Consider the following 57,671-nt stretch of genomic DNA (forward strand, 5'->3'; position numbering starts at 1 on the left):
CATCGAAGAATTCCTTTTAATAATGGACTCTTCTCTATTAGATCAAAGAACTCGCCAAAAAGCGAGTTCTTTGTCATCAATCTGAGACGCTATTAAGCGCCTTTTTATTATCAATGATATTATGATTTATTTTTTAGCTTGTTCTGCTGCTTTAACAATCGCTACAAAAGCATCCGCTTTCAATGAAGCTCCACCTACTAATGCACCATCAATATCAGGTTGAGTAAAGAGCTCCGCTGCATTTTTGTCATTAACAGAACCACCATATTGGATGATCACTTGTTGTGCTACTTTTGCATCTTGCTTAGCAATATGATCACGAATAAATTTATGAACAGCTTGTGCTTGTGCAGGTGTTGCTGATTTGCCAGTACCTATTGCCCAAACTGGTTCATAAGCAATTACTGCACCATTAAATGCTTGAACACCAAGTGCTTTAATTACTGCATCGATTTGACGAGCACAAATAGCTTGTGTTTGGCCAGCTTCGTTTTCAGCTTCGGTTTCACCAATACATAATACAGGCACTAATCCTGCTTCTTTAATGACACCAAACTTTTTAGCAATAAATTCGTCTGATTCTTTGTGATAAGTACGACGTTCAGAATGTCCAATAATAACGTGGGTTACGCCAATATCTTTTAACATTTCAACGGATACTTCTCCAGTATAAGCACCGGAAAGATTTACGCCAACATCTTGTGCACCCAAAATGATATTAGATCCATCTAATTGATGTTTGACAAAATCAAGATAAACAACTGGTGGTGCAATTGCTACATTACATGCAACGCTATTTGATAGCTCGTCTCGTAGCCCTGCGACTAGGCTTTTAGCCATCTCTTTACTACCATTGAGCTTCCAGTTTCCCATAACAAGTGGTTTACGCATAATTTTCTCCAACTTAAAGTTTAAAATAGTGTTGATTTTAGAATGAATTCGGTATAATAGTTAATATTATACACCAAATAAATAGAGCTTGAGGAAAAATATGTCATTAGAAATATTGAATCAATTGGAAAATAAAATCCAACATACCGTTAATACTATCGCCACATTACAACAAGAGATTGCTACTTTAAAACAAGGTAATCAAGAGTTGGAGCAACTGATTAATGATAGTTCTGATGAAATGAAAGCATTACGTGATGAAAACGAAAAACTAAAACAAGATCAACAAATATGGCAACAACGAATTCAAACATTATTAAGTAAAATTAGTGAAATTACACAATAATTGATTCGACTTTTTGACGCGACTTTTGTCGCGTTTGTTTTATAGTTTATTGGTTATAATGGTGAAGATTAAGTCTAATGCGACAAAAGCTAAAATCCCTCTGGTTGACTCAAACAATCCATTTAATTGAAACCGAATCTGGACGGTTTGCTGACCAAGACATCAACCGACAAGTAAGAGCGGAACAGATATCGATCACTGATCGAATTGTGATGCGAGCAACTATATTGTCAAAACAAAACGGGCTATATTTTTCACAAAAAATACTAATACAGTCTGTAAAGTTGTCTTTTGTATTATTGCTATTGTTATCTGTATTTTTAGGTAGTTCTTTAGCATTGGGGGCTTTAAGCCAAAACCCTATCAATTTGTATTGGGCGCTTTTTAGTTTATTAGGAGTCCATTTAATTACACTAATTATTTGGCTTGGTTCGTTTTTTTTCTTTACCAATTTTGGTGGTAGTTTATTGATTCATTGCTGGCTGTGGTTAGCTAAAAAACTTTCTCAAAAAAAAACGGTGCAACAATTGATTCCTGCATTTGTTGAACTATTTGGTTCCCGCATACGTTGGCTTATTGGATTTGTGCTTAACCTATTTTGGACTGTGATTTTAAGTTGTGCATTATTAGTTTTAGTTGTGTTATTTTCAACCAAGCACTATAGTTTTGAGTGGCAAACTACATTACTTAGTTCTGATACCATTGTTCGTTTAACGCACTATCTAGGCTATTTACCATCATTATTTGGTTTTGACATTCCTAAAGACGAAATAATAAAATTAAGTGAAAATGCTTTAAACACTGGTGAAATTCGTTCGTCGTGGGCTGTTTGGTTATTGGGTGTATTTATTGTTTATGGATTGATGCTACGATTTTTATGTATGGTATTTTGTGGCGTTAATTGGTTGATTAGTTGCCGTCAGATTCAGCTAAATATTTCTCACTCCGATTATCAAGCCTTAGCCAACCAACTACAACCATTATTAATTGTTAACATTGAAGATGCTGATAAGCTAGGCAACAGTAATTATCAATGGAATTTTTCTATGAATTCCATTGAAGATGGTAAGGGTGCTTTTTTGGTTGCCGTAGATGTACAAGAAAGTTGGCATTATCCTAAATCTGTTTCATTTTTAGGTTTTTTAAATACCCGTGAACAGCGAAGCAAAATTCTAGATTATCTTCAATTGAGGCCAGCTAAAAAACTGTTAATTGCGATTGATACCGATAGAACGCCAGATAGAGGGGTATTGAATTTTATTAATCAACTGATTAATAAATCTCAGCAGACGCGTATTTGGTTTATTAATCAAGGTAAACAGTATCATAATTGGCAATTGCACTCTTTACCGCTGGCTCAATCAGATTGGCTAAGCGAGGACATTTAGTATGCTATCAACATTAAAATTAGCCGTAGTTGGTCATGCCAATGTTGGTAAAACATCATTATTACGCACTTTAATTCGTAATAGTCGTTTTGGACATGTGTCTGATAGCCCCGGTACTACAAGACATGTTGAATCAATAACTTTACCACTTGAGCATAATAAATCGATTGTTTTTTATGATACGCCAGGATTAGAAGACAGTTTAGCACTTTATGATTATATTAACCAATTACTACCTACTGATGCAAAACTTGATGGTGTCGACAAATTAACTCTTTTTTTACAAAGCCCAGAGGCTGAAAGTACCTTTAATCAAGAAGCAAAAGTTATCAAACAACTACTAAATAGTGATGTTGCTATCTATGTGATAGATGTTCGTGAACCTGTATTGCCTAAATATCATGATGAATTAGCTATTTTAGCCAATAGCGATAAACCGATATTAGCCGTTTTAAATTTCATTGCTGATAATAATCAAAATGAAAATGAATGGAAAAGATTGCTGTCACGTATTGGGATTCATGCTACCATGCGCTTTGACGCAATTTTCCCTCCATTAGATGGTGAAGAGCGTTTATACCATAGTCTTTCTTTACTGCTTGAACCAGCTAAAGAGATATTAGATAATTGGCTAGATAAAATCGCACAAATTCGTAAATCTCGTAATCAAATGGCTAATCAGATTATTGCTGAAACGCTCGTTGATGTTACTGCCTTTTATGAGATGGCTAAACTAAACGATAATCAAGCTATTGCTGATATGCAAAATAAAGTTAGAAAACGAGAACAAATTGCGATTAACGAATTATTGAAATTGTATCAATTTGATTCAACCCAAGAGAGTGAAGAAAGCTTGCCTTTAATCAAAGGCCGTTATAATGCTGACCTTTTTAATATTGATGCATTAAAAACAATGGGCATGCATTTGACTAAAGGCTTTGTATCGGGCGCAACAATTGGTGCAAGTATTGATTTAGCAACAGGTGGTATTTCACTTGGTTCAGCTGCATTGGTTGGCGCTGTAGTTGGTAGTTTAATGCAAACTGCCAAACATTATGGTTCTAGAATGCGCTATCAGCTTTCTGGTTATAATAAATTAAGTGTTGATGATGTTATTATCTGTTTTCTTTCTTTACGATTAATTCGCCTTAAAGAAAGCTTAAATCATCGCAGCCATGCGGATACGAGCCCAGTCAGGTTGTCTAAATTAGATAAAACTGAATGGGAAAAAGGTGTGTTACCTAAAAGCTTAAAAGTAGCAAGACGTTATTCGCATTGGTCGACGTTAAATAAAGGAATAAAAAGAAATGACAAAAAAAGACAATCGACTATTAGGAATGTTGCTCAGCAATTGCATTAATATAAAAAGACATTTTTTAATAATTACATTGATTTTTTCTACTTTTATGTTATTTGGCTGTAGTACTACCCAAAGTCAAGTTTCTGTTAAAAATACTAAATCTAACCGAGCTATGTTAACTAAAATAGAATCTCACTATAAAAAATGGCAAAACACACCATATCGTTATGGTGGAACAACTTTAGCCGGTAGTGATTGTTCAGCGTTGGTAATGAACTTTTTCAAAAATAAACTTTCAAAAACATTACCAAGAAGTGCTGCTGAACAAGCTAAATTAGGTGTTAAGGTGAACACACCTAAAGCTGGTGATTTAGTATTTTTTAAAACAGGTCGCGGAGCAAGCGGTTTACACGTTGGCATTTATTATGCAGATGGTAAATTTTTACATGCTTCAACATCAAAAGGTGTAACTTATTCAAATTTAAATGAAAGTTATTGGAAGAAGCATTATTGGATGACGCGTCGCGTTATGGGTAGTTAAATTTCCTTTTTTAAAGAATAATATAATAATAAAAAGCTCTTTAAATTAATCAATATTAAAGAGCTTATTTTTTCTCTGTAATAAAATAGCTATTGTTAAATCTTGCCTTTATTTTTTAATTCGTTCATTGTATTTGCTACATAGAGCATTTCGCTTGGTGAACCAAGTGATATTCGACACCAATTTGTTGCAGGATTGAAGTCTCTACCAATCAATATGAAATTATTTTTCATTAATTCACGATAATCTTTTAAATTAATCGGACTTTGATGAAACATAAAATTAGTTTGTGATTTTAAATAGTGTAAACCTAAATTTGATAACGCTTTTTCCATGATTTGACGCGATACATCGATCGCTTTTTTAGAGTATGTTAAAAATGGTTGATCATCCATTGAAGCAAGTGCAGCGCAAACACCACAGTAATTCAGTTTTTCACCAGCAACATATTGAGCCATATTTTGAATATTTGCAACCGAGCTGACTGCATAACCGACTCGTAATCCAGCCATTGCATGGATTTTTGAAAATGTTTTAAGTAATATAATATTGTCACAACCTTTTGCAATTAATTCATCAACTGACTTAAATACAGGATCATTAACAAATTCAGCATAGGCTTCGTCAACAATAAAAATAGTATTTTTAGGCTTACTTTTTATCCAAGATTCAATTTCACTTGTTGCAAAAACTGTCGAAGTTGGATTGTTTGGATTAACTAAATAGACAATTGAAAATCCATTATAATCTTCAGCAGCTTTTTGTATGCCTTTTATATCGATCTGCCAATCTGGCAAACTTGGTACTTTAGTAATTTTTAAATTAAAGATCTGTGCAAAATGTTCTCCATCACCATAAGTAAGCTCTGGAATGACTAATTGAGTATTTGGCTTAACAAAGGCAGCAATAGCACTTCGAATACCTTCAGATGAGCCTGCAGTTAATAAAATTTGAGAATCATCAACTTTATGATGTTTAGCTAATCGTTTATTAAGCAATGGCATTTCGGCTTTGGCATAACGATTAGCTTTTGGTACTGCATCGATTGCAGCTTGTTTTGCTCGTGGTGACATACCAAGCGCATTTTCATTGAAGTTGAGTCTTATTGGATTGCTAATATCAGGTGTTGCCACATTTTCAAGCATAGGTAGAGAGAATGAAACCGAGTTTTGCGCTTCTATTGCATGAGCTTTAGATAATAATTGATTAATAGATAGCCCTGCAATTGCCGCACTGGAAAATGTGATTAATTTTCTTCTACTGACATTTAAATTGGATATCATGATTCACCTCTCGCTTAATTAATATTTATGTGGTCAATTATTAATTAAGCAAAAATAATACCAAGTTTTAAAAAATCACTAAAATTACTGATTTGTACAGTATTAGATAACAAAAAGTTAACGATAAGATACTTATTATTGAGGACAGATTAAGCTAAATACGCACCTATTTGGTGCTTTATTGCTCAAAAAAAGTACATGAAAAGGACTGTATTAATAACAGTCCTTTATAATGATTTGTAAATTACCGTGGGTAACTATTTTACCGTTGGTGATCATTGTTAGCTATCTGCTGGTGTTTCAATATCCGAATAGGTTGCTAGCATCTGCAAGAATTTATATTTAGAATCAGCCATTTTAGTTGAACGTTCATGCAAGGTATTTGCAATCACAGGTTCAAGTGTTTCTAAACGGCGAAAACGCTGTTCTTTTAGTAAGATACCGGTTAATGACTCACTATTTGGTGCTTTAGAATCTAGCACTAATCCTGGTTTGCCTTCTGCCATACGGCGTGGATCGTAACGATATAAAGGCCAGAATCCTGATTTAACTAAATCTTTCATTTGTTCATGCGATTTAGCCAGATCATAGCCATGTTCCTCACAAGGACTATAAGCAATAACTAAAGATGGTCCATCATATGCTTCGGCTTCTTGTAATGCTTTAAGTGTTTGATTTAATTGCGAACCTAATGCAACTTGTGCAACATAGACATGGCCATACATCATTACACTAACACCAAGATCTTTACGTGCTTTATGCTTACCTAAATCGGCAAATTTTGATACAGCACCCATCGGCGTAGCTTTTGATTGTTGACCTCCAGTATTGGAATAACACTGAGTGTCTAATACCAATATATTTACGTTATCGGTTAAGCTCATCACATGATCAAGCCCACCAAATCCAATATCATAAGCCCAACCATCGCCACCAATAGCCCAAACTGACTTATCTACTAAATAATTTGCATCTAGCATCAATTCTTGTGCTTGCGAAGAATCTAAGTGTGCAAGCTGTTCACGTAATAACTCGACTTGCTGACGTTTTTCAGCTATAGAGGTTTCTGGTGATTTTAAGGCAATGACTATTTCGGGCGAAATGTCACCAGTAACATAATCAAGCAAACGTAACGCCCGTTTTTTATGTTGGTCATAAGTAATGCGATAGCCTAATGCAAACTCAGCATTATCTTCAAATAATGAATTTGCCCAAGCAGGCCCACGACCATCGCGATCGGTCGTATAAGGCGATGATGGGAGGTTGCCACCATAAATTGAGGAACAGCCAGTGGCATTGGCAATGGCTAAATGGTCTCCATAAAGTTGGGTTAACAATTTGATGTATGGTGTTTCGCCACAACCTGCGCAAGCACCCGAATATTCAAATAGCGGTGTAAGTAATTGCGATGTACGCACATCAATGCGTTCAAGCGTGCTGATATCACGATCTGGCAATGCAGTAAAGTAATCAAAGTTAGTGCGTTGAGTCTCAAGATTATCGATGCGTGATTGCATGTTAATGGCTTTAATTTCAAAATTATTACGATCACGAGCTGGGCACACTTCGACACATAAATTACAGCCAGTACAATCTTCTGGCGCTACTTGTAGGACGTAGCGTTGACCTTTCATATCACGAGCTTTAACTTCAAGCGAGCTTAATGAATCAGGCGCATTGATCATTTCATCAGGATCAACAACCTTAGCTCGAATAGCTGCATGAGGACAAGCAACCGCACAATGATTACATTGGGTACAGAGTTCGGGTTGCCAAATAGGGATCTCTTCAGCAATGTTACGTTTTTCCCACTTAGTTGTACCTATAGGCCAAGTTCCATCGGGTGGAAATGCTGATACAGGCAAGTTATCACCTAAACCAGCTAACATTGCCGCAGTGACTGTTTTAACAAAATCAGGCGCATTAGCAGGTACAATAGATGGCATTGTTGAACTGCTTTGGTCAACACAGCTAAGTGGTATTTGTTCAAGCGAAGCTATAGCTAAGTCGAGCGCTTTCCAGTTATTTTCAACTAAATCTTGTCCTTTACTGCTGTAACTTTTGGCAATGACTTCTTTTAATTGGGCGATATTAAAATCGTTTTTAAAAATTCCGGCTAGATGAAAAAATGCCGCCTGCATAACGGTATTAATTCTTGCCCCTAAATTACATTCACGAGCTATTTTTGCCGCATTAATAATGTAAAAGTGTGCGCGTTTTTGTATTAATTGCACTTGTACTTCTTTTGGAAGTCTATGCCAAACTTCATCTTTGCTATACGGCGTGTTAAGCAAAAAGATGCCATCGTCTTTTAACTTATTAACAATTTGATATTTATCGATAAACTGATCTTGGTGGCAGCCAATAAAGTGTGCACTGGTAATTAAATAGGGTGAATCAATTGGATCTAAGCTGACTCGTAAGTGAGAAGTGGTTAAACCACCAGCTTTTTTAGAGTCATAGACAAAATAGCCTTGTACATAAAAAGGAGAATTATCACCAATAATTTTAATATTATTTTTGGTTGCAGATACCGTGCCATCACTGCCAAGCCCATAAAATAGCGCTTCGAGTGAAGATTTTTGAGGAATAGATTGATCAGGCAATGGTAAAGATAGTCCTGTAATATCATCATAAATACCAACGGTAAAACGTGGTTTGGGTTTTTCTAAGTTAAGCTCAGTAAAAATGGCAAGCACACACTTAGGATCAAACTCTTTAGATGATAACCCATAACGTCCACCAATAATAAGTGGCATAGTTGCGCGTTCTTTGCGCGACAGGCTTTCAGCAAATGCGGTCATAATATCTAAATAAAGCGGTTCGGCTTGGGCTCCCGGCTCTTTAGTTCTATCAAGCACAGCAATTTTATTAACAGTACTTGGAATAACTTCCAGCAGATGATTGGCTGAAAATGGGCGGAATAGCCTAACGATCACAACCCCGACTTTTTCGTTTTGTTTAAGTAAAACATCCACTACTTCTTTGGCGGTGCTAGCACCCGATCCCATAATGACAATAATATGCTCAGCATCACTAGCACCATAATATTCAAAAGGTTGATACTTTCGGCCTGTTTCTGCTGCAAAAGCGTCCATAGCATCAACAACATGCTGATAGGCATTATCATAATAAGTATTTATCGCTTCTCGGCACTGGAAGTATGTATCAGGATTCGCTGATGTACCTCGAGTTACTGGTTTATCAGGCGTTAATGCTCGTGAGCGATAGGCTTTAATAGCTTCGTGTGGCAATAAATTACGGATTTGGTCATCACTTATTGGATAGATTTTATTAACTTCATGTGAGGTTCTAAATCCATCAAAAAAATGAACAAAAGGAACGCGGCTGTTTAAGGTTGCCATTTGTGAAATTAAGGCAAAATCCTGCGCTTCTTGCACTGAACTTGAACAAAGCATTGCAAAACCTGTTTGTCTAATTGCCATTACATCAGAATGATCACCAAAAATAGAAAGTGCATGAGTTGCAACAGTACGTGCTGCAACATGCAAAACGAAAGGAGTCAGTTCACCCGCTATTTTGTACAGCGATGGGATCATTAAAAGCAAACCTTGCGACGAAGTGAACGAAGTTGCTAACGCTCCAGTCATTAATGAACCATGAACGGTTGCAATTGCCCCAGCTTCGGACTGCATTTCAATCACTCTAGGTGTGTCACCAAAGACATTTGGCTTATTAAACTCAGCCCAAGTGCTAGCTTGCTCGGCCATGGTTGAGCTTGGTGTGATTGGATAAATAGCAATGACTTCGTTTGCCCGATAAGCGACGGATGACACCGCACTATTAGCGTCTGATATGATCATTAAAAAACCTTTTATTTTATAGTGTTATGACATTACTAACTTATTATAAATTTGTATTATTGTATCAGAAACTAACCTAGCTTTTCGTTATTTTTATGTTAAATTTTTTATTATTACCACTTTAGACAAAAGTATTGATAAAAAATAAAAATCAATTAATTTAAAAGATTAAGCATATTTTGGGTTAAATAATAGATAAATGTAATCGCTATTGGGTATTTACTCGACTGTTTTTTAGGTTAAATTTTTGTAAAAAATATTCAGAATTTTATACCGTCTTGAGATAAAAAATGAAAAGAGTGATACGAGCTTTAAATTGAAATGTGGCATAATCAACAAATATTAGTGATATAAAAAAAGACAACAAAACTTAACTGTTTTATTGATTTTTATAATACCATTAAACCGCATAAAGCAATTTCAGAAAAAACGCCTTATGCGTTTTTAGCGGATTATTTTAATCATGCGTGTAAATAGTGCGATATTTTCCTACATGTATCGGAATTAATTGCATTGCTCAGTAATGAATTTGTTATCATTACCCTGTATTTTTGCTATATGCTTATTACGCTCACATTCCCATTTTTCAGGTGGGAACATTTTATCCCAAGCAGCCATTAATTTTTTTTCCTGATCAGATAAATTAATTTTATATTTGTCAGACATATAAAGATATGTACGTGCTATCTTTCCACGAATTTTTTCTCTTGGTTGAAATTTACGCGTTTTAAAATCAACGGCTGTTTTACAACTTCCATATTGATTAAATTCTTTAGTGAATTGCGAGTAGTGATAATTAGAGCGATCGCCATTTACTTCGCCGATTGATGGTTGCAGATTATGCATATCTCCTTCCATTTTGTTGAATGTTATATCTTTCTTGCAATTTTTACGTCCCCCATCTTGCCAACATTGTAGATGTCGCCCAAAATTTTCAGCAGGCATTACATGTTCCCATTCAATGCGTTCAGCTCTAGCTTGGTTTTTACGTGGTTTATAACCGCATTTAGTAAAATTAATGGTACCTTTTTTATTGTTAAAACTAAATTCGCATCCACAATAAAATTCGGTTTGTTCAGGGTTTGATTTGTATAGCTTAGTTAGATGTGTTTTAGCTGAATTAAAATTCTGTGCTGAGTAAGTAAAGAACGGAGTAAGACAAAGCAAGATAGCAATATTTTTCAAAAAATCCATTTAAAATAAATTCCAAAATTATAAAAAACTAATATTTTCAGATAAATGTATTGATTTTTAAGTAGGTATTGTTACAGCAATCATCATCTGAAGAACTTGATAAGGTAACTCCAATCTAAAACGAGGACTCAAGGAAAAGAAAAGCAAATTTTAATTATATTTCTTTTACTACTTTTAAGTTTCCGACTTTTTAGTTGTATTCAAAATAGAGAAAGACCTCTACAGATAAGTCTAAATATATCAACTTAATATTTAAAAATCAAGGTAACTATATGGCAATTATATGGTATTAACACGATCGGAAATCCAGTAATGGCTGATAATCAAGGCAATTTTAAATCAAAATATTACAAACGACTTATTGAAGCCGAAAATTTAATTATAGAATCTAATTTGAAACGGTATAGAGTCCTGAATATTTTTTACAAAGTTTTGACTTAACAAGTGCCAGTTATTTAACACGTTATAGTAATATTTCTGCAAGAAAGAAGAAAAAGCTTGCCGAATTGCAACAAAAAGGTAGATAGGTATATAATTGCGCTTTGCTTATAATTAGATAAAAACATCATGATAAATAATCAAATTAGCCATATTATCGCTGGTGAACTTACTGTAAAACCAGAACAAGTGTTAGCTGCAATTCAGTTATTAGATGAAGGCAGCACAGTTCCTTTTATTGCTCGTTATCGAAAAGAGGTGACAGGGGGGCTTGATGATACCCAATTACGTACTCTTGATAGTCGATTGAGTTATTTAAGGGAACTTGAAGATCGCCGGCAAACCATTTTAAAATCAATCGAAGAACAAGGTAAATTAACACCTGAATTAAGTAAAAGTATTAACTCTACACTTAGCAAAACAGAACTTGAAGATCTCTATTTACCATATAAACCCAAACGCCGTACTCGAGGTCAAATTGCAATTGAAGCAGGTCTTGAACCACTTGCTGATGATTTATGGCAAAATCCTTCATTAAATCCTGAAAATGAAGCAGAAAAATATTTCAATACAGATAAAGGTATTACTGATACTAAATTTGCATTGGATGGTGCTCGTTATATTTTAATGGAACGATTTGCTGAGGACGCAACATTATTGGCAAAGGTACGTCATTATCTTTGGAATAATGCTCATTTAGTTTCACAAGTAGTGAGTGGTAAGGAAGAAGAGGGCGCAAAATTCCGAGATTATTTTTCACAAAGCGAACTTATTTCCAAAGTACCTTCACACCGCGCTTTAGCTATGTTTCGTGGGCGAAACGAGGGCTTTTTACAACTTTCCTTAAATGCCGATCCGCATTTAGAGCAAGCGCCAAAAGAGAGTTATTGTGAACAAATTATTACTGAATATTTAGGTGTCCATTTTAACGATGAACCAGCAGATAAATGGCGAAAAGCAGTGATTAATTGGACATGGCGCATAAAAATTTTAATGCACATGGAAACCGAGCTGATGACTACACTTCGAGAACAAGCCGAAGAAGAAGCAATTAATGTATTTGCTGCCAACTTGCATGATATGTTAATGGCTGCACCTGCTGGTATGAAAGTCACCATGGGTATGGATCCTGGGTTAAGAACAGGCGTAAAAATAGCGGTTGTTGATGCAACAGGTAAATTAGTTGCGACTGAAACCATTTATCCTCACACAGGTCAAGCTGATAAAGCAGCAATGGTTATTGCTGCGCTTTGTATTAAATATCAAGTTGAATTAGTGGCAATTGGTAATGGTACAGCTTCGCGCGAGACAGAGCGTTTTTATTTAGATGTTCAGAAAAAATATCCAGAAGTGAAAGCGCAAAAAGTAATTGTTAGTGAAGCTGGTGCTTCGGTTTATTCCGCATCAGAGCTAGCCGCACAAGAGTTTCCTGATCTTGATGTATCTATTCGTGGTGCTGTTTCTATTGCACGGCGTTTACAAGATCCATTAGCTGAACTTGTTAAAATTGATCCTAAATCGATCGGAGTAGGCCAATATCAGCATGATGTAAGCCAAACTCAGTTAGCTAAAAAACTTGATGCTGTGGTTGAAGATGGCGTTAATGCAGTTGGTGTCAATTTAAATACTGCCTCAATGATGTTACTTGCGCGTATTGCTGGTCTAAATAAAGTTATTGCACAAAATATTATTGATTGGCGTAATGAAAATGGACAATTTACCGATCGTAAACAACTATTAAAAGTTTCGCGCCTTGGTCCTAAAGCATTTGAACAATGTGCAGGTTTTTTAAGAATTATGGATGGTAAAAATCCACTTGATGCTTCAGCCGTTCACCCAGAAGCTTATCCTATTGTTGAACGAATTTTAGAAAAAAATGGAAAATCTTTAAAAGAGATTTTAGGTGATAGCAATTATTTAAAATCACTTAAAGCAATTGATTATGTGGATGAAAATTTTGGTGTGCCAACAGTAACGGATATTATTAAAGAGCTTGATAAACCAGGACGAGATCCAAGACCTGAATTTAAAACTGCCCAGTTTGCTGATGATATCGAAACGATGGAAGATTTAAAACTCGGTATGATTATGGAAGGTGCAGTTACCAATGTAACCAATTTTGGTGCCTTTGTTGATATTGGTGTTCATCAAGATGGTTTAGTGCATATTTCGGCCTTATCAAACAAGTTTGTTGATGATCCAAGAACCGTAGTAAAAGCAGGCGATATTGTTAAAGTTAAAGTGGTGGAAGTTGATATTCCACGTAAACGTATTGCGTTAACTATGCGCCTTGATGATCCTGCATCATCGACTAAGCAAGATGATAATCGTATTTCAAAAAAACACACTCAGTCTAACAAACAAAACAATTATAATTCATCGCTGAGTAACAGTGCGATGGGAAATGCGTTTGCTGCAGCATTAAAGAAAACTAAATAAAAATTTTTATAAATTATGGGACAATAGTCCCTATTTTGTAATCAGCTACGTTGAATTATAGCCATTTTTATATTGAATATTATCAATATGCTTTTAGTTATTTTTTAACTAAGCGATAAAATAATAGAAAGGGAATATCAAAAATAATGAAAAAATATTTGAATGTTGTTTTGCTGACATTAACAATTATGCTGTTAGGATGTGATAAAAACGAAATAAAATTAACAGAAGAAGTTAAAGCTGAACTGGAAGACCAAGAAAAGCCGATTTGTTTTTATCTAGGTAAAGTAACATTTCCTTATCTTAAAAAAGATCTTAGTTATCCTGCAAATGAACGCTCAGAAGTTTGGGTAAATAATGAATTAAATCGACGGTTAGAGATTTTTTCAAATTTAGGTTTACTAGAGCGTTCATCAGATGCTAACAATCAAACAACCACCTATCAATTAGCTAAATTAAGCAGCGATACGATATTTAAAAAAGGTAGTTTTTGTTTTGGGCAACTGAGTTTAGATTATCTTGTTGTTAAGGATAATAAAAATGGTGTAAACCCTTTTGCAATGGTAACTTATACGATTGAGCAAATTCCTTCTTGGGTTAATAATGATATTTTTAAACAATATTTTTATTCTCGTGAATTAGATAAAAATAAACAAAGTTATTATGATTACTATAGTTATCCTCGTTTAATTAACGGGCAATTTCCGAAGAAAATCTCGTCCTCAATTAAGTTAGCCAAATTAGTGAATGGTGAACTGATCTTTGATAACGAAGATTCGATAAAGCATTCATATTTTTATAGTAAAGAAAATGATAAATGGGATCGAGGGCATTTCACTTATGCATATTATGATAAGGCAAAAGCAGCTGAAATCAGATATGATTTTGTTAAATATAATCATGTAAGTAATGATTGGGGAATAGAGCCAGATCCCGTATTGTTAGCAAAACCAAAACCATCAGCAAATTTAGCTCGTTCAACGAACTTAGTTGTAATGTATTATTATTTTGATCATGCACTGACCCAAAATCGTATTAAGTCGGCAAAAGGACATATAAAAGATAAGTTATTAGATCAGTACTCAAAATTGCTTAGCGAAAGAAACGATTTTGCTTTTGAAATGAATTTTGATGAAAATGGATTAGTTTCTTATTTTGCTAATATCATTAAAAGTTATAGTTATAAACAAAAACGTATTATTGCATCTTCTGACGATGTAAAAGCGGAACGGACAACTTGGAAATTCTATGATTATTTTACCATGTCTTTGCCTAGCCAAGATCAAAATTATCTCAAGCCGTTCGCAACTGATAATTATGAAAAAACAGATATATATGATATTTTTCAAACAGACTATAACACAAAACTTATTCAAACAGGGGGTGATTTAGATAAGCTTCGTTCAGTTTCCGTTGGCTATGATGATGAAGACAAAATACTATATTTTAATAATAATATGACGTTTCAATACAATAATAAAAATCAGTTGATTTCAAGGGTGATTGATAATGAAACTTATACTATGGAGTATGATAAACAGGGTCAATTAATCAAAATAAAAAAATATATTGGTAATAAAAAGAAAGCAAGCCTTGAATGTCAGTTTTCTAAACACAATCAAAAAGGTGATTGGACAGTCAAAGAATGTAATGATCGAAAGATAACAACTCGAACTATTGAATATTATTAATAGCTATTGCCTAATGAGTAAATAAATAACTTCAAAAATTGGCAAGTAGATAAAGTTACCATAGAATTAAAAAGTCACAAATAAACACTAGGTAATACAATCTGTTGTAGATTATATTGTTTTAATTGTTCTGCAAACTGCTCTACTTGTTGTTTACTGGCAGATGGCCATGTTTTAGCAATGCCATGTACACCATGATTATGAAAGGCATTAATTCGAATTCGGATATTGGGATCTATATCCATTAAGAATTCAGCAATATTTTTTGCGTTATCTTGTAGGTCGGTCTGTTTAGGAATAACTAAAAATCTGACCTCATATAATTTATTAACTTTGGCAAGATATTTAATTGTCTCTTTTACTCGTAGATTGTCTCGTCCTGTTAGCTGTTTATGTACATTATTATTCCACGCTTTAAGATCAATCATTGCACCGTCCATCGTGCTTGTTATTTTTTGCCATCCTGTTTGTGTTAAGTAACCATTACTATCAATAAAGCAAGTAAGATGATTTAAATCGTCGGCTTGTTTTATTGCTCTAAATAGATTTTCAATAAAAGGAAGTTGCATAGTGGCTTCGCCCCCACTAAGGGTTATACCATTTAAAAATGGCAGATATTTTCGGATAATTGTTAATATATCTTCAACACTATATTTATAAGTCATTGGTGTTGAGTTATAAACGCAAGTATTAATACAAGTATCGCATTGTTGGCAAACCGAAGTTTGCCATATGACGCGATGATTGTTAAAGCTTAATGCTTTATGCGGACAAGCATTAACACAATCGCCACAATCCTTGCATAACGATATTGTGTAAGGATTATGGCAGTTTAAGCAACGAAAATTGCATCCTTGTAAAAATATGACTAGCCGATTGCCTGGTCCATCAACACAAGAAAAGGGTAATATTTTATTAACGATTGCCCATGACTTGTTCATGACTAATAACTCTTGGCTTTCGGCATAAATAACTATTGTTTTTAACGTCATCGGCAGCTTCTGCGCCTAAAAACGTTGTGTTAATTCGTGATCCTTCTTGTTTATACTTTTTGATGTCGGATAATCTAACCATATAACCGGTTACTCGAACAAGATCATTGCCACTAATATTGGCTGTAAATTCACGAAAACCTAATTTAAAAGCTGCTTTACAAATTTTCAGTAATGCTGAAGGATTATTTTTGATGGTTTCATCGATAGTCAAAATATCACTAATGCCCGATGTGTAGTAATGATGATGTTTAAACAATGCCATAATGTGAGTAACGGGATCAGGCTCATGACCATAAGGAATTCGTAGACCTGGGGTTGCACCTCTATCAGTACTGATTCCTGATTGTGAATGTAACATAGCCTTTCCTTTCCAAGCATTTTTTATTGTGTGGTTATCAATAAATTTGGCAATAAGTTGGGTAATGGTTAATGCCAGTTCATTGGCTTGTTCGTCAAAACCATAACGGCCTGCTAGATTTGCTTTTTCTTGCAGGATATTGACCGCTTCAGCCATGCCAAAGATACCAAACATAGGGGCAAATCGGTTAGGATCAATTAATTCTTCTTGAACTAAAAAACTGCTATTAAAAAAATTGGATTGATTATAAAGAAAGTCCGATCTTGCTTGAATAAGATTAAGTTGTAACTGACAATAGTAAGGTAAGGTATTGGTCAAAAAATCCTCACTATTTTTACTGCGTAATGCAACTTCTTTTAAATTGATTCGTGAAAGCGTACTTCCTCCGCCGGCAATGGGTAGTGAATTATAGCAACTTACTACGCCATATCCTTGGTCATCAAAATCTTTTTTGATCATATTATTGTTTGCAATATGAGGTTTGCTTGTTTCACAAATATTTTCTATTGCGACTAATAATAGTGATTCTGGGGTAGTGTCTTCATCATAGATAAAGGTTAAATTAGGTGCAACTTGTTTAAGCTCTCTATCTACACGTAAGATTACCCGACAGATAATATTATCAGTTGGGCCAATATTGGCATGCATAAACGCATCGGGCAAATTACGATCAAGCATGATCCAAAAACGCTTTAATCGTTGATAAATTTCATCTTCAGTAAGATTACCAACGTAAGGAAGTAAAATTTGATCTAAGCATCCTAAATAAACAGGCATACCCGTTACGGAAGGAACATGATGATAAGCAATAGTTAGCATATTTAGTGCATCATCAAAAGTATTGGCTGGTTCAAGTTCAAGCCATTTTGAACCTTGTTTTAAAAATTTTACATAATCAGGTAAAACATAACGAGGTTTATAAGGTGCGTGACCTTCGTACATATCACAAATAACGCGGTCATTTAAAGCTTGTTGTGTTTCTTCATCCAGATCTACATAAGGTAAATTATTTTCTGCAGCTAAGGAAAGCAAATTTGATTTTTGTTTTGGTGACAAATTCGGGTCGGTCACGATTTGATAACAACTATTTTGAAATTCTGTCATGTCAATATTAACCTCGATGCTAGAAAATATAGTTTAATGTTTATTTATTAACAATTTATTGTTTTTTAGCAATAAACTGATTTTGTTGATTATTAAGATGTTAATTGGTGATCCAGCTTCTTTTGTAAAATTAAATATATAATTATTAATTTTATCATCCTCAATCTGATCACCATTTTTTATTAAACCTTAAACGATGGTGATATTTTCTGAATCTGTGTAATAAATTAGTTATTGCGTAATGATTTTATAGATAAGCTGAGGCGCTTTTGCATTATCACTAATAATAATATTGTCATAGAGTTTTTGTTTGATTGCATCAATCTTATCGGTACTGGTATGGATCGTTAACAATGCTTCACCTTCGGTCACTTTATCACCTACTTTTTTATGTAACACAATTCCAACAGCAGGATCGATAATATCTTCTTTAGTTGCACGACCTGCACCTAATTGCATAGCAGCAATACCAATTTGATCAGCAATGATTCTTGAAACATAACCTGATTTAAGTGCAGGTAAAGCAATTTGATAAGGTGCACTAGCCAATTTTTCAGGATGATCAACGACCGAACTATCACCACCTTGTGCTTCAATCAATGTTTTGAACTTTTCAACAGCTTTGCCATTTTTAATAACTTCTTGAAGTTTTGCTCTGGCTTCTTCTAATGTTTTGGCTTTATTTGCAAGTACAACCATTTGGCTACCTAATGTTAAAACTAATTCAGTTAAATCAGCAGGACCGTGGCCTTTTAAGGTATCAATGGCTTCTTTTATTTCAAGTGCATTACCAATTGCATAACCAAGCGGTTGTGACATATCAGATATAATTGCCATGGTTCTACGGCCAATTTGATTACCAATATTTACCATTTCGTGAGCTAATTTTTCAGAATCGTTCATATCTTTCATTAGCGCACCATCACCAGTTTTTACATCAAGTACAATAGCGTCGGCGCCTGCAGCTAACTTTTTACTCATAATTGAGCTTGCAATAAGCGCAATAGAGTTAACTGCTCCTGTAACGTCTCGTAAAGAATACAACTTTTTATCAGCGGGGGTTAAATTGCCTGATTGACCGATAACAGCAAGCCCTTTATGATTAACTTGATCGATAAAATCTTGTTTACTTAATTCAATTTTAAACCCTGGAATTGACTCAAATTTATCGGTAGTACCACCAGTATGACCTAAGCCACGTCCAGACATTTTAGCTACTGGTACATCTAAGGCTGCTACTAAAGGAGCAAGAACTAAGGTTGTTGTATCGCCCACACCACCAGTTGAATGTTTATCAACTTTGATACCTTTGATTGAAGATAGATCAACCGTATCGCCTGAATACATCATTGCGCTGGTTAAATCGGCACACTCTTTTGATGTCATACCTTGATAGTAAATTGCCATTAATAAAGCACTAACTTGGTAATCAGGAATAGTACCATTAGTATAGTTAGTGATAAAAAATTGGATTTCATCAGTGGTTAATTCATTGCCATCACGTTTTTTTTCTATAATATCTACAAATCTCATAATGATTCTCTCTTAAAATCAATAAATTACTTTTCTTTACTTATACCAATGAGCGTGTTTAGTTTTTGTCGAAAATTATCGAGTTAAAACAACACTAAAAATAAGCATAACATTATATTTTTTATAAACTTTATTTCAAAAACAAAATTAATCTAAATCACTTGGTGAAAAAGACCAAGGTAATAATTCTCCTACCGTGGTTTCTTGAATTTTACCATTCATATTGGTTAAAATTACTGGCATATCTTTAGCACAAAATTCACTAATCACTTGACGACAAGCGCCACAAGGTGAGATAGGGCCTTCGGTATCGCCAATCACTACTAATTTTTTAAATTTTCTTTTACCTTCAGATACTGCTTTAAAAATAGCTGTGCGTTCTGCGCAGTTGGCTAGTCCATAAGAGGCATTTTCAATATTGCAACCTAAAATGACTTCGTCGTCTTCGGTGATGAGTACAGCTCCGACCTGAAATTTAGAATATGGCACATAAGCCTTAGCTCGTGCAGTTTTAGCTAATTCAATTAATTTTTCAATTTTCATATTAATAATCCTTCTGTCTTAATCGCATTATTTTGTGGGTGCTTGTAGATTTATGCGGTATACACCAAAACCTAAATCGTCTTTTTCAATAAATTTTATTGGATAGAGTGAATTATTTTGAATATAGATTTTTGCATCATCATTAAGGGAAGATTCAAAGCGAATATCCAAATTTTTATTACTAGTTATCGGGGCAATTTTCCAATTATTATCGACCGTAACATCCACTGTACCGTTCTTTTGAGTCATATTGGTGATATAAGCTGAAAGAATCACTCTTAAATCATCTGGTGAGTTGAATTTAACATTTTTTTCGCCTGTTCCTGGAAATATACCGCCATAAGTGCGATAGTTATTGGTGGCAATTAAAAATGCTTGATTAGGATCAATCGGTTTTTGTTGATAAGTCAGATTGTTAATTCTTTCTGATGTTGGATTAATTAACTGACAATTTGCATCATAACGAGGTGGTTTAGTAACATCTATTTGATAATTCACCCCATCAATTGTATCAAAATTATAAGTTCTAAATTGTTCCCAGTTGATTAGGTGTTGTGGGTTTGATGTATTAACATCAATTTGATTATATATTCCAGCCGAACATTCAAGCCACTCTTTGACTTCGGCACCAGTAATTTTTAATGTTGATAGTAAATTAGGATATAGATAAATATCAGCTGCATTTCTAAAGGTTAAATCGCCTTTTTTTACATCAACAAAAGCGCTTGGATCGTTTTTTCGTCCACCTACTTTAAACGGTGCAATGGCTGATAAAATAGGTAATCCATCTAGATCAGGATCTCCTTGAATAAATTGCTTAACATAATCGATCTGTGCATCGCTAATAATTTGTAAAGCAGAGCTATCTTCGACCAAAGCTAAATAGCTAGTAATATCAGTTGAAACTTTGCCTATTGGTTTGCTAACAAATTCACGCGTTCCTTGATGGTCTTGATTTAAAATGTTAACGATATTTTGATCCGCATCGACTAATGCTTTTTTGTTTTTTATATCATAAATTGGGCGAGCTTCAGATTTTCCTGAAACGACTTGCCAATTTGCTTGCTCACCTTCAAGAACTAAGTCAACGACGCCTAAGTGACTTCCCCATTGCCCTGGCATCACAGCAGGTACATGATTAATATTTCCTGTTTTGATATCGGTATTTGGTAATGATTTGAAATCTTCACTCGGAAATATGCCGTGAGAATGACCAAACATAATGGCATTAATACCCTCTACTTGACTCAAGTAGTAAACCGAATTTTCAGCTAATGCTTTATAAGGTTCAGCTGAAACACCAGAATGTGGAATAGCAATAATAACATTAGCGCCTTGTTTTTTCATTTCAGGGACTAATAGTTTGGCCGTTTCTGTAATATCTTTGACGACAACTTTGCCATCAAGATTAAGTTTGTCCCATTGCATAATCTGTGGAGGGACAAAGCCAATATAACCAATTTTAATTGTCTGTTTGTTGCCATTTCTATCTACAACGGGTGTATCAACAATAATATATTGCTTAAAGAACGGTTTATTGGTTTTTGCATCATAGACATTTGCATTAATATAAGGAAATTTAGCTCCAGCAAGGCTTTTTTGTAGGAATTCTAAACCAAAATTAAATTCGTGATTACCAATATTACCTACAACATAATTAAGCGTGTTCATTGCTTTATATACAGGGTGAATATCACCATCATTAAGGCCTTTATTCACTGTATAATCAGCCATTGGGCTACCTTGAATCAGATCACCATTATCAACAAGAACGCTATTTTTTACTTCACTTCGTGCTTGATGAATTAAGTTAGCTGTTTTCGCTAACCCAAATGTATCAACATATTGCTCTTTAAAATAGTCATAATTCATCATATTGCCATGTAAGTCGGTTGTTTCAATAATCCTTAAATCAATCGTTGTTGAACTTGCTGCACTAGAAATAAATAGGGCTAAAAAGGTTAAAGGTAACTTAGTTTTTTTCATGCAAATCTCCTATTATTCTGACAACTAAATTAGTTAATGGGTATGGTTAGTAATAATTTTTGATATTCTAAAAAGCGTTCAATAATTGCTAAATGATATCTTTTATCATTGATACACTTTTCTAACAACTGCTTATCAGCAGATGTAAAACAAGCAAGAACCTTTTTAATTAACTGGTTTTTAACTGAATTTTCAACAAATGCAGCTTGAATGCCGCACAGTGTGATATCAAGCAATTCTAATCGTGAAAATGCAAATATAGATTGAGCGATGTTATACTCTTTTTCTATATCAGTACCAAAAATCCCTGCATCATCGGTATTTAGTGTAATGCGCACACCTTGGTCATAAAGCTGCCTGATGGGATGCTGATAAATATCGCCATGCAGCTCATTAACTAAAATTCGATTGCTTGTTAAGGCAATTTCGAGGGTGATTTTTTTATCAATCAGTTCACGAATAAGTGTTTTGTCTTCAATAGCACGAATGCCGTGTCCAATTCTGTTTGCACCATGCTTAATGGCTTGAATAATACTTTGGGCTGAATCTATTTCGCCGGCGTGATACGATTTTTTTAGATTAAGCTCTGTAGCTAATTCATGGGCATCTTTAAAATCATCAAAATGACCTGCTTTTTCATTACCAGCGATATTAAAACCAGTAATAAATGGGTGAGGATTATTTTCAATGAATCGCAATGTATTATAAACCACGTCCGCACCAAGATGCCTCACACCAATGACATGATAACGTACGGTAATATCATATTGCTTACGAACGTCAATAATTGCCTTATCCATCTGCTTTAGTGTTTGCTGAAATCTATCTTGATTCCAAACAACGTGCCCATCATGGGATTGTGTTGCACAGATATGAAAAGGGGATATAAACAGCTCGCAATAAATCAATCCTTGTTTAGCATTTCTATTAAGAAAATCGTAAGTAATTAAATAATAATCCTCTGGATTTTTTAGAAAGCTAGAAACAATATCATATGTTTTGATAAATTCTTCAAATTTAGATTCGTCATATGAATATCTACCATTTTTATACTCATTAGTATCATATTGATCGGGCTGGTAACATAAACTTTTAGGGAATGGAATATTGTTTTTTTGAGCTAATTGGTGAGCCATCACAGGGGTAATACTTCCTTCAATGTGTTCATGTAATATGACTTTAGGTATTATTTGATTGTTCATTTGGCATTTAATTTATTTAAATGAGCTAACTGTGCTCTAGTAACAATGACATAAAAAATTTATTAAAAAGTTCAAAATAGCACACTAACATTATGAGCTATAACCTTAGTTAGTTTACCCTGATAAGGTATTTTTCTACTATTTATTTTGTATCACTTATTTATTTTTTGTGCGACAAATCATACTTTTTAACTTTAACAATTAAAGTTGGTTTGTTGATAACCCAAAAGGCAACAACCGATATTGTTGCCTTTATATTGGTAGTGTTAAATTTAACCTACCACACAATAATTGATTAATTAATGATTTGAGTGGCTTTTTCGTTAGAATTTTCGTTTTTAAATATCAACGCAAATACGACGGCTAAAATCAAAGAATAGCCAGCAAAAATAAGCCAAACTGTTTGCCAGTCAGTAACGTTTTCAATCGTATAATATTCGACTACATAGCCACTGCTTACCGAACCTAAATAAGCGCCAATCCCATTAGTCATCATCATAAATAGACCTTGGGCACTATTACGAATATTAGGGGAAACAGTTTTATCAACATACATTGAACCAGATATATTATAAAAGTCGAAAGCACAACCATAAACAATCATTGAAAGAAGAAGCAATACAAAACCGAAAGGAGACGGGTCACCATAAGCAAATAGGCCAAAACGAGCAACCCAAGCTAGCATACTAATTAACATCACATATTTAATGCCAAGGCGTTTCATAAAGAATGGAACGAATAGAATAAATACCACTTCTGAAATTTGAGAAATTGACAACAATACTGATGGATACTGAACAGCGAAGCTATTTGCATATTCAGGAATGTCTTCAAATGAACGAATAAAAGGATTACCAAAAGTATTAGTGATTTGTAAAATACCGCCAAGTAATATTGCAAATAAGAAAAAGATAGCCATTCTTGGTTGTTTAAATAAAACAAACGCATCTAACCCTAAAGAAGTTATAAGTGATTTTTTTTCTGATTTTCCTTGAGAAGTTGAAATGAATGGTAACGTAAGGGTATATAGGCTAAGTAAAATAGAAATTAATCCAGCAATATATAGTTGCATATTACTTAATTCTAATTTTAAAAAGCTTACTAGCCACATAGCAACGATAAATCCAATTGTGCCAAATATTCTTATGCTTGGAAATTGTGTAATAACATCTAAGCCTTGCGATTCCAAGCAAGAGTAAGAGATAGAGTTGGAAATTGCAATGGTTGGCATAAAGGCTAAACAATGAATTAGCATAATAATAAACATTATAAAAGGTGATGTTATTGAAGCTGCTATAAATAGTGTAGCTGCACCGATCAAATGACAAATCATATATAAGCGGTTAGCAGGTATCCATCTATCCGCTACGACGCCGAGTAAACCAGGCATAAATAGCGATGCTATGCCCATTGTTCCATATATAGAACCGACAGCAGTACCGCTAAATTTTAAGGTTCCCATCATATAAGAACCGAGGGTAATAAGCCAACTTCCCCATATAAAAAATTGTAGAAAAAATATTGCTTTAAGTTGTATCTTGGTGTTCATTTTGTTTCCTTATTAAACAAGATCTTTATAACCTATTACACATAAATAAAAATTTTGTATCACTATCAATATTGATAAGTTAAAAAAAAATGGCAGTTATTCTGCCATTTTTTAGTTCTGATTTAATAAAACAGATTCCAACGCGACGGTGATCATATCTTTAAAGCCTAGTTGTCGCTCTTGTGCTGACATGGCTTCGTTTTTGCGGATATGGTCTGAAACCGTACAAATAGCCAGTGCTTTTGCGCCATATTCTGCAGCTACGCCATAAATGCCGGCAGCTTCCATTTCAACACCTAAAATATTGTATTTTTCCATCACATCAAACATATCAGGCTCAACACTATAAAAAAGATCGGCAGAAAATAGATTACCTACTTTAACATTTACACCTAATTTTTTAGCAGCATTAACAGCATTACAAGTAAGATCAAAATCGGCAATAGCTGCGAAATCATGATCTTTAAAACGTAAGCGGTTGACTTTTGAATCGGTACAAGCGCCCATGCCAATAATAATGTCGCCAAGGTTTACATTTGGACTTATAGCGCCACATGAACCAACACGGATGATGTTTTCAATACCGTAAAATTTAACTAGCTCGGTTGCATAAATAGAGCAAGATGGAATGCCCATACCATGCCCCATAACTGAAACTTTTTGTCCTTTGTAATAACCAGTAAAACCTAACATAGATCTTACATTAGTGACTTCTTGGGCGTTTTCTAAAAATGTTTCTGCAATAAATTTTGCTCGAAGTGGATCTCCAGGCATTAAAACGGTTTTTGCAAACGCATTATCAACGGCATTAATATGTGGGGTAGACATTAACCTCTCCTGATATTTGTTTCTAAATTAATGTTATTTAAACTTAAATTACTTATTTTTTTATAAACGATTTACCGTAATCCATTGGCGATAAATCAAAATAATCAGCAACGCTTTGCCCAATATCGGCAAATGTTTCTCGATGTCCTAAAGAACCCACAGGTACACCGTCACCATAAACAATGACAGGAATATGTTCACGAGTATGATCAGTACCTGCCCAAGTAGGATCGCAACCATGATCGGCACTAATAATAAGCAGATCTCCAGGCTGAATTAACGCTAACATTTCAGGTAGACGACTATCAAAATACTCTAATGCGGCGGCATAACCCGAAACATCACGACGATGACCATAAGACGAGTCAAAGTCAACAAAATTGGTAAAAACAATAGTATTATCTTTAGCTTGTTTTATTTCCTCGAGTGAGGCATCGAAAAGCGCTTCAAGGCCAGTTGCTTTAATTTTTTTGGTGATGCCAACGTGTGCATAAATATCGGCAATTTTACCCACTGATACTACCGTACCGTTTTTTTCATCAACTAATTTCTTAATCACGGTTGGCGCAGGTGGTTCAACGGCAAGATCGTGACGGTTACCAGTTCGTACAAATTCGCCTGCTTTTTTGCCAATAAATGGCCTTGCAATAACACGTCCAATATTGTAATTGCCTTTATTTAGCTCATCACGAGCAATTTCGCAAATTTCATAAAGCCTATCTAGGCCAAAAGTCTCTTCGTGGCAGGCAATTTGGAATACTGAATCAGCAGACGTGTAGAAAATAGGTTTATTAGAAGCCATATGCTCTTCACCAAGTTCATCAAGGATAATGGTTCCAGATGAATGGCAATTACCAAGATAACCAGGGAGTTTTGCGCGGGTAACAATTTTATCTAAAAGATCTTGAGGAAAGCTATTTGTAGTATTAGTAAAATACCCCCAGTCAAAAAGTACTGGTACACCAGCAATTTCCCAGTGTCCTGAAGGTGTATCTTTACCAGAAGATATTTCGCTAGCATAACCATATGAGCCAATAATTTTACCTTCAGTTTGCATGCCTTTAGGGTAATTACCTGATGATTCATACGCTGCTTCGATTAAGCCTAATTGACCTAAATTTGGTAATTTTAATGGTCCACTTCGTCCTTGTTCAGCCTTACCTAATGCACAAGCCTCGGCAATATGTCCCAAAGTGTTAGCCCCTTCATCGCCATATTTTTTTGCATCTTCAGCACCGCCGATCCCAAACGAATCTAGGATCATAATAAAAACTCTTTTCATAATACCCTCTAACTGATAAACAATACTTAAATCGAGTTCAATAAATATAATCAATCACAGCCAATTAAATACCGATGATTATTTTGGTGCTAACAATAAATCGGTCTAACAATAATTTATAAAACATGACCCGACTAGCTATAATACATAATAACAAAAAACAAAAAATATTTAAGCATTGCTTTATCGAATATTTGATTAATTAACGTGATGAATTTGATCTTACTCTCATTTTTATAAAAAAATCAAAAACATTCACAACTAAATAATTAATTAAATAACATTAGTCATGTGCTAATATAGAAACAAAATATAATAGATACCAAATCCCCAATAATAGATAAAATTGGTTTGCGCTTTGGTGTCTAATTTTTCAAAAAATAAAGGTAGTGATTAATGAAACAAAAAATTCCTAACACATTTGGTCTAACTGTTTTTGCTCAAAAAGTTATTACAGTCACAACAGTTGAACAATTACAACAAGTTTGGCAAGATAATATTCAAAATTATCCTATTATGATTATTGGCCAAGGCAGTAACACGCTATTTACATGTGATTTTGATGGTATTGTGATTGTTAATCGCATCAAAGGTATAACCATTACCGAAACAGAACAAGCATGGCATTTAAAAGTAGGGGCTGGCGAAATTTGGCACGATGTCGTATCACAAACAATTGAACAAAATATATCAGGGCTTGAAAACCTTGCTTTAATTCCTGGTTGTGTAGGTTCTGCGCCTATTCAAAATATTGGTGCTTATGGGGTTGAATTTGAAAAAGTAGCCGATTATGTAGAACTGCTCGAATTTGCCACAGGAAACATTATTACTGTCACAGATGGTCAATATGGTTATCGTGAAAGTGTCTTTAAAAAAACGTATTTACAAGGTTATGCCGTTGTCAATGTGGGCATTAAATTACCCAAACAGTGGCATCCAGTTTTAACTTACGGCGAATTACGAAACTTTGACCGTCAAACAGTCACCACAAAAATGGTTTTTGATAAAGTGTGTGAAATCCGCCGTAGCAAGTTACCCGATCCCAAAGTACTTGGTAATGGTGGTAGCTTTTTTAAAAACCCAGTGGTCGATAAAATTGTTGCTGATAAGTTACTTGAAATTTACCCAACCATGCCAATATATCCACAAGCTAATGAGAAAACCAAATTAGCCGCAGGTTGGCTTATTGAACAGTGTGGCTTAAAAGGCTATCAAATAGGTGGAGCAGCCGTGCATCAACAACAAGCATTGGTTTTAGTTAATAAAAATCAAGCCACAGCGCAAGATGTAGTTGAACTAGCGCGTTATATTAAAAAATGCGTAGCACAAAAATTCTTGGTGAATTTATCACCAGAAATCCGATTTATTGGCAATCAGGGCGAAATTAACGCAGACAGTTATTTATAATTAGCACCAAATTATAATTGCCCGCTAATCATAGCTCATAAATTATATGCGATAACATTATGAAACATTCGTACTCATTTCCTATTTTATTAACCAGTTTACTCTTTGTGACTATCTCGTTGTCGGCATTAAACACACAAGTACCATTGTGGTTGGTGCGTAATGAGTTTTCGCTTGGGCAAATTGGGCTTGTAGGATCAAGTTATTTTACAGGTAACTTGATTGGTACTATTTTTGCCAATTGGTTTATTAATAAATTCAATGCGCGTCACACTTATACCTATAGTTGTATTATTTTTGCAGTAGCAACAATTGGGCTAGGTTTTTCAATGAATTTTTATAGTTGGATAATGTGGCGATTTTTTATTGGTATTGCTTGTGCTGTAACGTGGGTGGTTATTGAAAGTTGTATATTGTTAACAGGTCCAGTTCGTACGCGTGGAAAAATGCTTGCAATATATTTAACCACTTACTATTTAGGCACCGTTTTAGGGCAAGCTTTGTTGCAGTATTTTCCGCAAGATGTATTGTATTTTGGGTTAGTTATCGCGTTACTGATGGGGCTAGCAATTTTATTTATTTTGCTCACCCATTATAAATTGCCTAAAAGGAAAAAAAGCAGCTTTAATATTATGCCAATGATATTGAATAAACCTTCTCGATTAGGTTTAACTGGTTGCGTAATTGCCGGTATGCTAATTGGATCATTATATTCGCTTTTACCAGCTTATTATTCACACTTAGGTTATAGTGATATTCAAGTTGCAAATTGGATGATATTACTGATTTTATCAGGCGTCATTGCACAAATGCCTGCTAATTGGTGTGCAGATAAATTTGGACGGCAACGTGTATTATTAATTGAATCGTTACTAATGTTAATTGCATGTATTATGCTAATATTCAATTGGTTTGATGCATTAGCAATTATCTTATTAGGTGCAACCATTTACACCATTTACCCAATATCTATGGCTTGGGCATGTTCGTGCGTTAAAAAACAAGATATCGTTGCCATGAATCAAGCCATGCTATTAACTAATACTTTAGGCAGTTTAATTGCACCGGCTGTGATCGCCTTTATTATGGATAAAATGAATAATGCTTATTTATTTGTCAGCTTTGCTATAATCTCGTTATACTTCATTATGCTGTTAATTAAAAAAAGAGGAACGGATGCGCAACCACAACAATCCACTTAAATTAATTGAAATACTTGCAGATGGCAAATACCATTCGGGCGAAGAATTAGCAGTAATATTTGGCATAACACGCGCAGGCATCAATAAATACATTAAACAACTGCGTGAGTGGGGGCTAGAGTTATCATCTGTACAAGGCAAAGGTTATTGCTTGTCAGCTCCGCTTGATTTGCTAAGTAAAAACAAAATTGATCTACACTACCAATCCGATAGCCACTGTGAAATATTACCGATTATCGACTCGACTAACCAATATCTACTGGAACGAATTGGTCAATTAACATCGGGCGATTGTTGTGTTGCCGAATTTCAATCAAAAGCCAGAGGGCGAAGAGGGCGGAAATGGTTTTCACCTTTTGGTAGTAATTTATACTTTTCTATGTATTGGAAATTAGAACAAGGTGTGGCAGCGGCAATGGGGCTGAGTTTAGTGGTCGGAATTGTGCTTGCCGATACCTTGCGTGCATTATCAGGTCAAGATATTAAAGTTAAATGGCCAAATGATCTTTATCTTAATGACCAAAAGTTAGCTGGTATATTAGTTGAACTTGCGGGTAAAACTGGCGACTGTGCCCATGTTGTGATTGGTATCGGTGTTAATTTAGTCATGACTAATCCTGATACCAACATTGTTAATCAAAAATGGGCCAATTTAGGTAAAGTTGATCGCAATTTACTCGTTGCTCAAGTAGCTAAAACTTTAAAAAGTAAATTAATCGAGTTTGAACAACACGGTTTAACGCCATTTATTAACGATTGGCACAGACTTGATAACTTTGCTAATCGCCCAGTAAAGTTATTAATTGGCGATAATATTATTCGCGGAATAGCAAAAGGCATAAATGATCAAGGTGCCTTATTACTAGAACAAAATGGCAAAATTAATGCCCATATTGGTGGCGAAATATCACTAAGAATGGATGACTAATAATCCAAAATCATTAAAAACTATTCCGCTTATCACAAGCGGAATAGGCTAGTTAAACTACTTTTTAACTTTTATTTTTAAATTTCAAAACTCGAAGGGCATTAGCCGTAACAATTGCCGTTGTACCTGAATCAGCTAACACGGCCAACCACAGCCCAGTAAAACCAAATAAACTGGTGATTAAAAATACTAATTTAACCCCTAACGCAATTGTAATATTTTGTTTAATATTATAAGAAGCAAAGCGTGTTAAACCAATTAACTTAGGCAAACTTAACAAGCTATTTTGGGTTAGTGCGGCATCAGCAGCTTCTAGTGCAACATCAGTACCGCTCCCCATAGCAATACCTACGCTTGCGGCTTTCATAGCAGGCGAATCATTAATTCCATCGCCGACCATTGCAATAGCGGTTGTATTACGGATTTTTTCAATCTCTACTAATTTATCTGCTGGTAACAGTTCGGCTCGGTAATCGATGTTGAGCTGTTTTGCTATCTGTTTTGCTGCACGTTCATTATCCCCTGTAAGCATTAGGGTTTTTAAACCAAATTGATGTAATTGATTGATTGCTGTTATGGCATCAGCACGGAGCACATCTTGTAAAGCGATAATTCCCAATAATTTTTGGTCAGTTACTACTGCTTGGTCAGTTACTACTACAATGACCGTTTTCCCTGCGCTTTCTAGTTGACTAATTATTTTTACCTGTTCATCGGTTAATTGCATCGAAATAGTTGATATTTTATTGGGTGAGACAATATAAAAAATTTGCTGATTTATTTCACCTTGTATTCCAACCCCTGCAATTGTTTTACGATTATTGGCTTCGACAAACGGAATTTTGTTTTGCTTAACATAATCAACAATAGCTTTAGCTAAAGGATGATGTGAACCACTTTCTATTGCTGCCACAATGGCAAGTAACGCTTCTGTTGAGATTACATTTTGATTAATAATATCGGTAATCTGTGGTTTGCCTTCAGTTAACGTACCTGTCTTATCAAACGCAATTAATTTCACTAAGCCAATATGCTCTAACGCTGCGCCTCCCTTAATTAACACGCCTTGCTTTGCTGCATTAGACAATGCTGAGGTTATCACCGCAGGGGTTGATATCACTAGTGCGCAAGGGCAACCAATTAATAACAATGTCAAACCACGATAAAACCAAGTATACCAATCAGCATTAAACAGCACAGGTGGCACAACTATCACCAATAGTGCAAGCAAGGCAATTGCGGGTGTATAATAGCGGCTAAACTTATCTATAAAACGCTCAATCGGTGCTTTGCGATCTTCGGCGTCCTCAATTAGCTGTAAAATACGATCAACGGCATTTTGCCCAACTTCAGAAACTACTTTAAGTTCAATGGTATTATCAACCACGAGCGATCCTGCCAAAATTTTATCACCTGAAAGGTAATTTACGGGGATCGACTCGCCTGTTAAAGCGCTTTCATCAATATTGGCTTGCTCGCTTATTAAAATTACATCAGCAGGCAAACGTCCTCCTGCTGAAATTTCGATAATATCACCTGGTTTCAAACTACGGCTAGCAATGGTTTTTCGTTTACCGTCAATAATTATTACTGTTTCTTCAGGCATCAGCTTGGCAAGTGACGAGATCCCCTGCCTAGCCTTACTTGTTGCAACACCTTCTAGCATTTCGCCAATCATAAATAAAAATATAACCATGGTCGCTTCTTCGGCGGCACCAATAAATAAAGCACCAATAGCCGAAATACTCATTAACGACTCGATAGCAAAAGGGGTGCCACTACGCGCTAAAATTAGCGCCTCTTTTAAAATTGGAATTAACCCAATAATGGCCGTTACCATAAAAGCATATTCGCCAGCTGTTTTATTCAACAACAAAAGCAGATAACTCACTACAATCAAGCCACCTAACACCGCTAAAGGAATAAGCGCTTTTTTATCAAAACCATGAGTATGCTCATGATGAGTATGTTCGGGAGTGGATTGAAAAATAGGGGTATAACCTAATTCGATGACTTTATCTTCAATCAATTTAATGGTTTTTTCATTCTTTTGCGGAACCAAAACCACTAATTTTTGGGTAGAAAAAATAATTTTAGTTTCGCCAATATTTGGCAACGTTTTTAGTCCGTTTTCAATTTTTTGTGCACAGTGCGCACAATCCATGCCTTTTATTTTCCATATTAATTTAGTTTGTGAGCTTTGCCTGTCTGGATCATCGGGGGAATCATCACACTGATTTTTTTTTGCTGCTGTATGGCAATCTCCACCACAGCTAGGGATTGAGTCTTGATGACAACTTAGATCATGAGATAAATGTGCATGATTATGCGCCATATTTTTACAGTCACAATGACAACCTTTATCTTCATGATGGTGATCATGATTCACAGATTTGTTATTGTATAACATAACATTACCTTGATATAGGGGTGATTTTGATTGTACGCTAAAAAACAGAAAAAGAAATCATTTTGTTTATTGCATGATGCAAAAATAAAATAAATGGCAATAAAAATAAAAAAGAAAACATAACGGTAACTATCTCTTAAAATAACCTGCATTAAGATCGACACCAACTGGATTAAAACCAAACTGCTCTAACTGGCGTTTTAATCGAGCCATATAAGGCTCGGAATCATGGACATTTTCGGCTGTGACATAGGTATTGGTTATTAAATTATGTTTGCCATCAACCATTCGGCGATCTAAGTAGAAGAACCCTTTAGGCTTGCCTTCCCTATGCATAAAGCCACTGTTCGGAACTTCTTCCGGAAGACCGTTATTAGGACAATAAAGTGGCGCTAGCGCTTCTCGAATAAACTCAAAATCAATGACTTTGCTATTTTACGAACAAGGTGATTTTGAGGGGCAAGCACATCTAACGAAATTTGCTCTATTTTTTCTGGTGTCGCTCGAGTTGGTTTTTTTAGTATAGAAGAATTCCTTTTATAATGGACTCTTCTCTATTAACTCAAAGAACTCACAAAAAGCGAGTTCTTTGTCATCAATCTGAGCCCACACCAAGTGAAGCTATTTATTGGTTTATTTTGCCGGTTATTTTTGTAAAAAATATTCAGGATTCTATACCGTTTGGGGATTATTTTTATCATGAACTCCAAACACGCTGCGTTTTTCTACATATCAACAAATAAAATGAAATTGATAATTTGCATTATTGATTAAATTCATATATAATACTACAACAGTATTTAAATGGGTTGTTAGCTCAGTCGGTAGAGCAGTTGACTCTTAATCAATTGGTCGCGGGTTCGATCCCCTCACAACCCACCATTTAAAACCATGATTTTAAATGGTTTTTAAGAATTTCTTGCAATCTTATTTAATGTGTCAATCGTACTTTGTGCCGTAAATGTGACATTGTTTGCAAAATTTAACATATGATCTGCGTTCAAGTGAGCGTACTTATTCACCATCTCTAACGTCCCCCATCCGCCAAGATTTTTTAACGTATAGAGTGGTGTACCCGCTTGAACGTGCCAACTTGCCCACGTATGTCTTAAGTCATGAAAATGAAAATTATCAATTCCTGATAATTGACAAGCTTGTTTAAAGTCTCTTCGATCAATGTCGTAAACTCGCTTATTAGTTGAACGAGTAAACACTTATTCACATTTATTTCTAAATTTTAACTTACGTATTAATTCAACAGCGTCATGATTTAATAATAAAGCTCTTGCTTTTCCTGACTTTGCGTTTTCGTTAGTAACAGTTGCTACACGATTAACAAGATCAACATTGTGCCACGTTAGTGTAAATATCTCACTCATGCGTGCACCAGTTGATAGCGCAAAAAAACAAACATCTTTCATCCATTGAAGCCTTAAATTCTGGATGAGTAAACTTGCTTTTTCTCTTGTTATCCACTTAACACGAACCTTTGGCTCTTTAGCTGTAGTAACTCAAACTTAATCTGACATACACTTATTACTTATTGCATATGAATTTATTAAGTATATTTAACAAAAGATTGTAGCTGTAAATATCATTTTATTAAGTTGTTGATTTTATTTTTATATCAAAGCGCAGTTCCTTTTGTTGGGATAATAAGTTGGGTTGTATTGACCTCTTCGTGTTGTAGTAATTGGATTTTTTTATCTATACCCCCAGCATAACCTGTTAAATTACCGTTCGCACCAATAACTCGGTGGCAAGGAATGATAATGGATATTGGATTATGCCCAACCGCGCCGCCCACCGCTTGGCTAGACATGCTTGTTTTGTTTGTTTTTAGTGCGATCTGTTTGGCAATATCGCCGTAGGTAATGACTTCGCCATAAGGGATTTTATATAACACTTCCCAGACTAATTGTCGAAAAGGCGTGCCATTTGGCGCAAGCTCTAATTGGTATGGATTCGGTCTTTTTCCTGAAAAATAATCATCAAGCCATTTTTTGGTCGAGTTAAAAATAGCTAAATTAGGTTTTTCTTCTGTTTTAGTGTTAATTGTATGAGCAAAATATTTTTCACCTTCAATCCAAGCGCCAACGAGCTTATTGTGTTGGCTAGCTAGGGTAATTAAGCCTATTGGGGATGAATAGTTGCATAAATAAAACATACTTACCTTTTAATGCGTATGATAAAGCGATGCAAAATTATGCTTGTTTATGATGATAATTACCATCAATTTATTGATTAATATTTCGTATAAATACGGGAAAGTGAGGAATATGGCCCGTTGCTGAGCCATATATTTTTAGATTATTTAGATTGATTTTTGCCATTTTCGACATAACTCATATCACCTAAACTTTCGACAATGAATTTTCCATCATCTGTATAATGAATTTTGGTAACACTTGCATTACCAAGTCCTTCTGTAACTGGTTTATCTAACCACTCTTCAACCATTGCCATGATAGCCATGCCATGTGATACCACTAAAACATTACCACCACCTTGTGCTTTTGCTGATTCGGCAATCGCTTTTAACGAGGCTTGCATGCGCGTTTTTACTTTATTGTAATCTTCAGCTTCGCCTGACTTTTCGACAGCCGCGATAGCATCCATCATTTTTTTAAGGTTAATGTTTCTTTTTGAAAAATCAGCCATTAGTTCTTTGTCAGAAGCATAACCTAAGTGCTGTGCAGCAGGAGTCCACATGTTTGGATCAAGATCGCCTTCATATTCACCAAAACAAGTTTCGCGCAAGCCGTCCATTTCGTTGATATTAATCGTTGTATCGCCTTTTGATTCTAAAACAATACGAGCGGTTTGTCGTGCTCGTCCTAAGTCGCTTGAATAAGCGGCGATAAATTTGACATCTTTTAAACCACGACCAAGTTGCTGGGCAACTTCAACACCAGGTTTGGTGAGCGGTGTATCTGACCAACCTTGAGCTCGATGTACATTGTTAAACATCGTTTTGCCATGTCTAGTGACGTAAAGGTATACATCATCAGCAAAAGCTTGTGATACGGTTGAGATAGCGATAATTAATGAGCTGATTAATATAATAAATTTTTTCATGTTGTGTCCTTATTTATAACAAGTTAAATCGATAATCAATTACTGTTTCTGCTGAAAGTGTTGGTGAACGTTGCGCTTTTCCATGTTTATCGAGTTTTGGCGTAATATCTGATGCACTAATCGTTTTATAAGACCAACCATAGCCTAATTTAGATAAAATTGATAGGTTTTTAAATGTTCCACTAGTTGGTTTCCATATGTTAAAAACGTTTATTTCACCATTTTTTAATGTGTCATGTTTGTAGTTAAATTCACCATAGTTCATATATAATCCAGTGCTGTTATCTTTGACAAAGTCGTAAGTCAATACACTGGTAAAGACAAGTTCACCATCACGCATATAATCTGCGCCTGCTGCGGCTAATCCATTAAATCGGCCTCGGGTATTTTTACCTAAATGTCGATTATAATATCCGATAGCGTTATGTTTGTTGGCATCAGTGTAAGCAAGACCAAATTTCATACTCCAGTCTTCTTCTTTCCATTCGATATCGGTTGCATAGTGCCATGCGTGATCTTCAAACTCTTTTTTGTTTTGTTTCATGGCATCATAATTATCAAGCGCATAACTTCCGTAAAATTGCCCACCCAAGATTAATTTTTGTGTTGGTTTATAAGATAACTCAATTACATGGCGTTTTAGGTAATCTTTAGCAACACCATAGGCGTAATCTAAAGTAAGATCTTTATCTTTATAGGCGATTTCTGCCGTTGATATATTATCAATGACTTTTTTACGGTCGGCCGTTAAAAAATGCAATTTTTTAGCTGATTCGCGGGGTAGGGTGCTATCGATATAAGCTAGTGAAAAATAGACATTATCATATTTTAGCGTGCCACTATAACCAAGATAACTATTGCGAGTAAGGTGTTTAGATGAGCTTATTATTCCGAAATCTTTTAAACTATGCCAGCCCGCTTTACCGTTGAAATTGATGGCCTGATTACCAACTTTAATTTTGGCATAGCGTTGGGTAAATTTATTAAAGCCGTGAGCGTTGTGTTTGTTATAACCTTTGCCATCGTTATAAAGTAGGTTTCGAGTCGCAAAGTAATCACTGGCACCTAGTTTTATTATGTTGTCATAGGTGACATCAAAACCAATCGTATCAAATAAGTAGCCTGATTTGTAATCAAAGCTAAATGCTTGCCCCCAAGCACTGTGTACTTCTTTAGGTTGGGATGCGTTTTCTTTTAAATATTTCCAATGATTACGAGTAGAAAAATCAAGTTTAGAATCTTTAATAAATGTATTATCTAAAAATGAGTTATAAGTAATTTCATTTGCTAGCGTTGAATAGCTCGATAAGCTTATTAATATCAGTGTGAGATGTTTTATTTTCATTATGATTTATCCTATCATTTCGTTTTTACTTAAAAGCAGAAACGATCCTTAGTTTTAAAACTAATTTTCTAATTAGTGAATACAAAGGTGTTTTATTCATAATTAGATTAATTAAATTATTTATTTGTTATTGTTATGTACTCCTATTTCTACTTTTTCATTTTTAATAAAAAAAGGGAAAAATAATTTGTATTATTTTTCCCTTAAATTATTTTACTATTTTAAATTTTCACCCTTAGATGAAATGACCGATTGATACCAATAAAAGCTTTTCTTTTTATAGCGATTTAATGTGCCAGAACCATCTTGGTTTAGGTCAACATATATAAAGCCATAACGTTTGGTTACTTCGGCTTTTGATGCACTGATAAGGTCGATTGGTCCCCAGCTTGTATAACCCATAACTTCAACACCATCGTTAATGGCTTCTCGGATTTGTACTAGATGATCATTCATATAGTTAATACGGTAATCGTCATTAATTGTGCCATCTGCTTCTAGTTTATCTTTAGCGCCAAGTCCATTTTCGACAATAAATAATGGTTTTTGATAACGTTCATAAAGTAAATTAAGTAGGTAACGGATCCCAATAGGGTCGATCTGCCATCCCCATTCTGATGCTTTAAGATAAGGGTTAGGCACCATATCTAAAATATTACCTTTAGTTTTTTGAGATTCATCAGAAGTTGCGCAGCAACTCATGTAATAACTGAATGAAACAAAGTCGACAGTTTCTTTTAGATCGTGTTTATCTTGTTCAGTAATTTCTAGTTTGATGTTATGTTCTTTGAAGAATCGATTCATATAGGTTGGGTAATAACCACGCACTTGCACATCACCAAAGAATAACCAACCATGGTTTTCGTTATGCGCAGCCCAAACATCTTCAGGTTTTGGTGTTAATGGGTAGGCGACAGCACCTAATAACATATTACCGATCTTGGCATCAGGAATCATGTCATGACATAGTTTGACAGCTCGGCTACTGGCAACAAGTTGATGATGAATTGCTTGATAGATTTGTTGTTTTGTGCTGTTTCTATCTAATCCGACACCAGTGAATGGTTCGTGTAATGACATGTTGATTTCGTTAAATGTTAACCAATATTTAACTTTATTTTTATAACGTTCAAATACGGTTTTTGCGTAATGAGTAAAAAATTCAATGACTTTACGATTACCCCAACCACCATATTGTGTGACTAATGAATAGGGCATTTCATAATGCGATAACGTCACTAATGGTGTGATGTTTTGTTTTGCCATTTCGTCAAATAACTTATCATAAAAAGCTAAACCATCTTCGTTTGGTTGCTGTTCATCACCATTAGGGAAAATTCGTGTCCAAGCAATCGATGTACGCAGGCATGTAAAGCCCATTTCGGCAAATAGGGCAATATCTTCTGGATAGCGATGGTAAAAATCAATCGCATTATCTTTTATGCCGGTAATATTATGTTTATTTCGATCAATAATATCGCCAAATAAGCCGTTTGGTGTGCAGTCTGAAGTGGATAACCCTTTTCCGCCTTTTTGATAAGCACCTTCAACTTGATTGGCGGCAATAGCTCCGCCCCAAAGAAAATCATTAGGAAATTGTGTTGACATGTTTTACTCCTTATTTTGAGATAACGCTAATAAAGCATCACCATTTTCAATCGTGTCTTGTTTAAAAATACATTCTATATCTTGATAATTATCAGTATTTGTTATGATTATCGGTGTGATTATTTCAAATCCAGCTTGCTTGATTGCATCGATGTCAAAACTCACTAATAAATCGCCTTTTTTAACTTTGCTACCCGTTTCTACATGAGCTTCGAAATGTTGACCATCCAATTTAACGGTATCAATACCAATATGGATAAGTATTTCAGCACCAGAATCAGTTTGAAAACCAATAGCGTGTTTTGTTCTAAACAGCGAAACAACTTCACCATCATCAGGTGCTAAAGCTTGGCCAATAGTTGGAATAATAGCAATACCTTTACCCATTAATTCGCTGGCAAATGTGGGGTCATTAACCTCGCTTAGTGGCGCTACCTTTCCTGTCATTGGGCTAAAAATAGTGACATTATTGGTATTTATTTGGTTGGTGGTGTTTTGGTTATTTGTTTGATTTTCAGAAATATCATTATTTGATATCATGCTAATTTTATCTTTTGGTATACCAAACAGATAAGTCGCGATTAAAGCAATAGCAAATGAGATAACACAGGCAAAAACAACTGCATAAAATTTATCATCAATGCCGTGTTCTGGTGATATTAATTGTAAAAAAGAGAAGACATTAATAAAACTGAAAGAGTAAATCACACTATGGTAGCAACCAATAATCGCACCACCAACAATTGCTGATAAACAACCAATAACAAATGGTCTTTTTAGGGGTAAGTTAATACCGTAAATAGCAGGTTCAGTTACGCCAAAAATACCAGACAGAACAGAAGAGCTTGCTAATGCTTTAAATTGTGGATCTTTTGCTCTTAGCATAACAGCAAATACGGCTCCAACTTGTGCAAATACCGCAGGGAACAATATTGGTAATAGAAAATCTTCATGATTTGTTGCTACATTGTTTAAGCAAAGCGGAACAAGTCCCCAATGAATGCCAAAAATTACCAGAACCTGCCAAAATGGCGCTAAAATCATCGATGCAATAACGGGATTAAGTGCATAGAGATATTTAACTCCAATCGCTATATAACCGCTACCATAAGTTACAGTAGGGCCAATAAGTGCAAAGGTTAATGGTACTGTAATAACAAAGCTAAGTAATGGTGCGATAAATTTTTTAAAAGAATCATGCATGATTTTATTAAAGTTTCGTTCTAGTAACGAATAAAACCACGCTGCTAAAATGATTGGAAATACAGATGAAGCATAAGGAATTAAGTCAATTGGAATACTAAATAAGTGTGTTTCTAGCAAAAACTTACCTTGCGGTATCATGTTACTAACACTAGGGTGAAGCAATGCTCCGCCAATTGCTAGTCCCATATAAGGGTTACCGCCAAATTTTTTAACGGCAGAAAAGCCTAGAATCATAGGTAAATAATAGAGTGGGGCGTCGGATATGGCGTCTAAAAAGTTAAAAGTTGAGGTGTTGCGCTGAACGACATCCATTGTTAGTAATAGCGCAAGTACTCCTTTTAAAATACCACCAGCTACCATAACGACTAACACAGGAATGAAAATATTTGAGACTAAGTCGATCAGTTTAGATAATATACTTGATTTTTTATTTGGTTGTGTATTTGTGTTGGTTGTTTCGTTTAGGTTCGTTAACTGCATAATGTCACTATAAACGTCAGCAACATGGTTACCAATTACAATTTGAAACTGTCCACTACTTTGTACAACGGTTATTATGCCTTTTTGCTTTTTTAACACTTCGGCATTTGCTTTAGTTTCATCCTTTAGTGCAAATCGTAAACGGGTTGCGCAGTGTACTAAGCTAATAATATTGTCCTTTCCGCCAACGAGCTGAATAATTGATTCAGCAAGTTCTTTGTTTTTCATACTTTATCCTTACTTTTTAACAAAAAAAAACCTAGATTCCCAACACAGTTTGGTATCTAGGTTTTGCTCGCAAAGTAAACGATTTTAACTTTGCAATAACAATCCAATTAATAGTTTGTCTAGATTAGCATAAATTAAAAAAAACAGATAAGACTTCCACAATAATGATCATCAAATTGTGATTTACTTCACATTATGAATTTTTAAGTTCAGTGCGTAGCCTTTCAATATGAATGGTTAAATAAAGGCTGTCATCATCAGAAAGCGGATGCTGATACTGTTGTATTAAATGCAGATCGATTTGTTTAGTACATAAATAGGCTTCTTGGTATTTTTGGCGGATAATTTCATATAACGAAGCATCTTGTTGTGTTTGCGATTGTTGATTTAATATACGGTGCGCAAAAAATTTTAAATGAGTAACAAAGCGTTGATAAGATAGGCAGCTTTCATCATATTCAAAGTTAAAATGGTATTTTACAATATTGAGTATTTCGCGCATGATGTTAGTCATATTAACAACATTAGGCATAGTACCATCAAGTTGCGCATTAATAATATGGAATGTAATAAAGCCTGCTTCGTCTTCCGGTAGTTCAATGGCTAAACGTTCTTTAATGACTGACAGAGCATATAAACCAATTTTAAACTCTTTAGGATAGAATTTTTTGATTTCCCACAAAAAACCATTAGGAATATCAAAGCCGTGCTTGTGGCGTTCAATCGCCGAATAAATATGGTCGGTTAATGAAATATAGATACTATCTTGCAAATTACCTTCAATAAACTGTTTTGCATGATTAACAATAATTTCGGATGTAGTTAATACCTCAAGAGGGATCTGAGAGAGTAACTCGGTAAATTTGGACAGTGTATCTTTGTTGTCTAGAAAAAATTGCTTTTCAATAAGATTGGGATCAATTAAATCGCCTTCGTGTTTTTTAAAACCAATACCACGACCAGTAACAATTAGCTCTTCCCCCTTTGTATCAAGGGTAACAACAACATTATTATTTAGTACTTTATGAACTTTCATTACGTTAAATCTAATTTTTAGATTAAACTATTATCAATCCCATTTAGAAAATAGAAAGCACAAATATAAAAAAGTGTGATAGGTATCAAACTTTTACCTGATAACTTATTTGAAAATTAATCAATATAGTAAAAAAAGCCCCGATTAGCTAAAGCGTATCGGGGCGGTGTTTGGCTGTTTAGCGTGATTATTGCGCTAACAATTTATTCATGGTTTGAATAAATTTGCTTGGGTCGCTTAATGAACCTTTTTCGGCAAGTAAAGCTTGATCAAGCAATAGTTCCACCCAATCGTTAAATGCGCTTTCATCTTGCGTATCGGCAATACGTTTAACTAATTTATGATCTGGATTGATTTCAAATGTATATTTGATTTCAGGCGCTTTTTGGCCTGCTGCTGCAAATAGTTTAGCCATTTGTGTGCTCATTTCGTCGGCAGCAGTGGTAACAATTGCTGGTGTGTCAGTTAAGCGATGCGTTAATTTGACCTCTTTTACTTTGTCGCCTAATGCAGTTTTAACTCGTTCAATAAATGGTTCAAGCTCTTTTTCAACTTGTTTTTGCTCTTCAGTATCTTGATCAGCCAGTTTTTCAATAGATTCATCTGATTTGCTGATTGATTGGAATTGCTTACCATCAAATTCGGTTAAATTACTCATCATCCATTCATCGATGCGATCAGATAATAATAATACTTCAATGCCTTTTTTGCGGAATAGCTCTAGGTGAGGGCTATTTTTAGCAGCACCATAGCTGTCGGCTGTGATGTAGTAGATCTTTTCTTGACCATCTTGCATACGGCTAATGTAATCTTCTAGTGATACTGTTTGTACATCGCTATCAGTGTGGGTTGAGGCAAAACGAAGTAATTTAGCAATCGCGTCACGGTTTGTAAAATCTTCACCCGTTCCTTCTTTTAACACTAAACCAAACTCACTCCAGAACTGTTGATATTGTTCTTTGTTGTCTTTAGCTAGTTTTTCTAGCATTTGTAACACACGTTTAGTGCATGCATTTCGTAAGCTTTGGGTGACTTTATTATCTTGTAAAATTTCGCGCGATACATTTAATGGTAGATCGTTTGAATCAATTAAGCCTTTAACAAAACGTAAATAGTTTGGCATAAATTGTTCAGCATCATCCATAATAAACACACGTTGTACATACAGTTTTAGACCATGTTTATTATCACGATTCCACATATCCCAAGGTGCTTTTGATGGGATATAAAGTAAACTTGTGTACTCTTGTTTACCTTCAACTCGGTTATGGCTCCAACTTAATGGATCGGCAAAATCGTGTGACAGGTGTTTATAAAATTCTTTGTATTCTTCGTCAGTCACTTCTGATTTACTACGTGTCCAAAGTGCTTGGGCTTTATTGACTTTTTCCCATTTAACTTCTTTGCTTTCTTCGTCAGTGGTTTGTACTTCAACAGGGAGCGAAATATGGTCAGAATATTTGCTAATAACAGAACGCAAACGCCAATCATCTAAAAATTCTTTTTCATCTTCTTTTAAGTGTAAAGTGATTTCGGTACCACGAGTTTCTTTATTATCGTCAGATATTGTATATTCACCTTCACCCGCTGATTCCCACATAACCGCTTCATCAGCTTTTGCAGTTGCTGCACGGGTTCTTACAGTGACTTTATCTGCAACAATAAATGCAGAATAAAAACCAACACCAAATTGACCAATTAATTGGCTATCTTTAGCCTGATCACTGCCAATAGATTCTAAAAATGCTTTTGTACCAGATTTGGCAATTGTACCTAGGTTTTCAATTACTTCATCACGCGTCATACCAATGCCATTATCAGCAATGGTTAGGGTACCAGCTTCTTTATTTGTTGAAATGCGCACACCAAGTTCGCCATTACCCGCGTATAAATCTGGGTTTTCTAACGCTTTAAAGCGAAGTTTGTCAGCAGCGTCAGATGCGTTTGAAATAAGTTCTCTTAAAAAAATCTCTTTATTTGAATATAAAGAGTGAATCATTAAATGTAGAATTTGTTTAACTTCGGATTGAAATCCACGAGTTTCAGTGCCTTGTTTACTCATTAACTAGTACCTCTATTATATTTAGTCATTCCAATCAATGCTAACAATAAAAATGATCTTGTTATAACAACTTTTATCATTTTGCACCACTTTTTGGCACATTCTAGTTAGCATTAACTGAATAAAATTAACATAATGGTTTGATTTATTGATGTATTGCTATATGGGAATGAAAAATGGAATTTCAATACAAATAGACAAATTTATTCATTGTTTGGTTGTTTTTTATTAAACATTAAATGGTAGGCAAAAAAGCCCTGATAACTCAAGGCTTTTATCTGAATTAAAAATTAACTTTAGTTTTTATAAAAATCCATAAACCAAAATGATGATTACCGCAACAGGAACAATATAACGCGTTAATACCGTCCAAACACTAAACCAAAAATCACTTAAATTTAATTCTTCACGGATACGTTTTTGATTCATCATCCAAGCACCAAATACCACAGTACCTAATCCAGTAAGTGGTAGCATTATTTTACTTGTTAAATAGTCTAATAATTCAAAAATATTTTTATCAAATAGTTTTATTCCAGCCCATTCATTAAATGCTAATAAACAAGCTATGCCTAAAGCCCAAATGACAAGGCTACTTGCTATTGTGGCTGATTTTCTTCCTAGTGGGGTTTTTTCTTCCAATAACTCAACCGTTGGTTCAAGTAATGAAATAGAAGAAGTTAATGCCGCAAAAGTTAGGAAAATAAAGAATACTACACCTAAAATAGTACCGCCAGCCATATTACCAAATGCAATAGGTAAAGTAACAAAAATAAGGCCAGGACCTTCACCAGGTTGTAAACCATTAGCAAAAACAAGTGGGAATATAGCCATGCCTGAAAACATTGCTACAATAACGTCTAAAATTACGACGGTACAAGCTGTAGATAGCAAATTGACATCTTTTCCAAGGTATGACCCATATGCCATCATAATTCCCATACCTAAAGATAGACTAAAGAATGCATGCCCTAAGGCTGCTAACATGGCAGTACCATTAATGGCCGAAAAGTCTGGTGTAAATAAAAATTTAAAGGCCTGAATAAAAGAGGGGCCACTCACATAGGCAGCATAACAAACTAATACTAATAATAAAATTCCCAGTCCAGGCATCATAATTTTACAGGCACGTTCTAAACCAGCACCAACCCCCATAGCAACAATAAAAGCGGTAACAGCCATAAACACGGTATGCCAAGTCAATAAATGGTTTACATTACCAAGGAAATTTTCAAAAATTTTCCCTGTAACGTCACCATTTGCACCTTCGAAAGAACCTTGTGCAGCTAAAACAATGTAATCAGTCGCCCATCCACCAATAACACTATAAAACGATAAAATTAAAAATGAACCTACTACACCTATAATACCCACCCAACGCCATGATCTAGAACGACCTTCTGAAGCGGCAACGTCTTCCATCGTGTGAATTGGATTTTTTTGCCCACGTCGACCAATTAACCATTCTAAAACTAAAATTGGTAACCCAATAACAAACATAAATAGCAAATAGGTTAGTACAAATGCAGAACCACCCATTTCGCCTGCCATATAAGGGAATTTCCAAATGTTACCTAACCCAACAGCAGAACCCGCTGCAGCTAGCATAAATCCCATGCGTGAACTCCACTGTGAGTGGCTTTTTTTCATAGTACCAGTACTCATTAATATTTTCCTTTAATCTCAATTAGTTTAATTCAGCGTTGTTGCAAAAATAGTACATTTTCATTAGTAAATTTTTAATCATGCCATGAAATAAGTTGATAAACAAGAATTCATTAACTTAATTAGTTATCTATATTCAAAAACGAGTCGAAATTTGACTACTGATTGATAAAAGTAAGCACATAGCATATAGTTAAACTCAGATTTTTAATAATATAAAAAGAGCAACTATGTCAAAAAATATTGATCTAAACGAAATCGACAAATTTTCACAACTTGCTACTGATTGGTGGAATCCCAATGGCAAATGTAAGCCACTGCATATAATCAATCCATTGCGAGTGGATTATATACAACAAAAATGCGGTTCGTTAACTAACCAAACTGTGTTAGATGTAGGGTGTGGTGGCGGAATTTTGTCTGAAAGCCTAGCTAAATTAGGGGCAAATGTTACCGCTATTGATCTTGCTGATGAGTCGCTTGCTGTCGCTAAAACGCATGCTAAGCAAAATGATCTTACAATTAATTATCAAAAGCAAACAGTTGAAGAACATGCACAGCAACACCCTGAGCATTATGATGTAATTACCTGTATGGAATTATTAGAGCATGTGCCAGATCCATTTTCAGTTATTCAAGCTTGCTCAGTATTACTTAAACCTAATGGAAAATTATTTTTATCAACCATTAATCGCAATCATAAAGCCAAATTATTGTTAATTTATGGGGCTGAATATATTGCTCGCTTAGTGCCTAAAGGTACGCACGACTTTAACCGTTTTATTCGCCCATCAGAATTAATGACACTTGTTGAACAAGCAAAATTAGATGTGGAAGATATTATTGGTATGGAGTATCACTTATTTAAAAATCAATTCAAGTTAAGTTCAAATGTTGATGTAAATTATATACTAATGGCAAAAAAATAAGATATGTTTAAAAATGTGATCTAACTCTCAATTTCGATATTTTATTCACTATTTTTTTTAAAATCCTCTATAATTTGGCATGTTACCGATAACAAGGATTTTTATTTTAGAGGACTATTTATTTATGCCATTAATCATAATTGCTATAGGTGTAGCTCTGCTACTTATTTTAATGTTACCACTTCGAGTTAATGGATTTATTGCTCTCATCCTAGTTGCATTAAGTGTTGGTGTTATGGAAGGAATGCCAATTATGGATGTTGTAAAATCAATTAAAAATGGAGTTGGTGGTACACTTGGTAGTTTAGCCTTAATTATGGGTTTTGGGGCAATGCTAGGAAAACTACTAGCCGATTGTGGAGGTGCACAACGTATTGCAACAACGCTTATTGAAACATTTGGTGATAAAAAAATCCAATGGGCTGTGACGCTTACTGGTTTTATTGTTGGCTTTGCTCTTTTTTATGAAGTTGGTTTTGTTTTATTATTACCATTAGTGTTAACCATCGCCGCAACATTACGAATATCCCCTTTGTATGTCGGCATTCCAATGGCTGCTGCATTATCTGTTACGCATGGTTTTTTACCTCCACATCCAGGGCCAACTGCGATTGCTGAAATTTTTAAAGCAGATATGGGACGAACTTTGCTTTATGGCACTATTATTGCTATCCCAACGGTAATTTTAGCAGGACCTGTATTAGCAGGATTACCATTTATTCGTGCAATTAATCATCCAATTGAAGACGGTTTATACAATTCTAAAAAATTCACTGATGATCAAATGCCAAGTTTTGGTATCAGCATATTTACTGCGTTGATTCCTGTGATCTTAATGTCAATTCGTGCTGTTTGTGAAATGACGTTAGCTAAAGGCCATGCAGTATTACCTTATGTTGAATTTTTTGGTGATCCTGTCATTGCAACATTAATTTCAGTTTTAGTTGCCGTATTTACTTTTGGTATTTTCCGTGGGCGTTCAATGGCCCAAATTAATGAAACGCTTGCTAACTCAATCAAAATCATCGCAATGATGTTATTAATTATTGGTGGCGGCGGTGCTTTCAAGCAAGTGCTTGTTGATAGTGGTGTTAAGGTTTACATTGAAGAGCTGATGCATTCGTCAAGTGTTTCACCCATTGTTATGGCTTGGCTAATTGCTGCATTATTACGTTTGGCACTAGGTTCAGCGACAGTAGCGGCATTAACTGCTGGTGGTATTGTATTTCCACTAATCGCCTCAACAGGAGTAAGTCCTGAGCTGATGGTTATTGCAACGGGGGCAGGTAGCGTTGTGTTTTCACACGTTAATGATCCAGGATTTTGGTTATTTAAAGAGTATTTCAATTTAAGCATTACTGAAACAATGAAGTCATGGTCATTGTTAGAAACAATAATCTCTGTTTGTGGGTTAGCAGGTTGCTTAGTGATTAATATGTTTATTTAATCAAGCTTCATTGTCTATTTTACCTCATCAGGTTTGTCTTACTGATGAGGTATTTTCCGTATATCTTCACACATTTTGAACTCATTCATTTTTATTTATTTTCTATTTTAATAGAAAATAAAATTTTACTGGTTTTTTAAATTAAAAGCAGATAGAATGCTTCGGCAATATTTTATCAACAATTCAACTCAATGGTGAATATTGTCATGTCTCGCATAGTTAAAGAAGCCCTCACGTTTGACGACGTGTTATTAGTTCCTGCTCACTCAACGGTCTTACCTAATACAGCTGATATCTCTACTCAACTAACCCAAACTATAAAGCTCAATATTCCAATGCTGTCAGCGGCAATGGATACCGTCACCGAATCCGATCTTGCTATTGCATTAGCCCAAGAAGGTGGAATTGGTTTTATACACAAAAATATGTCGATTGAAAGTCAAGCCAATCATGTAAGATGTGTTAAAAAGCACGAAAGTGGCATTGTACAAGATCCTGTATCTGTTTTACCAACTGCTACCATAGAGCAGGTTATTGAACTTGCTAAAGAGCACGGTTTTGCAGGATTTCCTGTTGTGACCGAAAGCCAAGAGCTTGTCGGTATTATTACCGCGCGTGATGTACGTTTTGCCACAGACTTATCTTTACCTGTTACCGCAGTTATGACACCAAAAGACCGTTTAGTTACCGTTAATGAAGGTGAACAACGCGAAATTGTACTACAAAAAATGCACGAACACCGTGTAGAAAAGGTTCTTGTTGTTGATTCACGATTCCATCTAAAAGGCATGATCACCGTCAAAGATTACAATAAAGCAGAACAAAAGCCGAATGCCTGTAAAGATGAAAAAGGTCGTTTGCGTGTAGGTGCTGCCGTTGGCGCTGCGGCAGGTAACGAAGAGCGCATTGCAGCATTAGTTGAAGCAGGTGTTGATGTATTATTAATTGACTCGTCACACGGTCATTCCGAGGGTGTACTTGAACGCATTCGCCAAGCAAGAAAGACCTATCCAGAACTACAAATTATTGGAGGTAATGTTGCTACAGCCGAAGGTGCTAAAGCCTTAATTGATGCCGGCGTTAGTGCTGTTAAAGTTGGAATTGGCCCAGGCTCTATTTGTACAACTCGTATTGTCACTGGCGTTGGTGTACCACAAATTAGTGCTATTATGGACGCAGTCGAAGTGGCGCAAAAGCACAGTATCCCAGTTATTGCTGATGGTGGAATTCGTTTTTCTGGCGATATTGCTAAAGCGATTGCTGCAGGCGCGTCTTGTGTGATGGTTGGTTCCATGTTTGCAGGTACTGAAGAAGCTCCAGGCGAAATTGAACTATTCCAAGGTAGAGCCTATAAATCATATCGAGGTATGGGATCGCTTGGTGCCATGGCTAAAGGATCTTCTGATCGCTATTTTCAAACCGATAACGCTGCTGATAAACTTGTGCCAGAAGGCATAGAAGGGCGCATCGCCTATAAAGGACAATTAAAAGAAATTATTCACCAACAAATGGGTGGTTTAAGATCTTGTATGGGATTAACGGGTTGCGCAACGATTGATGAATTAAGAACTAAGTCTAAATTCTATCGTATTACGGGGGCAGGTATGAAAGAAAGCCACGTCCACGACGTTCTTATTACCAAAGAGCCACCTAATTATCGAGCTGGTGCGTAAAAGAGGGGAAACCCTCTTTTTATTTTGTATTTTATTTAGTATTTTTTATTAGATTTTGATTTGGTTTTTACTAAAAAATAAATATTTCAACTTGTTAATTTTTTAACAAAACTTATTTAAAGTGTAGGAATTACTCTCGTTGTTTACAATAATTTGAGAAACACTGTAATAAATATACATAAAAAACCAAAATTAACGCCCTATCACAGACAAGAAATAGGGCGCTGATATCATAAAGAAAAACAACCGTCACTAATTAGGCCAAACACTCTATGGTCATTCGCTAGAGCATTTATAATATGCTAAACAAGCCTGATGAAAGCTGTTAGTTCTTTTAACCTGCTAGAATAAACGCTATAAAAAACTGCCTGCCAAAATGCGATGTCTATCTAAAACATGCTATTTATAACCTCAAAAAACGCATTTAACATTAAATAACATCACTCCTCTGAATATAACACACTAATAAAAGTGTAATTTTTTAGATAAACGGTGTAATCACTATTGGGTATTTACTCGACTGCTCTTTTTTTAGGTTAAATTTTTGTAAAAAATATTCAGGAGTCTATACCGTCTGGAGATTAAAAAATGAAAAGAGTGATACGAACTTTAAATTGAAATGTGGCATAATCAACAAATATTTAGTGATAAAAAAGACAACAAAACTTAAATGTTTTATTAATTTTTATAATACCGTTAAACTGCATAAAATGATTTCAAGGGAAACGCCTTATACATTTTTAGAGGATCAGTCAGCCCTTGGCCTTAACTAAAAAATAATTAATTTTACCAAAAAAAGAGATAACCATATGGAACTAAGAGACAAATTAAACTCCCTAGAAGGGTATCAAGAAATTATAGATTTAAAGATACAGTTCATTAAAGAACGTTTTGAAGAAATAGAAAATTTAAAACAAGATGAAAAGGAAGGAATACAAAAATACCCCAAACCAAATAATGAAATTATCGAAGCAACATATGATAGCATTTTCATTTATCAATCTGATATTTTAATTGCCAAATACTCAATGGGGCAACCCATATCATCCATTATGGAAGAATATAAAATAACGGTTTCTTATATGGAAAAAGGCTGGGACGCAATATCCGGCTATATATCCATGGTTTGGATGTTATCTATCGGTATTATGCTGGAGGCAGAGCCAGATATATTTGAAAAATTAAAATCTTTGGTTGAAAGGGATCATCTTAATGATTATCTGGTTGATTTTCTTTTACAAAACAGTACCCAATGGGGCAAACAAACGGCAAAGTTTGAATTTCCAAGACCTTATAAAGCAACTCAAGACATTATTTCATTGGCTCAAACAGATAAAACCGCAGCCCTAGAAAGATTAAAAAAATACCTGAAAAAAGAGTGGTATAGAGGACATTCTGATTTGGGTTGGCATGATGGACATAAAAGCAAATGGAATATTCATACAGGCTATTGGAGCTTTGAAAGTGGTGCGTTAGCCAAAATACTCGGCTTAGACGACACCACTCTAAAAGACCAACCATACTACCCTTACGATATGGTGCATTGGGAAAAATAAAATATGGAAATACTTTATACCAACGATTGGCTAAAATTTCGAACCCATCCTAAATTTTGTGTATTTGAAAATAAAGTTGATGGTTAATTCTGATACCAAATTCAAACAAATCTATTAAATTTTTTATTCATCCCCTCCACAGTTATAACAACCGCTTAATAATCCTATCCACTTTGATGCGAGTTAGTCGCTTTATCAACTTATGAACTTGATTTGGATAAAATTGGCTTGCTTGGATTTGTTGAAAATGCGTTATCAACGTGGTCTTTTGACGAATGGTGTTCAGTTCTTGGGTGAACTTATCACTTAATTCTTGTTTTGGGTCATGCACTAATATGCCGTTTTCAAGGTCAAGCCGCCATGCTCGAGGATTTAGATTATTACCAGTTATGAGCGCCCATTTGTTATCCACCCAGATGCCTTTTAGGTGATAGGTTTGTGCTTCATCCTTCCATAACCTTATGGTCAGTTGTTCTTTATCAATAAAACTTTGTAAGCGTTCAATAAAGCTTCTTAAATTAATTTCATATAAATAAGGCAATCCGCCTGATATGTTAAAGGGTTGATCAGGTGGAATGTAGAAGTCGTTAGCTTCTTTGTCGCCAATAATTAATTCGATTTGGCGCCCTTTGCGTAGCAGGCGAATAATGTCGCGCACTAGGATGTTAGGCAAATTAAAGTATGGCGTACAAAAAATAATTTTTTGTTCGGTTACGTTGATTAAGTGATGGATGATTTTATTTAGTGAGTTATTACGCCCAAGTCCCATTATTGGGGCAACCGATAAGGCGTCGTTGTCGGCATTGCCGTCATATTGGTAACTTGCATCCATTAAGTGTTGGCGCAGAGCTTTGATTTCGGATTTGATCTGTTTGCGCGTTTTGTGTGTGCCAGTGTTAAGTAGCTGTATAGCTTGATATGGCATAAAGTGGTCGTTGATAAATTGCACCATGCTATCGGCTAATAACGGATTAGTGATAAAGTGGTAGCGGTCGTAGCGGTATTTTTCACGTTTGTGTAAATAGACGTTATTAATACTTGCGCCACTGTAAATGACGGTGTCATCAATAATAAAGCCCTTTAAATGCAATACACCAAGTACTTCGCGGCGGTTTACTGGAACGCCATAAATAGGAATGTCGATTTCTAGGTGCTGCTGTTTTAGCTGGTAGTAATAGTTGGCGTTGGTGTGGGCTTTATCTTCGCCAATTCGTCCACGTTGTGCACGGTGCCAGTCAACAAATATTTTGATATCTAAGTTTGGGCGTTGTTGTTTGATTTTGTATAGTTCGTTAAGAATTTCTTTGCCAGCTTCGTCTTGTTCCAGATAAAGTGCAACTATATAAATACGATGCTGAGCTTGTTTTATGCTTTCCAGTAAAGCCAGTCGATAAGCTTTAGGGCTATAGACAATTTGGTATTGATCTGCATTTTGTTGAATTTTGGCTAATTCATCAAGATGTTTTTGGTGATTATATTTTATAAATGGTATTCGCATGATTTATATATCATTATAACTGATCAATTACGTCAGATTTTTATCTAAGGTAATCTAAATACGATCAGTAAAAATAACGCTCCTTTCTATTTTTGTATGCATTTTTGCTAAGTTGCTTTGGGTTCAGTGTGCTATTTTATTTGTGTCACCTTCTGCCTTTAGCAGCTTGTTTATGCTTTATTGTGGGTGATGATAAATGGTTTAAGATTGTTCATCAACCCATGTTTGAATTATTTTATAAGTTAATGCCAGTACCACAGGGCCAATAAATAGCCCCATTATGCCAAAACCTAGTAATCCGCCAATGACGCCAAATAATATAAGCAAAAAAGGTAAGTCGGCGCCTTTTTTGATTAAGTAGGCTCGCATTACGCTATCTAAAGTTGTCAATATGATTGCAACAACAATTAAGATAATACCTGAAATGGTGTTGCTCACCCAAAATTGCCAACAGATACATCCTAGCATAACAACAACAGGGCCAATTTGTGCCACACAACAAATAAATAAGATGAGTGTTAGCACGCCAGGTAGCGGCATTCTAGTAAATACAAAACTTAATCCGCCAATTAAGGCTAAGGTGATAGCAGTAACTACAACGCCAAGTGCTACAGCACGGATGGACTGGCCTGCTAATGTGACAGTGGTTGCGCCATATTGTTTTGATAATCGATTGGCAAGTAAGTAGACGTATTTGGTGATGTTTTCGCCTTTTAAATAGAGTAATAGGCTAAAAATGATCATCACACCAGCATGAAAGATAAATATGCCAATGTTAGTGACTTGCTCAAGTAGCCAGCTTATCATGGTACCAATATAAGGTTGTATATTTGATACTAAGTCAGAACCATCAGTTTGAATTAGCGTTAACCATTTTTGGTGTAGTTCAGGGCCAAAGGCTGGGATGCTTTCAAGCCAGTCAAGTGTTGGTAGTTTTTGATGAGATAGTGTTTTTGCCCATTCAATAAGGTGATGACTATTTTGAGCTACCGAACTAATAATTAATATGAACGGTATAATGCAAACAAGAGCCAATATCAGCGCCATAACCAGTAACGATAGCCAGCGTTTATTAAATAATTTTTGTTGAATTTTTATCATTAATGGCCAAGTGGCAATAACTACCATCACCGCCCAGAAGAATCCGAATAAGAAAGCTTCAACAACACGATAGGTAATAATGATTAGTAATCCGATAATTAAAAGGTTTAAAATTAGTTTTAATAAGTCAGTCGTGTTTTTTTCTACTGGCATTTTTTTACCATATTTATTAATCTTGATGGCGTTATTATACGCATTATCACTTCAAATTAATATGATGGTGTTTATAATTAATTTTGTTAATGGAGATTTTAAAAATGAAAAAATTAATGTTATTGACATTATTAGGTGTGGCGTTAACTGCGTGTGCAAATTCACCTAAAATGAAACCTATAGCACAAAATGCCAATGATACGGCGCCATTTCCTACAGCTCAAGCTGGTTTTACACGTTATGCTATCCATTTACCAGCGATTGCTAATGAAAGCAACACAAAAGTTGAGGTGATTATTGGTAAAGAGATGAACGTTGATTGCAATTTTCATAATTTAGGTGGCGTTGTTAAGCAAGAAGAGCTTAAAGGTTGGGGATATTCTTATTATGTTGTTGAAAAAACCGTTGGCAATCTATCAACATTAATGGCTTGCCCTGAAGGTAGCAGTAAAAAAGAGTTCGTGACAATCAATCATAATTTAGGTTTATTTAATTATAACAGTAGTTTACCATTAGTTTTTTATGTCCCCAATGATTTACAAGTAAAATACCGCGTTTGGCAACCTAATAGTAAAACTATGCAAGCTACTGCCGAATAATAGCGGTTAATTAATTGCTAAATAACTGTTTATTATCTTATGGGTGGTTAAAACATAGCCACTCAGTTAAGAAAGTTTTAATATTTGATTTTTTAAGTAGACATCTTGAAAAAAAAAGGTATTTTATCCATCGTAATGCAAGGTTAGCTCTACTTGTTCATTTATTTTATTAATGACTTGTGATTGCCTGATTACCTCGGTTTCGCTAGGCGTTTATTATGTTGGTGATTTATTCATTGTTAATAACGTCGATAGCAAAATTTGGGGGTCCGTTGTGTCTTTACAATGGGCTTGTGTCTAACATGTAATATCCCTACAAGAGGAGAAGTGGTGAGCATGTTTACTCAACGTAAAACAATTTTTTCAATCGTGGCTGGTGTTTCACTGGCGTTATCTCAATCTGCTATTGCTAAAGATCGTGTCGTGCATTTTTACAATTGGGCAGGTCAAATCGGTTCTCATACGATTTCGGATTTTGAAAAATCAACAGGCATCAAACTTGTTTATGATGTGTACGATTCAAACGAAATCCTTGAAGGTAAATTAATGGCAGGCCACTCTGGGTTTGATGTGGTTTCACCTTCTGATAGCTTTTTAGCTAAACAAATTAAATCAGGTGTTTATTTACCGTTAGATAAAAGCAAGTTACCAAATTGGAAAAATCTTGATCCAAATTTAATGAAGTTAATGGCAACGCATGATCCTGACAATAAATATGCTATTCCTTATGTATGGATGACAACAGGTATCGGTTATAACATTGATAAAGTTAAAGAACGTTTGGGCAAAGATGCGCCAGTTGATAGTTGGGATTTAGTCTTTAAACCAGAAAATATGGAAAAACTAAAAGATTGTGGTGTGGCATTTTTAGATGCGCCAACTGAAATCTTTGCAAGTGCACTGCGATATTTAGGTAAAGATCCAAACAGTACTGATGCTAAAGATTATACTGGTGCGGCTTACGAGTTGTTAGAGAAAGTGAGACCAAATATTCGTTATTTCCATTCTTCACAATATATTACTGATTTGGCAAATGGTGATATTTGTGTCATTTTAGGTTGGTCTGGCGATATTTTACAGTCACGAGATAGAGCTAACGAAGCAAAAAATGGTGTGCATGTTGGTTATCAAATTCCAAAAGAGGGCGCATTAGTCTTCTTTGATACTTTTGCTATTCCAAAAGATTCAGACAACCCTGATGAAGCGCATGAGTTTTTAAATTTTGTTATGAAGCCTGAAATTGCCGCACAAGTTACTAACGATGTGAATTTTGCTAGCGCCAATAAAGAAGCAAATGACAATTTTGTAAAACCAGAGGTGAAAAACGATCCAGCGGTTTATCCAAAACCAGAAGTGATGGAAAAACTATTCACTTTGCAAGTTAAAGATCCTAAACTTGAGCGCGTAATTACTCGTACATGGACTAAACTTAAAACTGGTAAATAGTCGATATTTGGTATATCGAATTTAAGTGTTAATTCTAGACGGATGGGTTATTTAGCCTTTCCGTCTCGTTTTTTTTGGCTTGTTGTTATGAGGAAAATAGAGTGAATAATAAAACAACAAATCAGGTACAGCCTAAAAAAAAGATGGTAACTCCACTTTTGGAGATCAAAAATTTAACCAAGGTTTTTAATGATGATTATTATGCCGTTGATGATGTTAATCTGACTATCTATACTGGCGAAATTTTTGCCTTATTAGGTGCGTCAGGCAGCGGTAAATCTACGTTATTACGAATGCTTGCAGGTTTTGAACAGCCTACCTCAGGGCAGATTATTCTTGATGGTAAGGATTTATCACAAGTTCCGCCTTATGATCGTCCAATTAATATGATGTTTCAATCGTATGCTTTATTTCCTCACATGACGGTTGAGCAGAATATTGCCTTTGGTTTAAAACAAGATAAATTAAATTCATTTGAAATAAAACAGCGTGTTGAAGAGATGTTAGCCCTTGTGCACATGGAGCAATTTGGGAAACGTAAACCACATCAATTATCTGGTGGTCAAAGACAACGTGTAGCACTAGCACGAAGTTTGGCTAAACGTCCAAAATTGTTATTGCTTGATGAGCCAATGGGAGCGCTCGATAAACAACTTCGTGATCGTATGCAACTTGAAGTGGTGAGCATTTTAGAGCAAGTGGGTGCGACGTGTGTGATGGTGACACATGATCAAGAAGAAGCCATGACTATGGCTGGCCGTATTGCTATTATGAATAAAGGTCAATTTGTACAAATCGGTGAGCCTGAAGAGATTTATGAACATCCAAATTGCCGTTACAGTGCCGAATTTATTGGTTCAGTAAATGTCTTTGATGGTATTTTGCAAGAAACACAAGAAGACGGTTTGATTATTAGCTGTCCTATGATTAAGCGCCCATTAAAAGTTGATTATGACTCACCAGCGGTTGAAGGTGTACCAACACAAGTTGCACTACGTCCTGAAAAAATTAAACTATGTGACGAAGTCCCAGAAGATGGCTATAATGTGGCAACAGGTGAAGTGGTCGAAATCGCTTACCTTGGGGATCTGTCGATTTATCACGTTAAATTACCAAGTGGGCAAATTATTATTGCGCAACTTCAAAATGAACATCGTTATCGTAAAGGTATGCCAACTTGGGGTGATATAGTTAACTTAAGTTGGGAAGTTGATAGCTGTGTTGTGCTTACTGAATAAACAAAAGAGGATATCATAATGCGATCCATTGTATTAGGATTGTTGTTAAATGCATTTGTGTTGCTCAATGTTTATTGGCGTTTTGTGACAACAGGAGCATTTGATAACTTATTTCTAGATGCGCTATTTACTGCAATGACCTTGGGATTTTTGTTGTCATGCTTGGGGTTATATTTAGCAAATTATAAACCATCTAAATTTGCTTATCGGCTAATTATTGCTGGCAGTATATTGTTTGTTCCTGCTGGGCTTGTGACAATTTATTTTGCTTATAAAAAAATGAAGCAACAACGCCCAGATACTGATCTGATGACACTTTATGGGCGGTTAATGGTTATTGCTATCCCTTATTTATGGATGCTATTGCTATTTTTATTACCATTCTTAATTGTCTTTAGAATTAGTTTTTCTGAAAAAATCTTTGCTATTCCACCTTATACTGATTTATTTAGTTATGATGATGGATTACTAAATATTGCTTTGAATTTTAGTTATTATATTAATTTATTTCATGATAATATTTATTTTGCGTCTTATTTAGAATCATTAAAAATTGCGGCTATTTCAACCATATTATGTATTTTAATTGGTTATCCATTAGCATGGGCAATTTCGAAATGTAAACAATCCACACGAAATATTTTGTTATTATTAATTATTT

The 57,671-nt window shown here is 35.1% G+C and carries 40 protein-coding genes, 1 tRNA gene and 3 pseudogenes (1 of these 44 running past the window's edge); 18 read left to right on the forward strand and 26 right to left on the reverse strand.

The window, feature by feature from the left end; all coding sequences use genetic code 11:
* Nucleotides 1-126: 126 nt before the first annotated feature.
* A complete protein-coding gene (gene tpiA / locus GQ590_RS06760; protein ID WP_160407566.1) occupies nucleotides 127-891 on the reverse strand; it encodes a triose-phosphate isomerase in 765 nt (254 codons plus the stop codon).
* A gap of 100 nt (nucleotides 892-991) precedes the next feature.
* Between tpiA and zapB the strand changes: the two genes are divergently transcribed.
* The 4 genes from zapB (at nucleotide 992) to GQ590_RS06780 (ending at nucleotide 4,466) form a co-directional block, all read left to right on the forward strand.
* A complete protein-coding gene (gene zapB, locus GQ590_RS06765; RefSeq protein ID WP_065637076.1) occupies nucleotides 992-1,237 on the forward strand; it encodes a cell division protein ZapB in 246 nt (81 codons plus the stop codon).
* 104 nt (nucleotides 1,238-1,341) lie between these two features.
* Complete coding sequence (locus tag GQ590_RS06770; protein ID WP_160422558.1) at nucleotides 1,342-2,625, forward strand: DUF2868 domain-containing protein; 1,284 nt, start codon at nucleotides 1,342-1,344, stop codon at nucleotides 2,623-2,625.
* Between the two features lies 1 nt (nucleotide 2,626).
* Nucleotides 2,627-3,985: a GTPase/DUF3482 domain-containing protein gene (locus tag GQ590_RS06775; RefSeq protein WP_160407570.1), complete on the forward strand. Its 1,359-nt coding sequence runs from the start codon at nucleotides 2,627-2,629 to the stop codon at nucleotides 3,983-3,985.
* Between the two features lie 46 nt (nucleotides 3,986-4,031).
* Complete coding sequence (locus GQ590_RS06780) at nucleotides 4,032-4,466, forward strand: C40 family peptidase (protein ID WP_160422560.1); 435 nt, start codon at nucleotides 4,032-4,034, stop codon at nucleotides 4,464-4,466.
* 95 nt (nucleotides 4,467-4,561) lie between these two features.
* Here the strand turns inward: GQ590_RS06780 and GQ590_RS06785 are convergent, their stop codons facing one another.
* From GQ590_RS06785 to GQ590_RS06795, 3 genes are all read right to left on the reverse strand, one after another.
* Nucleotides 4,562-5,749, reverse strand: coding sequence for a histidinol-phosphate transaminase (locus tag GQ590_RS06785; RefSeq protein ID WP_160407574.1), 1,188 nt, complete (start codon nucleotides 5,747-5,749; stop codon nucleotides 4,562-4,564).
* A gap of 281 nt (nucleotides 5,750-6,030) precedes the next feature.
* Entirely contained in the window at nucleotides 6,031-9,573 is a 3,543-nt protein-coding gene (nifJ, locus tag GQ590_RS06790; RefSeq protein ID WP_160407576.1) for a pyruvate:ferredoxin (flavodoxin) oxidoreductase, read from the reverse strand.
* 504 nt (nucleotides 9,574-10,077) lie between these two features.
* Complete coding sequence (locus tag GQ590_RS06795; protein ID WP_160407578.1) at nucleotides 10,078-10,767, reverse strand: endonuclease; 690 nt, start codon at nucleotides 10,765-10,767, stop codon at nucleotides 10,078-10,080.
* 567 nt (nucleotides 10,768-11,334) lie between these two features.
* On the opposite strand from GQ590_RS06795, the gene GQ590_RS06800 reads away from it, so the two are divergent.
* Nucleotides 11,335-13,644: a Tex family protein gene (locus GQ590_RS06800; RefSeq protein ID WP_160407580.1), complete on the forward strand. Its 2,310-nt coding sequence runs from the start codon at nucleotides 11,335-11,337 to the stop codon at nucleotides 13,642-13,644.
* Between the two features lie 146 nt (nucleotides 13,645-13,790).
* Nucleotides 13,791-15,335 carry a hypothetical protein gene (locus tag GQ590_RS06805; protein ID WP_160407581.1) on the forward strand — a complete coding sequence of 515 codons (1,545 nt, stop codon included), beginning with the start codon at nucleotides 13,791-13,793 and terminating at the stop codon, nucleotides 15,333-15,335.
* A gap of 74 nt (nucleotides 15,336-15,409) precedes the next feature.
* Here GQ590_RS06805 and GQ590_RS06810 read toward each other — a convergent pair whose 3' ends face one another.
* The 9 genes from GQ590_RS06810 to GQ590_RS06850 form a co-directional block, all read right to left on the reverse strand.
* Nucleotides 15,410-16,276, reverse strand: coding sequence for a YjjW family glycine radical enzyme activase (locus GQ590_RS06810; RefSeq protein WP_160407583.1), 867 nt, complete (start codon nucleotides 16,274-16,276; stop codon nucleotides 15,410-15,412).
* Nucleotides 16,251-17,792, reverse strand: a complete 1,542-nt coding sequence (locus tag GQ590_RS06815) for a YjjI family glycine radical enzyme (protein WP_160407585.1) — start codon at nucleotides 17,790-17,792, stop codon at nucleotides 16,251-16,253. Before GQ590_RS06815 ends, GQ590_RS06810 begins: the two co-directional genes overlap by 26 nt.
* Before the next feature lie 231 nt (nucleotides 17,793-18,023).
* Nucleotides 18,024-19,325, reverse strand: coding sequence for a pyrimidine-nucleoside phosphorylase (locus tag GQ590_RS06820; RefSeq protein WP_160407587.1), 1,302 nt, complete (start codon nucleotides 19,323-19,325; stop codon nucleotides 18,024-18,026).
* A gap of 147 nt (nucleotides 19,326-19,472) precedes the next feature.
* Nucleotides 19,473-19,868 carry a cytidine deaminase gene (locus tag GQ590_RS06825; protein WP_160407589.1) on the reverse strand — a complete coding sequence of 132 codons (396 nt, stop codon included), beginning with the start codon at nucleotides 19,866-19,868 and terminating at the stop codon, nucleotides 19,473-19,475.
* Between the two features lie 27 nt (nucleotides 19,869-19,895).
* Entirely contained in the window at nucleotides 19,896-21,854 is a 1,959-nt protein-coding gene (locus GQ590_RS06830) for a bifunctional 2',3'-cyclic-nucleotide 2'-phosphodiesterase/3'-nucleotidase (protein WP_160407590.1), read from the reverse strand.
* A 29-nt stretch (nucleotides 21,855-21,883) separates the two neighbouring features.
* A complete protein-coding gene (gene add, locus GQ590_RS06835) occupies nucleotides 21,884-23,056 on the reverse strand; it encodes an adenosine deaminase (RefSeq protein WP_160407592.1) in 1,173 nt (390 codons plus the stop codon).
* Nucleotides 23,057-23,351: 295 nt separating this feature from the next.
* Nucleotides 23,352-24,605: a nucleoside permease gene (locus GQ590_RS06840; RefSeq protein ID WP_160407594.1), complete on the reverse strand. Its 1,254-nt coding sequence runs from the start codon at nucleotides 24,603-24,605 to the stop codon at nucleotides 23,352-23,354.
* Nucleotides 24,606-24,716: 111 nt separating this feature from the next.
* Nucleotides 24,717-25,433 carry a purine-nucleoside phosphorylase gene (gene deoD, locus GQ590_RS06845; protein WP_160407596.1) on the reverse strand — a complete coding sequence of 239 codons (717 nt, stop codon included), beginning with the start codon at nucleotides 25,431-25,433 and terminating at the stop codon, nucleotides 24,717-24,719.
* Between the two features lie 52 nt (nucleotides 25,434-25,485).
* Nucleotides 25,486-26,715, reverse strand: a complete 1,230-nt coding sequence (locus GQ590_RS06850) for a phosphopentomutase (protein WP_160407598.1) — start codon at nucleotides 26,713-26,715, stop codon at nucleotides 25,486-25,488.
* 396 nt (nucleotides 26,716-27,111) lie between these two features.
* On the opposite strand from GQ590_RS06850, the gene murB reads away from it, so the two are divergent.
* From murB to birA, 3 genes are read left to right on the forward strand one after another with little or no spacing between them, the layout of a single operon-like run.
* Entirely contained in the window at nucleotides 27,112-28,122 is a 1,011-nt protein-coding gene (gene murB, locus GQ590_RS06855; protein WP_160407600.1) for a UDP-N-acetylmuramate dehydrogenase, read from the forward strand.
* Nucleotides 28,123-28,181: 59 nt separating this feature from the next.
* The gene (locus GQ590_RS06860) at nucleotides 28,182-29,324 is read left to right on the forward strand and encodes an MFS transporter (RefSeq protein WP_160407602.1); all 1,143 of its coding nucleotides are present in this window, start codon (nucleotides 28,182-28,184) and stop codon (nucleotides 29,322-29,324) included.
* A complete protein-coding gene (gene birA / locus GQ590_RS06865) occupies nucleotides 29,299-30,252 on the forward strand; it encodes a bifunctional biotin--[acetyl-CoA-carboxylase] ligase/biotin operon repressor BirA (protein ID WP_160407604.1) in 954 nt (317 codons plus the stop codon). Before GQ590_RS06860 ends, birA begins: the two co-directional genes overlap by 26 nt.
* Before the next feature lie 64 nt (nucleotides 30,253-30,316).
* Here birA and GQ590_RS06870 read toward each other — a convergent pair whose 3' ends face one another.
* Entirely contained in the window at nucleotides 30,317-32,662 is a 2,346-nt protein-coding gene (locus tag GQ590_RS06870; protein ID WP_160407606.1) for a heavy metal translocating P-type ATPase, read from the reverse strand.
* 138 nt (nucleotides 32,663-32,800) lie between these two features.
* A pseudogene (locus GQ590_RS06875) lies at nucleotides 32,801-33,013 on the reverse strand (IS5/IS1182 family transposase); the annotation flags it as partial.
* A 455-nt stretch (nucleotides 33,014-33,468) separates the two neighbouring features.
* On the opposite strand from GQ590_RS06875, the gene GQ590_RS06880 reads away from it, so the two are divergent.
* Nucleotides 33,469-33,544: transfer RNA gene (locus tag GQ590_RS06880), tRNA-Lys, on the forward strand.
* 26 nt (nucleotides 33,545-33,570) lie between these two features.
* Here GQ590_RS06880 and GQ590_RS12465 read toward each other — a convergent pair.
* The 9 genes and pseudogenes from GQ590_RS12465 to GQ590_RS06925 form a co-directional block, all read right to left on the reverse strand.
* Nucleotides 33,571-34,158 (reverse strand): annotated as a pseudogene (locus GQ590_RS12465) (site-specific integrase); the annotation flags it as partial.
* A 131-nt stretch (nucleotides 34,159-34,289) separates the two neighbouring features.
* Complete coding sequence (locus GQ590_RS06890) at nucleotides 34,290-34,829, reverse strand: methylated-DNA--[protein]-cysteine S-methyltransferase (protein WP_160407612.1); 540 nt, start codon at nucleotides 34,827-34,829, stop codon at nucleotides 34,290-34,292.
* Nucleotides 34,830-34,972: 143 nt separating this feature from the next.
* Nucleotides 34,973-35,740, reverse strand: coding sequence for a histidine phosphatase family protein (locus tag GQ590_RS06895; protein ID WP_160407614.1), 768 nt, complete (start codon nucleotides 35,738-35,740; stop codon nucleotides 34,973-34,975).
* 13 nt (nucleotides 35,741-35,753) lie between these two features.
* Nucleotides 35,754-37,085, reverse strand: a complete 1,332-nt coding sequence (locus tag GQ590_RS06900) for an OprD family outer membrane porin (RefSeq protein ID WP_160407616.1) — start codon at nucleotides 37,083-37,085, stop codon at nucleotides 35,754-35,756.
* Nucleotides 37,086-37,301: 216 nt separating this feature from the next.
* The gene (locus GQ590_RS06905) at nucleotides 37,302-38,693 is read right to left on the reverse strand and encodes a glycoside hydrolase family 1 protein (RefSeq protein WP_160407618.1); all 1,392 of its coding nucleotides are present in this window, start codon (nucleotides 38,691-38,693) and stop codon (nucleotides 37,302-37,304) included.
* 3 nt (nucleotides 38,694-38,696) lie between these two features.
* Complete coding sequence (locus tag GQ590_RS06910) at nucleotides 38,697-40,607, reverse strand: beta-glucoside-specific PTS transporter subunit IIABC (protein ID WP_160407620.1); 1,911 nt, start codon at nucleotides 40,605-40,607, stop codon at nucleotides 38,697-38,699.
* Between the two features lie 193 nt (nucleotides 40,608-40,800).
* Nucleotides 40,801-41,643 carry a BglG family transcription antiterminator LicT gene (licT, locus tag GQ590_RS06915; protein WP_160407622.1) on the reverse strand — a complete coding sequence of 281 codons (843 nt, stop codon included), beginning with the start codon at nucleotides 41,641-41,643 and terminating at the stop codon, nucleotides 40,801-40,803.
* 187 nt (nucleotides 41,644-41,830) lie between these two features.
* Nucleotides 41,831-43,705: a molecular chaperone HtpG gene (gene htpG / locus GQ590_RS06920; RefSeq protein ID WP_160407624.1), complete on the reverse strand. Its 1,875-nt coding sequence runs from the start codon at nucleotides 43,703-43,705 to the stop codon at nucleotides 41,831-41,833.
* 303 nt (nucleotides 43,706-44,008) lie between these two features.
* Entirely contained in the window at nucleotides 44,009-45,370 is a 1,362-nt protein-coding gene (locus tag GQ590_RS06925; protein WP_202112917.1) for a sodium-dependent transporter, read from the reverse strand.
* A 230-nt stretch (nucleotides 45,371-45,600) separates the two neighbouring features.
* Here GQ590_RS06925 and ubiG point away from each other — a divergent pair, with 230 nt between their 5' ends.
* The 4 genes from ubiG (at nucleotide 45,601) to GQ590_RS06945 (ending at nucleotide 50,975) form a co-directional block, all read left to right on the forward strand.
* Nucleotides 45,601-46,299: a bifunctional 2-polyprenyl-6-hydroxyphenol methylase/3-demethylubiquinol 3-O-methyltransferase UbiG gene (gene ubiG / locus GQ590_RS06930; protein WP_160407627.1), complete on the forward strand. Its 699-nt coding sequence runs from the start codon at nucleotides 45,601-45,603 to the stop codon at nucleotides 46,297-46,299.
* 124 nt (nucleotides 46,300-46,423) lie between these two features.
* The gene (gntT, locus tag GQ590_RS06935; protein ID WP_160407629.1) at nucleotides 46,424-47,746 is read left to right on the forward strand and encodes a gluconate transporter; all 1,323 of its coding nucleotides are present in this window, start codon (nucleotides 46,424-46,426) and stop codon (nucleotides 47,744-47,746) included.
* A gap of 206 nt (nucleotides 47,747-47,952) precedes the next feature.
* Nucleotides 47,953-49,419, forward strand: a complete 1,467-nt coding sequence (guaB, locus tag GQ590_RS06940) for an IMP dehydrogenase (protein ID WP_160407631.1) — start codon at nucleotides 47,953-47,955, stop codon at nucleotides 49,417-49,419.
* 809 nt (nucleotides 49,420-50,228) lie between these two features.
* Nucleotides 50,229-50,975: a PoNi-like cognate immunity protein gene (locus GQ590_RS06945; protein ID WP_160407633.1), complete on the forward strand. Its 747-nt coding sequence runs from the start codon at nucleotides 50,229-50,231 to the stop codon at nucleotides 50,973-50,975.
* A gap of 142 nt (nucleotides 50,976-51,117) precedes the next feature.
* Here GQ590_RS06945 and pssA read toward each other — a convergent pair whose 3' ends face one another.
* Together pssA and ydiK are read right to left on the reverse strand one after the other, a co-directional pair.
* The gene (gene pssA / locus GQ590_RS06950; protein ID WP_160407635.1) at nucleotides 51,118-52,473 is read right to left on the reverse strand and encodes a CDP-diacylglycerol--serine O-phosphatidyltransferase; all 1,356 of its coding nucleotides are present in this window, start codon (nucleotides 52,471-52,473) and stop codon (nucleotides 51,118-51,120) included.
* Nucleotides 52,474-52,674: 201 nt separating this feature from the next.
* Nucleotides 52,675-53,727, reverse strand: coding sequence for an AI-2E family transporter YdiK (gene ydiK, locus GQ590_RS06955; RefSeq protein ID WP_160407637.1), 1,053 nt, complete (start codon nucleotides 53,725-53,727; stop codon nucleotides 52,675-52,677).
* Between the two features lie 104 nt (nucleotides 53,728-53,831).
* Between ydiK and eco the strand changes: the two genes are divergently transcribed.
* The 4 genes and pseudogenes from eco to GQ590_RS06975 all read left to right on the forward strand — a co-directional run.
* The gene (eco, locus tag GQ590_RS06960) at nucleotides 53,832-54,326 is read left to right on the forward strand and encodes a serine protease inhibitor ecotin (RefSeq protein WP_160407639.1); all 495 of its coding nucleotides are present in this window, start codon (nucleotides 53,832-53,834) and stop codon (nucleotides 54,324-54,326) included.
* Between the two features lie 336 nt (nucleotides 54,327-54,662).
* On the forward strand, nucleotides 54,663-55,772 hold the full coding sequence (locus GQ590_RS06965) for an extracellular solute-binding protein (RefSeq protein ID WP_160407642.1): 1,110 nt from the start codon (nucleotides 54,663-54,665) through the stop codon (nucleotides 55,770-55,772).
* A gap of 101 nt (nucleotides 55,773-55,873) precedes the next feature.
* Entirely contained in the window at nucleotides 55,874-57,010 is a 1,137-nt protein-coding gene (potG, locus tag GQ590_RS06970) for a putrescine ABC transporter ATP-binding subunit PotG (protein WP_337189480.1), read from the forward strand.
* 318 nt (nucleotides 57,011-57,328) lie between these two features.
* A pseudogene (locus GQ590_RS06975) lies at nucleotides 57,329-57,671 on the forward strand (ABC transporter permease subunit); its annotated part runs 530 nt beyond the window's last position; the annotation flags it as partial.

Origin of the sequence: Gilliamella sp. Lep-s35, from assembly GCF_009795845.1 — a bacterium.
GTDB lineage: Bacteria > Pseudomonadota > Gammaproteobacteria > Enterobacterales > Orbaceae > Gilliamella.

Excerpts from the sequence above, each read along its gene's own strand:
- tpiA (WP_160407566.1), bottom strand. The coding sequence starts at position 891 with ATGCGTAAACCACTTGTTATGGGAAACTGGAAGCTCAATGGTAGTAAA.
- zapB (WP_065637076.1), top strand. The coding sequence starts at position 992 with ATGTCATTAGAAATATTGAATCAATTGGAAAATAAAATCCAACATACC.
- GQ590_RS06775 (WP_160407570.1), top strand. The coding sequence starts at position 2,627 with ATGCTATCAACATTAAAATTAGCCGTAGTTGGTCATGCCAATGTTGGT.
- GQ590_RS06780 (WP_160422560.1), top strand. The coding sequence starts at position 4,032 with ATGTTATTTGGCTGTAGTACTACCCAAAGTCAAGTTTCTGTTAAAAAT.
- GQ590_RS06785 (WP_160407574.1), bottom strand. The coding sequence starts at position 5,749 with ATGATATCCAATTTAAATGTCAGTAGAAGAAAATTAATCACATTTTCC.
- nifJ (WP_160407576.1), bottom strand. The coding sequence starts at position 9,573 with ATGATCATATCAGACGCTAATAGTGCGGTGTCATCCGTCGCTTATCGG.
- GQ590_RS06795 (WP_160407578.1), bottom strand. The coding sequence starts at position 10,767 with ATGGATTTTTTGAAAAATATTGCTATCTTGCTTTGTCTTACTCCGTTC.
- GQ590_RS06800 (WP_160407580.1), top strand. The coding sequence starts at position 11,335 with ATGATAAATAATCAAATTAGCCATATTATCGCTGGTGAACTTACTGTA.
- GQ590_RS06805 (WP_160407581.1), top strand. The coding sequence starts at position 13,791 with ATGAAAAAATATTTGAATGTTGTTTTGCTGACATTAACAATTATGCTG.
- GQ590_RS06810 (WP_160407583.1), bottom strand. The coding sequence starts at position 16,276 with ATGAACAAGTCATGGGCAATCGTTAATAAAATATTACCCTTTTCTTGT.
- GQ590_RS06815 (WP_160407585.1), bottom strand. The coding sequence starts at position 17,792 with ATGACAGAATTTCAAAATAGTTGTTATCAAATCGTGACCGACCCGAAT.
- GQ590_RS06820 (WP_160407587.1), bottom strand. The coding sequence starts at position 19,325 with ATGAGATTTGTAGATATTATAGAAAAAAAACGTGATGGCAATGAATTA.
- GQ590_RS06825 (WP_160407589.1), bottom strand. The coding sequence starts at position 19,868 with ATGAAAATTGAAAAATTAATTGAATTAGCTAAAACTGCACGAGCTAAG.
- GQ590_RS06830 (WP_160407590.1), bottom strand. The coding sequence starts at position 21,854 with ATGAAAAAAACTAAGTTACCTTTAACCTTTTTAGCCCTATTTATTTCT.
- add (WP_160407592.1), bottom strand. The coding sequence starts at position 23,056 with ATGAACAATCAAATAATACCTAAAGTCATATTACATGAACACATTGAA.
- GQ590_RS06840 (WP_160407594.1), bottom strand. The coding sequence starts at position 24,605 with ATGAACACCAAGATACAACTTAAAGCAATATTTTTTCTACAATTTTTT.
- deoD (WP_160407596.1), bottom strand. The coding sequence starts at position 25,433 with ATGTCTACCCCACATATTAATGCCGTTGATAATGCGTTTGCAAAAACC.
- GQ590_RS06850 (WP_160407598.1), bottom strand. The coding sequence starts at position 26,715 with ATGAAAAGAGTTTTTATTATGATCCTAGATTCGTTTGGGATCGGCGGT.
- murB (WP_160407600.1), top strand. The coding sequence starts at position 27,112 with ATGAAACAAAAAATTCCTAACACATTTGGTCTAACTGTTTTTGCTCAA.
- GQ590_RS06860 (WP_160407602.1), top strand. The coding sequence starts at position 28,182 with ATGAAACATTCGTACTCATTTCCTATTTTATTAACCAGTTTACTCTTT.
- birA (WP_160407604.1), top strand. The coding sequence starts at position 29,299 with ATGCGCAACCACAACAATCCACTTAAATTAATTGAAATACTTGCAGAT.
- GQ590_RS06870 (WP_160407606.1), bottom strand. The coding sequence starts at position 32,662 with ATGTTATACAATAACAAATCTGTGAATCATGATCACCATCATGAAGAT.
- GQ590_RS06890 (WP_160407612.1), bottom strand. The coding sequence starts at position 34,829 with ATGTTTTATTTATGCAACTATTCATCCCCAATAGGCTTAATTACCCTA.
- GQ590_RS06895 (WP_160407614.1), bottom strand. The coding sequence starts at position 35,740 with ATGAAAAAATTTATTATATTAATCAGCTCATTAATTATCGCTATCTCA.
- GQ590_RS06900 (WP_160407616.1), bottom strand. The coding sequence starts at position 37,085 with ATGAAAATAAAACATCTCACACTGATATTAATAAGCTTATCGAGCTAT.
- GQ590_RS06905 (WP_160407618.1), bottom strand. The coding sequence starts at position 38,693 with ATGTCAACACAATTTCCTAATGATTTTCTTTGGGGCGGAGCTATTGCC.
- GQ590_RS06910 (WP_160407620.1), bottom strand. The coding sequence starts at position 40,607 with ATGAAAAACAAAGAACTTGCTGAATCAATTATTCAGCTCGTTGGCGGA.
- licT (WP_160407622.1), bottom strand. The coding sequence starts at position 41,643 with ATGAAAGTTCATAAAGTACTAAATAATAATGTTGTTGTTACCCTTGAT.
- htpG (WP_160407624.1), bottom strand. The coding sequence starts at position 43,705 with ATGAGTAAACAAGGCACTGAAACTCGTGGATTTCAATCCGAAGTTAAA.
- GQ590_RS06925 (WP_202112917.1), bottom strand. The coding sequence starts at position 45,370 with ATGAGTACTGGTACTATGAAAAAAAGCCACTCACAGTGGAGTTCACGC.
- ubiG (WP_160407627.1), top strand. The coding sequence starts at position 45,601 with ATGTCAAAAAATATTGATCTAAACGAAATCGACAAATTTTCACAACTT.
- gntT (WP_160407629.1), top strand. The coding sequence starts at position 46,424 with ATGCCATTAATCATAATTGCTATAGGTGTAGCTCTGCTACTTATTTTA.
- guaB (WP_160407631.1), top strand. The coding sequence starts at position 47,953 with ATGTCTCGCATAGTTAAAGAAGCCCTCACGTTTGACGACGTGTTATTA.
- GQ590_RS06945 (WP_160407633.1), top strand. The coding sequence starts at position 50,229 with ATGGAACTAAGAGACAAATTAAACTCCCTAGAAGGGTATCAAGAAATT.
- pssA (WP_160407635.1), bottom strand. The coding sequence starts at position 52,473 with ATGCGAATACCATTTATAAAATATAATCACCAAAAACATCTTGATGAA.
- ydiK (WP_160407637.1), bottom strand. The coding sequence starts at position 53,727 with ATGCCAGTAGAAAAAAACACGACTGACTTATTAAAACTAATTTTAAAC.
- eco (WP_160407639.1), top strand. The coding sequence starts at position 53,832 with ATGAAAAAATTAATGTTATTGACATTATTAGGTGTGGCGTTAACTGCG.
- GQ590_RS06965 (WP_160407642.1), top strand. The coding sequence starts at position 54,663 with ATGTTTACTCAACGTAAAACAATTTTTTCAATCGTGGCTGGTGTTTCA.